Origin of the sequence: Sedimentimonas flavescens (assembly GCF_019264375.1) — a bacterium.
GTDB classification, from domain to species: Bacteria; Pseudomonadota; Alphaproteobacteria; order Rhodobacterales; family Rhodobacteraceae; genus Rhodobacter; species Rhodobacter flavescens.
Map to the genome: position 1 here is coordinate 1 of NZ_JAHVAI010000016.1, position 45,271 is coordinate 45,271.

The 45,271-nt window shown below is 62.9% G+C and carries 46 protein-coding genes and 1 tRNA gene; 29 read left to right on the plus strand and 18 right to left on the minus strand.

Going from position 1 to position 45,271, the window contains the following annotated elements; all coding sequences use genetic code 11:
- Window positions 1–801 precede the first annotated feature (801 nt).
- From KTQ37_RS14050 to KTQ37_RS14150, 21 genes are all read left to right on the plus strand, one after another.
- A complete protein-coding gene (locus tag KTQ37_RS14050; protein ID WP_236021232.1) occupies window positions 802–1,833 on the plus strand; it encodes a Gfo/Idh/MocA family protein in 1,032 nt (343 codons plus the stop codon).
- A complete protein-coding gene (locus KTQ37_RS14055) occupies window positions 1,830–3,401 on the plus strand; it encodes an acyl CoA:acetate/3-ketoacid CoA transferase (protein WP_218631154.1) in 1,572 nt (523 codons plus the stop codon). Before KTQ37_RS14050 ends, KTQ37_RS14055 begins: the two co-directional genes overlap by 4 nt.
- A 29-nt stretch (window positions 3,402–3,430) precedes the next feature.
- Entirely contained in the window at window positions 3,431–4,165 is a 735-nt protein-coding gene (locus tag KTQ37_RS14060; RefSeq protein WP_328799738.1) for an enoyl-CoA hydratase/isomerase family protein, read from the plus strand.
- A gap of 3 nt (window positions 4,166–4,168) precedes the next feature.
- Window positions 4,169–5,695, plus strand: a complete 1,527-nt coding sequence (locus tag KTQ37_RS14065; protein ID WP_218631156.1) for an aldehyde dehydrogenase family protein — start codon at window positions 4,169–4,171, stop codon at window positions 5,693–5,695.
- A gap of 89 nt (window positions 5,696–5,784) precedes the next feature.
- Window positions 5,785–7,002, plus strand: coding sequence for an ABC transporter substrate-binding protein (locus KTQ37_RS14070; RefSeq protein ID WP_236021233.1), 1,218 nt, complete (start codon window positions 5,785–5,787; stop codon window positions 7,000–7,002).
- Window positions 7,003–7,128: 126 nt separating this feature from the next.
- On the plus strand, window positions 7,129–8,025 hold the full coding sequence (locus tag KTQ37_RS14075; protein WP_218631157.1) for a carbohydrate ABC transporter permease: 897 nt from the start codon (window positions 7,129–7,131) through the stop codon (window positions 8,023–8,025).
- The gene (locus tag KTQ37_RS14080) at window positions 8,025–8,903 is read left to right on the plus strand and encodes a carbohydrate ABC transporter permease (protein WP_218631158.1); all 879 of its coding nucleotides are present in this window, start codon (window positions 8,025–8,027) and stop codon (window positions 8,901–8,903) included. Before KTQ37_RS14075 ends, KTQ37_RS14080 begins: the two co-directional genes overlap by 1 nt.
- A gap of 4 nt (window positions 8,904–8,907) precedes the next feature.
- Window positions 8,908–10,020, plus strand: coding sequence for an ABC transporter ATP-binding protein (locus KTQ37_RS14085; protein WP_218631159.1), 1,113 nt, complete (start codon window positions 8,908–8,910; stop codon window positions 10,018–10,020).
- The gene (locus tag KTQ37_RS14090; RefSeq protein ID WP_218631160.1) at window positions 10,017–11,507 is read left to right on the plus strand and encodes a GMC oxidoreductase; all 1,491 of its coding nucleotides are present in this window, start codon (window positions 10,017–10,019) and stop codon (window positions 11,505–11,507) included. The genes KTQ37_RS14085 and KTQ37_RS14090 overlap by 4 nt, the downstream gene beginning before the upstream one ends.
- A 45-nt stretch (window positions 11,508–11,552) precedes the next feature.
- Window positions 11,553–13,142, plus strand: a complete 1,590-nt coding sequence (locus KTQ37_RS14095) for a GMC family oxidoreductase (protein WP_218631161.1) — start codon at window positions 11,553–11,555, stop codon at window positions 13,140–13,142.
- A gap of 3 nt (window positions 13,143–13,145) precedes the next feature.
- Window positions 13,146–13,472 carry a Dabb family protein gene (locus KTQ37_RS14100; protein ID WP_218631162.1) on the plus strand — a complete coding sequence of 109 codons (327 nt, stop codon included), beginning with the start codon at window positions 13,146–13,148 and terminating at the stop codon, window positions 13,470–13,472.
- Window positions 13,473–13,541: 69 nt separating this feature from the next.
- Window positions 13,542–14,561: a LacI family DNA-binding transcriptional regulator gene (locus tag KTQ37_RS14105; RefSeq protein ID WP_218631196.1), complete on the plus strand. Its 1,020-nt coding sequence runs from the start codon at window positions 13,542–13,544 to the stop codon at window positions 14,559–14,561.
- 708 nt (window positions 14,562–15,269) lie between these two features.
- Entirely contained in the window at window positions 15,270–15,974 is a 705-nt protein-coding gene (locus tag KTQ37_RS16910) for an HYR domain-containing protein (RefSeq protein ID WP_328799739.1), read from the plus strand.
- Entirely contained in the window at window positions 15,971–16,531 is a 561-nt protein-coding gene (locus KTQ37_RS14115; RefSeq protein WP_218631164.1) for a hypothetical protein, read from the plus strand. The genes KTQ37_RS16910 and KTQ37_RS14115 overlap by 4 nt, the downstream gene beginning before the upstream one ends.
- Before the next feature lie 312 nt (window positions 16,532–16,843).
- On the plus strand, window positions 16,844–17,458 hold the full coding sequence (locus KTQ37_RS14120; RefSeq protein ID WP_218631165.1) for a ribonuclease D: 615 nt from the start codon (window positions 16,844–16,846) through the stop codon (window positions 17,456–17,458).
- A complete protein-coding gene (locus tag KTQ37_RS14125) occupies window positions 17,439–18,395 on the plus strand; it encodes a KpsF/GutQ family sugar-phosphate isomerase (RefSeq protein WP_218631166.1) in 957 nt (318 codons plus the stop codon). The genes KTQ37_RS14120 and KTQ37_RS14125 overlap by 20 nt, the downstream gene beginning before the upstream one ends.
- Window positions 18,395–18,994: a hypothetical protein gene (locus tag KTQ37_RS14130; protein WP_218631167.1), complete on the plus strand. Its 600-nt coding sequence runs from the start codon at window positions 18,395–18,397 to the stop codon at window positions 18,992–18,994. Before KTQ37_RS14125 ends, KTQ37_RS14130 begins: the two co-directional genes overlap by 1 nt.
- A gap of 7 nt (window positions 18,995–19,001) precedes the next feature.
- Entirely contained in the window at window positions 19,002–19,484 is a 483-nt protein-coding gene (lptA, locus tag KTQ37_RS14135) for a lipopolysaccharide transport periplasmic protein LptA (protein ID WP_218631168.1), read from the plus strand.
- Window positions 19,484–20,242 (plus strand): LPS export ABC transporter ATP-binding protein, encoded by a 759-nt coding sequence (gene lptB, locus KTQ37_RS14140; RefSeq protein WP_218631169.1) that lies wholly within the window; start codon window positions 19,484–19,486, stop codon window positions 20,240–20,242. The genes lptA and lptB overlap by 1 nt, the downstream gene beginning before the upstream one ends.
- A 217-nt stretch (window positions 20,243–20,459) precedes the next feature.
- Complete coding sequence (gene hpf, locus KTQ37_RS14145; RefSeq protein ID WP_218631170.1) at window positions 20,460–21,035, plus strand: ribosome hibernation-promoting factor, HPF/YfiA family; 576 nt, start codon at window positions 20,460–20,462, stop codon at window positions 21,033–21,035.
- Window positions 21,036–21,069: 34 nt separating this feature from the next.
- On the plus strand, window positions 21,070–21,534 hold the full coding sequence (locus KTQ37_RS14150; RefSeq protein ID WP_218631171.1) for a PTS sugar transporter subunit IIA: 465 nt from the start codon (window positions 21,070–21,072) through the stop codon (window positions 21,532–21,534).
- On the opposite strand, the gene KTQ37_RS14155 is transcribed toward KTQ37_RS14150, so the two are convergent.
- From KTQ37_RS14155 to cysQ, 9 genes are all read right to left on the minus strand, one after another.
- Window positions 21,535–22,902 (minus strand): nodulation protein NodH, encoded by a 1,368-nt coding sequence (locus KTQ37_RS14155; protein WP_218631172.1) that lies wholly within the window; start codon window positions 22,900–22,902, stop codon window positions 21,535–21,537. It lies immediately after the preceding gene.
- 3 nt (window positions 22,903–22,905) lie between these two features.
- On the minus strand, window positions 22,906–24,606 hold the full coding sequence (locus KTQ37_RS14160; protein WP_218631173.1) for a beta-1,6-N-acetylglucosaminyltransferase: 1,701 nt from the start codon (window positions 24,604–24,606) through the stop codon (window positions 22,906–22,908).
- A gap of 9 nt (window positions 24,607–24,615) precedes the next feature.
- The gene (locus KTQ37_RS14165; protein ID WP_218631174.1) at window positions 24,616–25,626 is read right to left on the minus strand and encodes a glycosyltransferase family 2 protein; all 1,011 of its coding nucleotides are present in this window, start codon (window positions 25,624–25,626) and stop codon (window positions 24,616–24,618) included.
- A gap of 42 nt (window positions 25,627–25,668) precedes the next feature.
- Window positions 25,669–26,904 carry a glycosyltransferase family 4 protein gene (locus tag KTQ37_RS14170; protein WP_218631175.1) on the minus strand — a complete coding sequence of 412 codons (1,236 nt, stop codon included), beginning with the start codon at window positions 26,902–26,904 and terminating at the stop codon, window positions 25,669–25,671.
- Window positions 26,894–27,880: a UDP-glucose 4-epimerase GalE gene (gene galE, locus KTQ37_RS14175; protein ID WP_218631176.1), complete on the minus strand. Its 987-nt coding sequence runs from the start codon at window positions 27,878–27,880 to the stop codon at window positions 26,894–26,896. Before galE ends, KTQ37_RS14170 begins: the two co-directional genes overlap by 11 nt.
- Window positions 27,881–27,883: 3 nt before the next feature.
- Window positions 27,884–28,777, minus strand: coding sequence for a UTP--glucose-1-phosphate uridylyltransferase GalU (gene galU / locus KTQ37_RS14180; RefSeq protein WP_218631177.1), 894 nt, complete (start codon window positions 28,775–28,777; stop codon window positions 27,884–27,886).
- A gap of 153 nt (window positions 28,778–28,930) precedes the next feature.
- Entirely contained in the window at window positions 28,931–30,151 is a 1,221-nt protein-coding gene (locus tag KTQ37_RS14185) for a glycosyltransferase family 2 protein (RefSeq protein WP_218631178.1), read from the minus strand.
- The gene (locus tag KTQ37_RS14190; RefSeq protein ID WP_218631179.1) at window positions 30,148–30,948 is read right to left on the minus strand and encodes a 3-deoxy-manno-octulosonate cytidylyltransferase; all 801 of its coding nucleotides are present in this window, start codon (window positions 30,946–30,948) and stop codon (window positions 30,148–30,150) included. The genes KTQ37_RS14185 and KTQ37_RS14190 overlap by 4 nt, the downstream gene beginning before the upstream one ends.
- A complete protein-coding gene (gene cysQ, locus KTQ37_RS14195) occupies window positions 30,948–31,745 on the minus strand; it encodes a 3'(2'),5'-bisphosphate nucleotidase CysQ (protein ID WP_218631180.1) in 798 nt (265 codons plus the stop codon). Before cysQ ends, KTQ37_RS14190 begins: the two co-directional genes overlap by 1 nt.
- A gap of 130 nt (window positions 31,746–31,875) precedes the next feature.
- Here cysQ and KTQ37_RS14200 point away from each other — a divergent pair, with 130 nt between their 5' ends.
- Window positions 31,876–32,703, plus strand: coding sequence for an ABC transporter permease (locus KTQ37_RS14200; RefSeq protein WP_218631181.1), 828 nt, complete (start codon window positions 31,876–31,878; stop codon window positions 32,701–32,703).
- Here KTQ37_RS14200 and KTQ37_RS14205 read toward each other — a convergent pair.
- Window positions 32,700–33,731, minus strand: a complete 1,032-nt coding sequence (locus KTQ37_RS14205) for a LacI family DNA-binding transcriptional regulator (protein WP_218631182.1) — start codon at window positions 33,729–33,731, stop codon at window positions 32,700–32,702. The two genes, KTQ37_RS14200 and KTQ37_RS14205, sit on opposite strands and share 4 nt — an antisense overlap.
- Before the next feature lie 255 nt (window positions 33,732–33,986).
- Between KTQ37_RS14205 and KTQ37_RS14210 the strand changes: the two genes are divergently transcribed.
- A tRNA-Arg gene (locus KTQ37_RS14210) sits at window positions 33,987–34,063 on the plus strand.
- A 60-nt stretch (window positions 34,064–34,123) separates the two neighbouring features.
- Window positions 34,124–34,567 carry a PaaI family thioesterase gene (locus KTQ37_RS14215; protein ID WP_236021235.1) on the plus strand — a complete coding sequence of 148 codons (444 nt, stop codon included), beginning with the start codon at window positions 34,124–34,126 and terminating at the stop codon, window positions 34,565–34,567.
- A gap of 63 nt (window positions 34,568–34,630) precedes the next feature.
- On the opposite strand, the gene KTQ37_RS14220 is transcribed toward KTQ37_RS14215, so the two are convergent.
- From KTQ37_RS14220 to KTQ37_RS14235, 4 genes are all read right to left on the minus strand, one after another.
- The gene (locus tag KTQ37_RS14220) at window positions 34,631–35,878 is read right to left on the minus strand and encodes a saccharopine dehydrogenase family protein (protein WP_218631183.1); all 1,248 of its coding nucleotides are present in this window, start codon (window positions 35,876–35,878) and stop codon (window positions 34,631–34,633) included.
- Window positions 35,879–35,949: 71 nt separating this feature from the next.
- Window positions 35,950–37,050: a carboxynorspermidine decarboxylase gene (nspC, locus tag KTQ37_RS14225; protein WP_218631184.1), complete on the minus strand. Its 1,101-nt coding sequence runs from the start codon at window positions 37,048–37,050 to the stop codon at window positions 35,950–35,952.
- 78 nt (window positions 37,051–37,128) lie between these two features.
- Entirely contained in the window at window positions 37,129–37,833 is a 705-nt protein-coding gene (locus tag KTQ37_RS14230) for a winged helix-turn-helix domain-containing protein (protein ID WP_218631185.1), read from the minus strand.
- On the minus strand, window positions 37,805–38,086 hold the full coding sequence (locus KTQ37_RS14235; protein ID WP_218631198.1) for a hypothetical protein: 282 nt from the start codon (window positions 38,084–38,086) through the stop codon (window positions 37,805–37,807). The genes KTQ37_RS14230 and KTQ37_RS14235 overlap by 29 nt, the downstream gene beginning before the upstream one ends.
- A 163-nt stretch (window positions 38,087–38,249) precedes the next feature.
- Here KTQ37_RS14235 and KTQ37_RS14240 point away from each other — a divergent pair, with 163 nt between their 5' ends.
- The 3 genes from KTQ37_RS14240 to KTQ37_RS14250 all read left to right on the plus strand — a co-directional run bounded on the left by KTQ37_RS14240 (window position 38,250) and on the right by KTQ37_RS14250 (window position 40,699).
- Entirely contained in the window at window positions 38,250–38,759 is a 510-nt protein-coding gene (locus KTQ37_RS14240) for a hypothetical protein (protein ID WP_218631186.1), read from the plus strand.
- 89 nt (window positions 38,760–38,848) lie between these two features.
- Complete coding sequence (locus KTQ37_RS14245) at window positions 38,849–39,484, plus strand: ribonuclease HII (protein ID WP_218631187.1); 636 nt, start codon at window positions 38,849–38,851, stop codon at window positions 39,482–39,484.
- Window positions 39,485–39,583: 99 nt separating this feature from the next.
- Window positions 39,584–40,699, plus strand: coding sequence for a site-specific DNA-methyltransferase (locus KTQ37_RS14250; protein WP_218631188.1), 1,116 nt, complete (start codon window positions 39,584–39,586; stop codon window positions 40,697–40,699).
- Window positions 40,700–40,806: 107 nt separating this feature from the next.
- Here the strand turns inward: KTQ37_RS14250 and KTQ37_RS14255 are convergent, their stop codons facing one another.
- From KTQ37_RS14255 to KTQ37_RS14270, 4 genes are read right to left on the minus strand one after another with little or no spacing between them, the layout of a single operon-like run.
- Complete coding sequence (locus KTQ37_RS14255; protein WP_218631189.1) at window positions 40,807–41,250, minus strand: MarR family winged helix-turn-helix transcriptional regulator; 444 nt, start codon at window positions 41,248–41,250, stop codon at window positions 40,807–40,809.
- The gene (locus KTQ37_RS14260) at window positions 41,247–42,077 is read right to left on the minus strand and encodes a carbon-nitrogen hydrolase family protein (RefSeq protein WP_218631190.1); all 831 of its coding nucleotides are present in this window, start codon (window positions 42,075–42,077) and stop codon (window positions 41,247–41,249) included. The genes KTQ37_RS14255 and KTQ37_RS14260 overlap by 4 nt, the downstream gene beginning before the upstream one ends.
- Window positions 42,077–42,334: a glutaredoxin 3 gene (gene grxC, locus KTQ37_RS14265; protein WP_218631191.1), complete on the minus strand. Its 258-nt coding sequence runs from the start codon at window positions 42,332–42,334 to the stop codon at window positions 42,077–42,079. Before grxC ends, KTQ37_RS14260 begins: the two co-directional genes overlap by 1 nt.
- A 36-nt stretch (window positions 42,335–42,370) precedes the next feature.
- The gene (locus KTQ37_RS14270) at window positions 42,371–43,072 is read right to left on the minus strand and encodes a ComF family protein (protein ID WP_218631199.1); all 702 of its coding nucleotides are present in this window, start codon (window positions 43,070–43,072) and stop codon (window positions 42,371–42,373) included.
- A gap of 70 nt (window positions 43,073–43,142) precedes the next feature.
- On the opposite strand from KTQ37_RS14270, the gene KTQ37_RS14275 reads away from it, so the two are divergent.
- Together KTQ37_RS14275 and hemH are read left to right on the plus strand one after the other, a co-directional pair.
- Window positions 43,143–43,979, plus strand: coding sequence for a methyltransferase domain-containing protein (locus tag KTQ37_RS14275; protein ID WP_218631192.1), 837 nt, complete (start codon window positions 43,143–43,145; stop codon window positions 43,977–43,979).
- A gap of 129 nt (window positions 43,980–44,108) precedes the next feature.
- Window positions 44,109–45,158 (plus strand): ferrochelatase, encoded by a 1,050-nt coding sequence (gene hemH, locus KTQ37_RS14280; RefSeq protein ID WP_218631193.1) that lies wholly within the window; start codon window positions 44,109–44,111, stop codon window positions 45,156–45,158.
- Window positions 45,159–45,271: the final 113 nt, after the last annotated feature.

Consider the following 45,271-nt stretch of genomic DNA (forward strand, 5'->3'; position numbering starts at 1 on the left):
TTGCTCCCGCGGCGCAACAGCGCCAAACTCAACCGCGGACTCCGGCGTCAGCTGGATGAATGTCGGGGGTCACAGCAAGATTACCGTTGCGCCGCCTGAGGGCACACCCGCGCGGTTTCCGCAGGGAACCATTCATGTGAGATCCGCGCCCCCTGCGCGTAGCAATCAACGTGACCCGTGACACGCTCAACAGTGTCGATGCGGACGGCGATGGGGTCTGGGGCGATATGCAGGCCCGGATCCCGTCAAATTACGAGCCGGGATCGGATCGGTAGCTGCGGCAGGTGGCCCGCGCATTGCAGCTTGCAGTTCAGAACGCCGAAAGCGAGGAGATCTCGCTGCGTTTGGCGCACAATGAGGTGCCTTTTGCGGTAGGTAGACCGCCTTTTCTACACTGGTGGCGAAGGCACCATAACGGACCTGAATAAACTACAGGCGTATTTCTTGCGCTCGCCCGCCCGTTCCAATGCGTACCTCATGTTCGAGAGCCACCTGGGTGGACAGATCTTCCACGGCAATAAAGTCAGCGGTCCCGAGCAGGTTTGCGAAGAAGGTGAGTTGGCTCGATAGCCACGCTGGCAAGATGGCGAGAACGCAGCCTGCGCGCCTTCGGATCACCTTCACCGCGTGAAGAACCTCCGACCCGCACTCTGATTGCGGCGATCGGAGAGCAGGATCTCAAGGGGCCTGAACCTTTACGAAAGTTCCGTCAATCCTCCACTGGCTGGAAGTCAGTCGTCTCTCATTCGCCCTTCCCTGTAGTTGCGCTATTGACAGCGCTTGGAACGTTCCACTATACGAATGGAACGTTCCAATGGAGGGCAGAACGTGAAGTGGGCATTGCTCGGCGCCAGCACGATTGCTGGCCAATACATGGTCTCAGCAATACGTGCCCAAACAGATGGCGCCGTGCGCTGGGTCGTGAGCGGCAAGGCCGAACGCGCCAGGGCCTTCGCGCAGGCGCACCGGATTGAGCTCTGGTCGACCTCCGTTGAAGAGGCGCTCGAGGATCAAGCCGTGCAGGCGGTCTACATCTCGACCACGAATGAAAAGCATTACCCGCTGGCGATGGCCGCGATTGGGGCAGGCAAGCACGTTCTTTGCGAGAAACCCCTCGCAATGGACGCCGCCGAGGCAGCCGAGATGGTTTCTGCGGCACGCAGCGCTGGCGTCACCTTGGCCGTGAACCATCACCTGCGCAGTGCGGGCAGTCACAAGGCCATTCGGGCGCTTATCACATCTGGTGCGCTCGGAAGGGTGTTGTCGCTTCGGCTGTTTCACGCCGTCCATCTTCCGGAGCATCTTCGTGGCTGGCGTCTGGATAATCCCTCGGCCGGCGGCGGCGTTATCATGGATCTCACCGTTCATAACGCGGATACCGTGCGCTTCCTTCTCCGGGAAGACCCGGCATCTGTGATTGCGGAAACGGCGACATCCGGCATGGGAGCGGGAGTCGAAGACTCCGCCATGTCGGTTTGGACGATGCCATCCGGCGCCATGGTCTTCAGCCATGAAAGCTTCACCCATCCGTTCACCGAGTCGGGCATCGAAGTTCACGGCACCCAAGCGTCGGTCTTTGCGCGCGGGGTGATGGCTCAGGAACCGCTCGGACGGATCGAGTTGGTGTCCAAACAGGGTCGGGGCGAGATCTCGTTCGATGCGGCCGAGATTTACGGGTCCGTCATTGAGGATTTTCAAAGCGCAGTTGCCCGCCGCGCGTCACCCGCCGCGACCGGAACAGACGGGGCGAAATCGCTGATGGTCGCCCGTGCGGTGCATGACGCCGCCCGGACAGGCGCGCGCCAAACAATCAATTATGGAGAGATCGAATGAGCAAGATCGTCAGCGCGGCGCAAGCGGCCGCTCGCATTGCCGATGGGGCCGTGGTGACGGTGTCTTCCTCGTCAGCGCTGGGTTGCCCCGACCTAGTCCTCAAAGCAATTGGCGCGCGCTTCGATGCCGAAGGCCATCCGCGGGAGCTGACCTCGATTCATCCTATCGCCGCGGGTGATATGTATGGCGTCAAAGGTGTCGACCATATCGCCAAGGATGGCTTGTTGTGCCGGATCCTCGGCGGGTCGTACCCATCTGGCCCGTCGTCCAAACCGATGCCGGAGATCTGGAAGATGATCGTCGAAAACCGGGTCGCCGCCTATAACGTCCCCTCGGGTATCCTCTTTGACATGGCGCGAGAAACGGCGGCAAATCGTCCCGGCGTGCTCACCAAAGTAGGTATTAACACTTTCGTGGACCCGATCCGCGAGGGCTGCGCGATGAATGACATGGGTGCAGCCGCTCCGATCGTGAGACGCGTTGAGTTCGACGGCGACACATGGCTGCATTTCCCCAATATCGTGCCCGATGTCGCGATCCTGCGCGCGACCACGGCGGACGAACACGGCAATCTCACCTATGAGCACGAAGGGGCCTATCTTGGCGGTCTTGAGCAGGCGATCTGTGTCCGGAACCATGGCGGCCTCGTGATCGCTCAGGTCAGCCGCGTGACCAAGCGCGGTTCCTTGCGGCCCCATGACGTGCGCGTTCCCGGTCACCTTGTCGATCTGGTCGTGATCGATCCGGACCAGAAACAGACATGCGAAACTCCTTACGATCCAGCAATCTCCGGCCAGATCATGCGGCCATGGGACAGCTTTTCACTGGCGGAGCGGGGCGTCGAAAAGATCATCGCGCGCCGCGCGGCGATGGAGCTTCGCCCCGGAATGACCGCCAACCTGGGTTTCGGTATCAGCGCAATGGTGCCGCGCATCTTGCTTGAGGAAGGCCATCCGGAAGCGGTTACCTGGGCGGTCGAACAGGGCGCGGTCGGGGGTATTCCGTTGACGGGTTTCGCATTCGGTTGCTCATCGAACGCTGACGCCTTCGTGCCCTCGCCGCAGCAGTTCATCTACTTCCAGGGCGGCGGTTTTGACGTGTCGTTCCTGTCCTTCCTCGAAGTGGATGTCGAGGGCAACGTGAACGTTTCCAAGCTCGGGAAGAAGCCCTACCTCACGGCGGGATGCGGCGGCTTTGTCGACATCACCTCGGGCGCAAAGAAGATCGTCTTTTCGGGCTGGTTCGAGGCGGGTGCCCGGATCGAACTGACCTCCGAGGGGATCAAGGTTGAAGCTCCGGGCAAGTTTGCCAAGATGGTCGAAGCAGTCGAGCACGTCACCTTTTCCGGACAACGCGCCCGCGAGCTGGGGCAAGAGGTTCTCTATGTCACGGAGAGATGTGTCATGCGCCTCGCCGAAACGGGCCTCGTAGCAACCGAGATCATGCCCGGCATCGATCCTGAGCGCGATATCGTGCAAGCTTCGGGGGGCCGCGTCTCAATCGCTCCGGATGCGATCACGCTGCCGATCTCGCTGCTGGCAGACGGGCCGATGGGGTGGGGCAAGTGAGCGCGGTCCATTTTCACCGCCACGGCAAAGTGGCCGAGTTGCGGCTTGATAACCCCGCCAAGATGAATGCTTTCACGGTCGAGATGCTGGTGCAACTTGCACAACATCTCGAAGCAATCGAGCGGGACGCATCCATCTTGGCGGTGCTTGTCACCGCCGAGGGTGAGAAAGTGTTCTGCACGGGGGCCGATATCAATGCTTGGGGGGATCTGTCCCCTGCCGCGTTTGCGCGCCACTGGGTGCGCGACGGCCATCGGATATTTGATCGACTGGCCCGCCTGTCCAAACCGACTATCGCGGTGCTTAACGGGCATGCCTTTGGCGGCGGTCTTGAACTCGCAGCGGCTTGCGACATTCGCGTCATGGCGCCCAAGGCAACCTTGGCTTTGCCCGAGGCAGGTGTCGGTATCGTTCCGGGCTGGTCGGGCACGCAACGCCTGATGCGTCTCCTGCCCGAACCGATGGTCAAGGAAATGGCTCTGTTCGGAAACCGGATCAAAGCGGATCGTGCATTGTGCTGCGGATTTGTTGCATCGGTGGACGATGATCCCCGAGCCGCCGCCGATGCCTTGCTCGAACGCGCGATCACCTTGTCGCCGCGTGCGGTCGAGATCTCCAAGTCCATGATCCACGCCGCTCAAGGCGAGGATCGGGGCGCGATGGTCGAAGCACTCGGCAGCGCCGCGATGGCGGCAACCTCGGATCGCGAAGAGGGCGTCACCGCCTTTCGCGAAAAACGTAAGCCAGATTTCTCAGGAAGATAACTCATGTCCGACCTAAACATCCTCTCGGAACAAACCGTCGACATGCCCGACGCGCCCTATCAGGCGCGGCATTTTATCGACGGAGAATTCGCGCAGAGCGCGGATGGGCAAAAATCGGACCGGGTTTCACCTTCGCATGGTGTGGTCGTGAGTCAGGCCGCGCTGGGGTCGAATGTCGAAACGGAAGCGGCGATCCGCTCTGCGCGCGCCGCGTTTGACGACGGTCGCTGGAGCCGCCTGCCCGCCAAGGATCGCGCAGCCATTCTGAACAGGATCGCTGACCTGATCGAGGCAAATGTCGAACGCCTCGCGGTGATCGAGACCCTTGAAAGCGGTAAACCCATCAGCCAGGCAAGGGGCGAGTGCGGCGGCGCGGCGGATCTTTGGCGATATGCGGCTTCGCTCGCGCGGACGGTGCATGGTGACAGCCACAATGCCCTTGGCGATGACATGATGGGCGTCGTGTTGAAAGAGCCGATCGGCGTTGTCTCGATCATCACGCCCTGGAACTTCCCGTTCTGGATCCTCAGTCAGAAGCTTCCGTTCGCTCTTGCTGCCGGGTGTACCTGCGTGGTGAAGCCCTCCGAAGTCACGCCCTCGACAACAGCGATGCTGGGAGAGTTCCTGCAAGAAGCCGGTCTGCCCGCGGGCGTCTGCAACATTGTTCTGGGCTATGGCAATCCCGTCGGGAGTTTGATGACCACGCATGAGGATGTGGATATGGTCACGTTCACGGGCTCGACCGCCGTCGGCAAGCTGATCACGAAGTCCGCGGGCGAAACCCTGAAGAAGGTCGCTCTGGAACTGGGCGGCAAGAACCCACAGGTGATCTTCCCCGATGCGGACCTTGAGCAGGCGGCGGATGCGGTCACTTTCGGGATCTATTTCAACGTTGGCCAATGCTGCAACTCGTCCAGCCGCGTGATCGTGCATGAGGATGTGGCAGATGCCTTCGTGGCGCGCGTCGTCGCGCTGTCGCGCAAGGTTGTTTTTGGCAACCCGATGAACTCCGACACGCAGGTGGGCGCGATCGTGACCACGGATCACCAGGCCAAGATTGATGGATACGTGCGCCAGGCCGTCGCGGCAGGAGCCGAGGTTTGTCTTGGCGGGCATATCATGTCGGTCCCCGGGCTTGGCACGCAGTTCTACGAACCCACGGTCGTGCGAGGCGTAACGCCCGATATGGCGATTGTGCGCGAAGAGGTTTTCGGGCCGGTTCTGACCGTCTTGACGTTCAAGACCCTCGACGAGGCGATCGCGCTGGCAAACGACTCGACCTACGGCCTCTCGGCAGGGGTCTGGAGCGAGAATATCCATACCTGTCTCGAGTTCTGCCGGCGCGTCCAGGCAGGGACGGTCTGGACCAATACCTGGATGGATGGGTTCCCCGAGCTGACATTCGGCGGAATGAAGCAATCCGGTCAGGGCCGCGAGATCGGTAAATACGGTTTTGAGGAATTCCTTGAGGTGAAGTCCCTCGTGATGCGCATTGGCCGCAAGCGGGCACCTTGGGTGAGAACGGCATAAGCCCGCGAACCGGGATGCCGAAGAAACCAACGCGACATCAGGAGGAGACATCAATGCGTGGTTATTTTGGAACGAAGACAGCTCTTGTCATGACTCTCATGGCGACGACCGGCATGGCACATGCCGAGGACGTCGAAGTGCTGCACTGGTGGACGTCCGGCGGCGAAGCCTCGGCTCTCAACGTGCTGAAAGACGGTCTCGCTGCCGATGGTATCGGTTGGATCGACATGCCAGTCGCCGGTGGGGGCGGTGAATCGGCCATGACGACGCTGCGCGCACGTGTGACCTCTGGTGACGCGCCGACGGCAGTTCAGATGCTGGGCTACGACATTCAGGACTGGGCTGAAGAAGGCAAGCTTGCCAACCTCGACGCGGTTGCCGCTGAAGAAGGCTGGGATGCCGTTGTCCCGGCCGCTCTTCAGGCGTTCTCGAAATACGACGGCCATTGGGTCGCAGCCCCCGTCAATGTCCACTCGACGAACTGGGTCTGGGCGAACAAGGCCGTCCTTGATGAGCTCGGCATCGCGCAGCCGGCAACCTGGGAGGAATTCGTCGCGGCGATGCAGGCGGTCAAAGACAGCGGCCGCATCGCATTGGCTCATGGCGGGCAGGCCTGGCAGGATGCAACGATGTTCGATGGCATCGTTCTGTCGGTCGGTGGCGTGGACTTCTACAAGAAGGCTTTCATCGAACTTGACTCGGAAGCGCTGGGTTCCGAGCAGACGGTCGAAGCCTTCAACCGGATGGCGACCCTCCGCAGCTTTGCGGACGACAACTTCTCTGGCCGCGACTGGAACCTGGCATCGGCGATGGTCATCAATGGCGATGCCGCTTTCCAGATCATGGGCGATTGGGCGAAGGGTGAATTCCTGAACGCAGGCAAGGTGCCCGGCACCGATTTCCTGTGCTTCCGTCTTCCGGGCACCCAGGGCGATGTGAGCTTCAACTCCGACCAGTTCGCCATGTTTGCGCAGACCGATACCGCCGCGCAGGCCGCGCAAGCCGAGATGGCGCGCGCGATCATGTCGCCGGGCTTCCAGTCGGCGTTCAACGTGGTCAAAGGCTCGGTTCCCGCGCGCACCGATGTCCCGAACGACGCGTTTGACGCCTGTGGAAAGCAAGGCATGGTGGAGCTTGCGGAAGCTTCGGCAAATGGGACGCTGGTTGGCTCCATCGCCCATGGCCATGCCAATCGCGCAGCGGTCAAGAATGCGATCTATGACGTCGTGACCGCCCATTTCAACGGCGAGTACGACGCCGCGACCGCCACCAAAGAACTGGTGAACGCGGTCGAAGCCGCTCAGTAATATGAGTTGCCTGCGAAGGCGGCCACCCGCCGCCTTCGCGATCATCGGAATGGTTCAGTGAGTGTTCGGGCCATTGCCGCGAGATAGCAATCAAGATGGCCGCAACCTCGCGGCGTAGGAGGAACCATGGCGCAACGTGCCCCGGAGGCGGATTTTCGCACTCGCCTGCAAGAATGGATTCCAAAGCTGGTCCTGTCGCCCTCGCTGGCCGCGATGTTGGTCTTTGTCTATGGTTTCATTGCCCTTACGATTTATCTCAGCGTTTCCGACTCCAAGATGCTGCCCAGCTACGACCTGGTCGGCTTTGAGAACTACGCAAAACTGTGGAACCTGTCTGCCTGGTGGACAGCGGTCGTCAACCTTCTCATCTTCTCTTCGCTCTACATCGGCATTTGCACGGCCATCGGCCTGACGCTTGCGATCTTGCTTGATCAGAAGATCCGCGGCGAAGGCATACTTCGTCCAATCTACCTCTATCCGATGGCGCTGAGCTTTATCGTGACCGGCACGGCGTGGAAGTGGATCATGGATCCCGGCATCGGAATCGAGAACACGATGCACCTTTGGGGTTGGGCGAGCTTCGAGTTCAACTGGATCAAGGACCGGGACATGGCGATCTACACCGTCGTTATCGCCGCGGTCTGGCAGACGTCCGGCTTTGTCATGGCGATGTTCCTTGCGGGCTTGCGCGGCATTGACAACGAGATCCTCAAAGCGGCCCAGATCGATGGCGCTTCGAACTGGAGCCTCTATCGCCGGATCGTCATCCCTCTGCTCCGTCCGGCCTTTCTCTCGGCCTTCGTCATTCTCGCCCACCTTGCGGTGAAGTCCTATGACCTGATCATCGCGCTCACCGGAGGCGGACCGGGGCGCGCGACAGAGCTGCCGGCGACTTTCATGTATTCCTACACGTTTACGCGCAACTCGATGGGAATTGGCGCCGCTTCGGCCGTGATCATGCTGATGACCATTGCCGCAATCATGACCCCGTATCTCTACGCTGAGCTGAAGGAGAAGAAGTGATGGCCGTAGCTGAACAAGATACCGCCGTCAGGACCGGAGGGATCACCCGCGCCTTCATCTACGGTATCCTGCTTCTCTTCATGTTCTTCTACCTGATGCCGTTGTTCGTCATGATCGCCAACTCGCTGAAGCCACTGGCCGAGATCACTGGCGGGAACATGATGGCCCTTCCGGATACATGGACCGCCGAACCCTGGAGGCAGGCATGGTCTTCGGCGCAGATCGGCGTGGAGCCGACAGGGTTGAAGCCCTACTTCATCAACTCGATCCTGATGGTGGTGCCATCGGTCGCGATCTCGACGGTTCTTGGCGCACTCAACGGCTACGTGCTGACAAAGTGGAGCTTTCGCGGCGACAAGATCATCTTCGGTCTGCTGCTGTTTTCGTGCTTCATCCCGTTTCAAATCGTGCTGATCCCGATGGCCACGGTGCTCGGGAAACTGGGTCTGGCGGGCTCCATTCCCGGCCTGATCCTGGTCCATGTCGTTTACGGCATCGGTTTCTCGACGCTCTACTACCGCAATTACTACGCCGCCTTTCCGACGGAACTGGTGCGGGCCGCCATGATTGACGGTGCGGGGTTCTTCCGGATTTTCTGGCGGATCATGCTTCCGGTTTCGGGCCCGATCACCGTGGTCTGCGTCATCTGGCAATTCACCAATATCTGGAACGACTTCCTGTTCGGTGCATCGTTTGGCGGGCAGACACAGCCGATGACCGTTGCGCTCAACAACCTCGTCCAGTCCTCGACGGGCGTCAAAGAATACAACGTTCACTTTGCAGGGGCGATCCTCGCCGCGCTGCCAACCCTCCTCGTCTATATCGTCGCAGGTCGCTACTTCGTGCGCGGTCTGATGGCAGGCTCTGTGAAAGGATAAAGCCATGGGATTTCTCGATATCCAGAACGTCACCAAGTCATATGGTTCTGTCGAGGTTCTTCATCGCGTGGACATCGAAGTACAGGAGGGCGAGTTCCTCGTGCTGGTCGGGCCGTCGGGTTGCGGAAAGTCCACCCTGCTCAACATGATCGCGGGATTGGAAAGCATTACCTCGGGCGACATTTCGATCAAGGGCCGGGTGGTCAATGGTGTGCATCCCTCAAAGCGCAACATTGCCATGGTGTTCCAAAGCTACGCGCTTTACCCGAACATGACCGTCGGGCAGAACATGACATTCGGGCTCGAAATGCATGGCACCCCGAAAGCGGAGCGCGACCGGGCCCTGAAAGATGTCGCAAAGCTCTTGCAGATCGAGAACTTGCTGGACAGGAAGCCGGGGCAATTGTCCGGCGGACAGCGGCAGCGCGTCGCCATGGGCCGCGCCCTCGTCCGTGATCCGGACGTCTTCCTGTTCGATGAACCCTTGTCCAACCTTGATGCCAAACTGCGCGTCGATATGCGGACAGAGATCAAGAAGCTGCACGAGAAGCTAAAGACGACGATCGTTTATGTGACGCATGACCAGATCGAGGCGATGACGCTCTCCACCCGGATTGCGGTCATGTATCAGGGCTATGTGCAGCAGTTGGGCACGCCGAAAGAAATCTACGACACCCCGGCCAATGTCTATGTGGCGACATTCATGGGCAGCCCTGCAATGAACGTGCTGCCGGCAAAAGTCGTCATGCATGAGGGGGTGCCCTATGCCCAGATCAAGGATGCGGGCGGTGTGGAGAAACTCCTGAAGTTCAGTCAGGCCAATATGTCTGACTGGTCTGGCAAGGAAATCCTGCTCGGCATACGCCCCGAGTCGATCACCGACCCGGACGGAGCGGATCGGAACTCCAACAATATCGTGCCGTTTCGCAACCGGATCGGCGTTACGGAGCCGGCGGGCGCAGATACGTTCGTCACCATGGAGCTTGGCGGCATCGACATTGTCGCGCGCATGCGCGCCGATGCGAATGTCGGCGCCGGGCAAGAGTTCGATTTCGCGATCAACATGGACAAGGCCGTCGCCTTCGATCCCAAGACCGAAGAACGCATCAAGCCATGAATGGCGCGGACGTAATCATCGTCGGGTCCGGAATGGGGGGCGCCACCATGGCGGCGTCTCTTGCCGGATCGGGGCGGCGCGTCCTGATCCTTGAGCGCGGGGACTATCTGCGCCCCTCCGCGCATGACCGCGATGACAGATCAATCTTTGTCGACGGCCATTACCGGCCCGACGAAGAGTGGCTGGACGGCGAGGGGCGGCCATTCAACCCGGGCAACTACTACTATGTCGGTGGAAACTCGAAGTTCTACGGCGCGGTTCTCATCCGCTATCGGCGCGAAGACTTTTCTCCGCGCAAGCATATGGGGGGCACAACGCCCGGATGGCCGATTTCCTATGACGATCTTGAGCCTTTCTATTGCCGTGCCGAGCACTTGTACTCTGTCCGCGGAAATCTTGGGGATGACCCGACAGAGCCGCCCCATTCGTCTCCCTATCCGTTCGGGCCGGTTCAGGATGAGCCCGCGATAGCGGATCTGCGTGCGCGGCTGACCGCTCTCGGGTTGCACCCGAGTCGACTCCCGCTTGGCGTGGATCTTGAGCAATGGCTTTCGCGCGCAAGAACGCCATGGGATGCATTCCCCGACACCAATGGCGGCAAGCTGGACGCGGAGACCGCAGGCCTGAAGGCTGCGTTGCAGCATGCCAACGTAACCTTGCGGACGCAGGCCCGCGTTCGCCGCCTGATCTCGGGGGAGGGCAACCGCATCGCCGGGGTTGAACTGACCTCCGGAGAGACCTTGTCGGCTCCGATCGTGGTTCTGGCGGCGGGTGCCGTGCAAACTGCGGCGCTGCTGCTGGCCTCGGCAAACGAAGCCAACCCCAATGGGCTTGCCAATCGCTCAGACCAGGTCGGCCGCAACTTCATGAACCACAATTGCTCGGCGATCCTGGCGCTGCACCCGTTTCGACGCAATGACTCGGTCTATCAAAAGACGCTGGCGCTGAATGACTTCTACCTGACGGGCGGGCCGAACGGTGAACCCTTGGGCAACGCGCAGATGCTTGGCAAGATTTCCGGCGCGATCCTTCAGGCGTCTTCGCCCTTGCCGCGATCCATCGCAAACTGGGTCGCGCGCCACTCGCTCGACATCTACGCGATGTCCGAAGATCTGCCGAACCCGGAAAGCCGCGTCACCCTGGAGCACGGGCGGATCAGACTGGATTGGAGACGATCCAACTGGGATGCCCACTTGGCACTGGTCTCTCGGCTCAAGAGCGTGCTGCGCAAGGCCGGCTACCCGATAGTTCTGTCCCGCCCGTTTGATCGCCGCACCCCCTCGCACCAGTGCGGCACGGCGCGCATGGGGTGCGACGGGGCCTCCAGCGTTGTGGATGCCAATTGCCGCAGCCACGACCATTCGAACCTTTACATCACCGATGCGTCGGTCCTGCCGACTTCGGCCGCGGTGAACCCCGCATTGACCATCGCGGCCCTGTCGATCCGGGCCGCGGAGCATATCGAACGAAACGCGAAGGCTGCTTAGACCGCACCTTGCGACAAGGTCGGCCGATTTGAGGAGGGCAACGAAATGTCCAGAGGTTACGATTTCATCATCATCGGCGGCGGTTCTGCCGGCTCGGTCCTTGCTGGTCGGTTGTCGGAGGACCCGTCGGCACAAGTCCTTTTGCTGGAAGCTGGCGGCAGCGATCGGCATCCGTTTTATCATCTGCCGGCCGGCTTCGCGAAGATGACGAAGGGCATCGGTTCGTGGGGCTGGGACACGGTTCCACAGAAACACATGCAAAACAAAGTCTTCCGATACACGCAGGCCAAGGTCATCGGCGGCGGATCGGCCATCAATGCGCAGATCTACACGCGCGGCAATGCGCAGGACTATGACGACTGGCGGCAGATGGGCTGCGATGGCTGGGGGTATGAGGACGTTCTGCCCTACTTCAAGAAGGCGGAAGACAACGAGACCTACGAGAACCGCTTCCACGGCAAGGGAGGACCTCTTGGCGTGAGTGAGCCACGCGCGCCCTTGCCGGTTTGCGAAGCCTATTTTGAGGCAGCGGCCGCGTTGGGTATTCCGCGAAACATGGATATCAACGGCGAAAAGCAGGACGGCGTCTGCTATTACCAGCTGACGCAGCGCAATGTCCGCCGTTCGTCAGCCTCCATGGCGTATGTGACCCCCAATCGGCACCGCAAGAACCTCACGGTCAGGTTGGGTGCGCAGGTCCGCCGTCTGATCGTCGAGAACGGACGTGCTACTGGCGTTGAGCTGATGGACGGTACCCGGCTCTCCGCAGGTTCAGAGGTTCTGCTTGCCTCGGGCGCGATCGGGTCGCCGCGCCTCTTGCAGTTGTCCGGCATCGGGCCCGCCGACCATCTGCAGGCACTGGGCATTCAGCCCGCATTCGACCAGCCACAAGTTGGAGAAAACCTCCAGGATCACCTGGACCTGTATTGCATCAGCGAACTGTCCGGACCCTACAGCTATGATCGCTACGCGAAGCCGCATTGGGCGGCGATCGCGGGCCTGCAGTACATCTTTGGCCGCAAGGGGCCGGTTGCCTCCTCGCTCTTTGAAACCGGCGGCTTCTGGTACGCTGATCCCGAGGCCCGCTCGCCCGACATTCAGTTCCACCTCGGGCTGGGCACGGGTATCGAGCACGGTGTCGCAGCGATGCCTCAAGGTGGCATCACGCTCAACTCGTGCTATCTGCGCCCTCGCTCGCGCGGGACGGTTCGTCTGCAGAGTGCAGATCCGGCGAAAGCGCCCTTGATCGACCCGAACTATCTTCAGGATCCACGGGATCGGGAGATGTCTATCCGCGGTCTGAAACTGACGCAGGAAATCTCGGCACAGCCAGCGCTATCCAAATACATTCTGGCGGAGCGTTTGCCGGGGCCGGATGTGAAGACCGACGAAGACTATTTCGACTTCATTTGCCAGCACTCCAAGACGTCGCACCATTGTGTCGGCACCTGCCGTATGGGTTCCGATGATGCGGCCGTCGTGGATACGTCACTCCGGTTCAACGGAATTGACGGCCTTCGGATCGTCGACAACTCGATCATGCCGACGGTGATTTCTTCAAACACAAACGCCGCAGCGATCATGATTGGTGAGAAGGCCGCCGATATGATCAAGGCAGAACACGGAATGGGCTGAGCCATGGTACGTCACATCGTTCTGATACGTTTCAAACCAGAGCTGAGCGAGGCGCGCATCGCCGAGCTGTTTGCGGAACTGCATGACATCGAGGGCAAGATCCCGGGCCTTCTGAGCGTGACCTCGGGCCGCAGCGAGAGCCCCGAGAAGATGGAGCGCGGCTACATGCACGGCTTCGTCGTGGATTTCGCGGATTGGGAGGCCCTTCAGGCTTACCAGGACAACGCCGATCATCAGGCGCTGGGCGCAAAGCTGGTAGAGGGTGCGGTGGGCGGCAAAGAGGGCATTCTGTGCTTTGATCTTCCTACAGTCGCGGCGCAGGCGCTTTGATAAGCATTCAAATGCCTTAAAGAGTGCTACAAGACCCAATCGAACCTCGAAGGCAGAGACAAGGTGACCATGAATCGTAGGCCGACAATCATTGATGTTGCCCGCAAAGCCGGCGTCTCCAAGTCGACCGTGAGCCTTGTCTTGCAAAACAGCCCGTCGGTCCGGGAGGACACACGCCAGGCGGTCCGGCAGGCGATGGCCGATATCGGTTATGTCTACAACCGCTCTGCCGCGAACATGCGCATGTCAAATGCCGGGCTTATCGGTTTGGTCATTAACGATCTGCGCAACCCGTTCTTCACCGAGTTTGCGACCTCGCTTCAGATGGCTCTGGCCGAGAAGGGCTATTCGACCGTCATCGCCAACGCGGACGAGAATGCAGACCTGCAAGAGCAGGTGGTCAGTTCGATGATCGAGCACGGCGTTTCGGCGTTGATCATCTGTCCGACATATGGGGACACGAAGGCAACGTTCGATGCGATCGCGCGCGCTGGCATACCGACCATGCAGATGCTGCGCCAGGTTGATGACAGGCTTGAGCTGTTCCCCTTCATTGCGCCGGACTACGTGTCAGGCAGCAGGGAGGCGACACGTCACCTGATCGAGATGAAGGCCCATCGGATAGCCTTCGTCGGCGGGCTTGAGGGCCGCGCGGTCACGGAAGAGCGCAAGGCGGGTTATCTCGAGGTGCTACGAGAGGCCGGGATGAAGCCGGTCGTCATGACGGGAAAATCAAGCCGTGAGTTCGGTCGAAACGCGGCGAAGAAGCTGACGGAGGAGCATCCCGACATCGATGCGGCGGTCTGCTTCAATGACCTCGTTGCTCTCGGAATGCTGTCGGGCTTCTACGAGATCGGGCGAAAGGTTGGCGAGGATTTCCTGATCGTCGGATTCGACGACATTCAGGATGTCGCGCAGACCTATCCGGCTTTGTCTTCAGTGCGTTGCGACATCGCTGCGATTGGGGCGCGGGCCGCGAATACCGTCGTGAACTGGCTCGAACATCAAGAAACCCCGCAGCCCGCGATGCGCACGCCGGTTTCACTATCCGTCCGACAATCCAGTCAAATGAAGAAGCGACGCACCTAGGGGCGGGCCCGGTTTCTTCTGCGCTAGAGAATGACAGTTGCGGCTTGATCAATGGCCTCGACAGGTCGTCGGGAGTATTTGGCGCGCGACGCAATCTGTGACGGCGATGCAACATGTGCGCGGGTAGGCCAGCGCCGGCCGGGAAGTTTTCCTCGAACCTCACGAACCTGTTGCCCTAGGTGAAAGCCTCATGGGAGCCAGGCATGATGAACAGGTGTTTTCGCTATCTGACGGCTGCCGCCCTTTCGCTTGGCGCGATGGTGCCAGGTTCTGCTTACGCGTTCGGGGGGGGCGGAATCGACGTGCGGGTGAAGCCGGTTGGAGTGTCGGCGACGAACTGTCCGTTCAACCCGTACAATGAACCCGCTGGCGTCATCGCAGGAAGTGCGGATCTGTTGTTCGCGGGTCTCTCTGATCCGCCATGGTACGTTACCGCGGGCGGAAGCAGCTGGGTAAACGGGCATCCTTACCACCAGCGGCCACCGCTCGATGACCGCGAGCGACCCTCAGGATGCATGCGGTTTCGTGCCTGGTTCGGTCGTGATCGTCTCGCAAAACGGGGCCGATGGCGCATCCTATGCAAACGATAGCTATATCGGCCTGACTTTCAGAGCACAGTCCGCCGGAGATCCGCAGACATATGAGTACGAAATCGCCATTTCGGGTGCGACGAATACGTCGATAGTCAACACGTGAACGGCCGTCGCGGTGCCAGACACCGAGGCCCCGGTTGTCACAGTGCCAGAGAATATCGTCGTTCCGACGGATCCGGGGGTGTCGACCGCAGTCGTAAGCTATGCTGCTCCGGGTGCGACCGACAATGTCGCTGTAACTTCGGGTCCCACCCTGACGGAAGGTCTTGCATCTGGCACCACCTTCCCGCTTGGCACGACGAACGTCACCTACGCGGCATCGGATGCGGCGGGCAACACAGGCAGCGCGAGTTTCACGGTAACGGTCGTTGATACCGAAGCGCCGATGATTACGCTGAGCACTCCGGCGGGCGAAACGCAGGGGCCCTTCATCGTGACGGCAACGTTCAACGAGGACGTCGTCGGGTTCGAGATTGACGATGTCGTCGTGGGTAACGGTGTCGCGTCTGGTTTTGTCGCGGACAGCGCGAGCGTTTACCGCTTCACGGTGACGCCGACCGCAGAGGGTATTGCGACGATTGATGTCGCCGCGGCCGCAGCACAGGATGCCGCGACGAATGACAGTCTGGCCGCCGATCAGCTCAGTGTAACCTATGACATCTCTGCCCCGACGGTCTCCCTGAGCGGTCCGACGGGTCCGGTGTCTGGGCCCTTTACAGTGACGGCAACACTCAACGAGGTGGTGACCGGTTTCGAACTGGGCGATATTGTGGTCGCAGGCGGCGTGGCTTCGGCGCGAGTGTGGGCGCCTGTGCGGTGACCGAACTGGCGACGAACATTTATCTCGGCGGGTATCTGTCGTTGGGGATGGGGCGGCATGATCTCGACATGGGCGATGGTATTCTCGACATCGTCGGTGATTACAGTTCCCGCAATCTTGAAACCGGGCTGACGCTTTCCGGAACGGTGGACGGCAGCGGCTATCAAGTGCGCCCCGCGCTCTCGGCCTCTTATGGCTATGTCGATCTCGGTGATATCGGCATGACGGGCACGGCCTATGGGGTGGTCGATGACACGCTGGTTCTCGATGCCGGGCATGTGCCGGTCGCGCGGATCAGCTTTGCACCCGAAGTGCTCTTTCCGCTGGATGGGCTGAGCGCGGATACTTCGCAATCCACCCTCGGCGTCGTGCCGCGCGTCAGCTGCGAGTGGATCGATGGGGGCGCGGGCGAGGACGACAGCGGTGGCGGGCTTGGATTCACCCTCCGGCATGTCGACCTGGCAAGTGGCGCGCGTTTCAACGTGGGGTACGACTATGAGAAAGTCGGCGCTCGGGAGACCTCGTCGGTGAGCATGAATCTCGAAATCCAGTTCTGATCAGGATCTCGGCACAGCTTGTATGAAGGCGCGATCCAAGCGGACCGCGCCTTCACCTTTTCAGGCGGATGCCTATTTCCCCGACAGGTCCAGCCTGATTTTTTCAGGTGTTCAGGCCGTTGCGCAGCCACGGCCAAAGGCGATGGGGCGGGGGCGTCATGGCGTCGAACGCGCGGCGGATGGCCCATAACTGACGAAATCGGCGTAAGCGCGCCGTTACGACGCAACTGCCGCAGCCGTGAGGCCGGGTTACGTTGGCAAAGCCCGCACAAAGGGATTATATCTGCGCCGACAAGAACAAGAGGATCCGGCGTGGCCATTTACCTGCATCAGAACGACCTGCCCGAGGGGCTGACCCTTGGGCCCGTGGTTGCCATTGACACCGAAACCATGGGGCTTGACCCGCGCCGCGACCGGTTGTGCCTTGTGCAGCTTTCCTCGGGCGATGGCGACGCGCATCTGGTGCAGATCGCCAAGGGCCAGACCGAGGCGCCGCGCCTCTGTGCGATGCTCGCCGATCCGGGGGTGGAGAAGCTGTTCCACTTCGCGCGATTCGACATTGCCGCGCTTTACAACGCCTTTGGCGTCATCACCGCACCGGTCTTCTGCACCAAGATCGCGTCCAAGATGGTGCGCACCTTCACCGATCGTCACGGGCTGAAATACCTGCTTCAGGAACTGGCGGGCGTGGATATTTCCAAGCAGCAGCAGACCTCGGACTGGGGCGCGGCGGAACTGACGCAGGCGCAGCTCGAATACGCGGCCTCGGACGTGCTCTACCTGCACCGCCTGCGCGAGGTGCTGATTGAGCGTCTGGCGCGCGAGGGCCGCACGGGGCTGGCGAAATCGTGCTTCGACTTCCTGCCCGCGCGCGCACAGCTTGACCTGATGGGGTGGGAGGAGCCCAATGACATCTTCCACCACTGATTACATCGCCACCGCCCGCCGCGTGATCGAGATCGAGGCCGAGGGGCTGGCGCAACTAGCCGAGGGCCTGAACGGCACCTTCGTTGCAGCGGTCGAGACGATCTTGAAGGCGCGCGGCCGCGTTATCGTGTCAGGCATGGGCAAATCGGGCCATGTCGGGCGCAAGATCGCGGCGACGCTGGCCTCGACCGGCACGCCCGCGCAATTCGTCCACCCGGCCGAGGCAAGCCACGGCGATCTGGGCATGGTCACGCCCGACGATGTGGCACTGGTCTTGTCGAACTCGGGCGAGACGCCTGAACTGGCCGACCTGATCGCCCATACCCGGCGCTTCCAGATCCCGTTGATCGGTGTGGCCAGCCGGCCCGACTCGACCCTTCTGCGTCAGGCCGATGTCGCGCTGGTGTTGCCGCGCGCGACCGAGGCCTGCGGCACCGGCAATGTGCCCACCACCTCGACCACCATGACGCTTGCACTGGGCGATGCGCTGGCCGTCGCGCTGATGGAGCATCGTGCGTTCACGCCCGAGCATTTCCGCACCTTCCATCCGGGCGGCAAGCTGGGAGCGAAGCTGTCCAAGGTCGCCGACCTCATGCATGAGGACATGCCGCTGGTCCCCGAGACCACACCCATGTCCGAGGCGCTTCTGGTCATCAGCCAGAAAGGCTTTGGCGTCGTCGGGGTCACCGACGCCCAGGGGCATCTGTCGGGCATCATCACCGACGGCGACCTGCGCCGTCACATGGAGGGCCTGCTTGGCCATACCGCCGTCGAGGTGATGACGCGCAACCCGCGCACCATCGCGCCCGGCGTGCTGGCCGAATCCGCCGTGGCCGTGATGAACGAGAAAAAGATCACCTGCCTCTTCGCGGTCGATCAGGGGCGCCCGGTCGGCATCCTGCATATCCACGACTGCCTGCGCGCCGGGGTGGTCTGATGCGCTATGACAACAGCCATTCGATGATCGTGGCATGGGTCAAGATTGCCCTGCCGCTGGCCGCGCTTGCGCTGTTGTCCACGCTGTTCATGTTCTCGGACAAGGTCGATCCGCAGCTTGCGCAGTTCTATGCCAAGGTCGATGTGGCCGAACTTGCGCGCGAACAACGCATGACCTCGCCGACCTATGCCGGCATGACTGAGGATGGCTCCGCCCTGACGGTGCGCGCCAGCGCCGCGCGGCCCGATCCGAATGGCGGCGCGGGGGCCTCGGCCGAGCGGCTGGTGGCCAAGATCGAAACGCGTGACGGCATGGTGACCGATCTGACGGCGGCCGCCGGGCTGCTCGATCCCGGCAACGAGGGGATCAGGCTGTCCGACGGGGTTACGGTGCAGACCTCGACGGGCTATCGCATGGCGACGCCCGTGGTGCAGATCGCCACCGACCGCTCGCGCCTCGAAGCGCCGCAGCCGGTGATGGCCGACGGCCCCTTCGGCACGATCAATGCCGATTCGATGTTGATGACGACCAATGCGGCAGGTTCGCAGGATCTGATTTTCAATGGGCATGTAAAGCTGATATATCAGCCGCAAGAGTGAGGTTTTCATGTTCTCCCGTTCGCGCATTCTTGCCCTGATTTTTCTGCTCGTACCGGTGGCCGTTTCGGCACAGGAGGTGGCCTTCGCCGGGCTGCGTGCCGATACTGCGGCCCCGGTCGAGGTGACGGCCGACAGCCTGTCGGTTAACCAGGCGGATGGCACGGCGGTGTTTTCGGGCAATGTCGTGATCGGCCAGGGCGAGATGCGCCTGCAGGCGGCAACGGTGCAGGTCGAATATGGCGCGGACAATTCCAAGATCGCGCGGCTTCACGCCTCGGGAGGGGTCACGCTGGCCTCGCCGACCGAGGCCGCCGAGGCCAGCGACGCGGTCTATGATGTGACCACCGGGCGGCTCGTGATGACGGGCGATGTACTGCTGACCCAGGGTGCGAGCGTCATGTCGGGGCAAAAGCTCGACGTCGATCTGAATACCGGCGTGGGCCGGATGGACGGGCGGGTTCGCACGATCCTGCAACCGGGGGGCAACTGATGGCCACCCCCGAACTCAGCCTGGCCGAGGGTGCAGGCGGCCTGCGCGTCACCAACCTGCGCAAGAGCTATCGCAAGCGGCTGGTGATCCGCGATGTCTCGCTGGAGTTGAACCGCGGCGAGGTCGTGGCGCTTCTGGGCCCGAACGGCTCGGGCAAGACCACCTGCTTTTACAATGTCGCCGGGCTGATCACCCCCGACTCCGGTCAGGTCTCCATAGACGGGCGCGATGTGACCACCCTGCCGATGTATCGCCGCGCCAAATTGGGCATCGGCTACCTGCCGCAAGAGGCCTCGATCTTCCGCGGCCTTTCGGTCGAGAAGAACATCATGGCGGTGCTGGAAATCGCCGAGCACGATCCGCACAAGCGACGGGAAAGACTGGAAGAATTGCTTGGCGAGTTCTCGATTGAGCATCTGCGCCACGCCTCGGCGCTGGCGCTGTCGGGGGGCGAGCGGCGGCGGGTGGAGATCGCGCGCTGTCTGGCTGCCGACCCCAAGTATCTGCTGCTCGACGAACCCTTCGCCGGGGTTGATCCGATCGCCGTGGGCGAGATCCGCGCGTTGGTGTCGCAGCTCAAGGAACGTGGGATCGGTGTGCTCATCACCGACCATAACGTGCGCGAAACGCTCGAGATCGTGGACCGCGCCTACATCCTGCACGATGGCAAGGTGCTGATGTCGGGCACCACCGAAGAGGTGGTCCACGATGAAAATGTGCGCCGCGTCTATCTGGGGCAAAACTTCCGCATCATCTGAGTGCTGCGGTGCAGCGAAGTTGACCCGTTGACACCCCTCGCGATCCGTTCCCAAATGAGACAAATGCGTGAACATGGCCCCATTGCCCGAGCACCCTTTTCGACCGATTCCGGTCCGTCTCGGCCATTGCCCTGCGCACAGCCATTCCCCAGATTTAACCGGCCCGCCTCCCCGACAATTCCGTCCGGGTTCGGGCCACTGACGTGAAGGAGAAGCCATGCGGTACCAGATCAGCGGCAAACAGCTTGACGTGGGCGAAGCGCTGCAAACCCATGTAAAGTCCGAACTGGGCGAAACGGTGGACAAGTATATGCAGCGCCCCACGGATGCGACCGTGGTGTTTTCGCGCGATGCGCATGAGTATATCTGTGAAGCGACGGTTCATCTGTCGACCGGCCTGACCGCCACGGCGACGGGCCATGCAACCGAGATCTATGCAGCCTTCGAATCTTGCCGTGAGAAGATGGACAAGCAGCTGCGCCGCCACAAGCGCCGGCTGAAGGATCATCACAAGGAACGTTCGCAGCCTGTTGAATTTGGCGCTGCCGGCCTGTATGTGCTCGCCGCGGATGAAGAAGAGTCGCACGAGGACGGCGGTGGCCTTGCTCCCGTGATCGTGGCCGAGATGGAGACCAAGGTCCCCACGCTCTCGGTCGGCGAGGCGGTGATGCAGATGGAACTGGCCAATGCCTCGATGCTGGTCTTCCGCAACGAGAAACATGGCGGGGTCAACGTCGTGCATCGCCGCGATGACGGCAATGTGGGCTGGATCGACCCGCGCAACAGCAAATGAGCGCCTGACGATGGCAGGCGCGGAAAAAGGACAGATGGATCTATCCTCGCTGCTCAAGCCGGGTGCCGTTAAGGCACTCGTCAACGTTACGAGCAAGAAGCGCCTGTTTCAGGACCTCTCGGAAATCGCGCATTCAGCCTACGGGCTGGATGCGGCTCAGGCGGTCGACGCCCTGCAGGAACGTGAAAGCCTTGGCCCGACGGGCGTGGGGCATGGCGTTGCCCTGCCGCATGCGCGTCTGCACGGCCTGAAATCGGTCGTGGGCGTGTTCCTGCGCCTCGAAAAACCGCTCGATTTCGATGCGGTGGACCGGCTGCCGGTCGATCTGGTCTTCGCGCTGTTCGCGCCCAAGGATTCGGGTGTCGATCATCTCAAGGCTCTGGCGCTCGTCTCGCGCACCATGCGCAATGGCGAGGTCTGCGCCAAGCTGCGCGCCAATACCGATCCGGCGGCGCTGCACGCCGTTCTGACGGCCGGGCCGGGTGCGCAAGCCGCCTGATCAGGCGCGCCAATCCCCAAAACCGAATTGCAGGAAGTCGCGCGGATAAGCCTCTCGCGCGGCTTTTTCCATTTCGGGCTGCCAGATATCGGCCAGCTTGACCGGCCCGCTATCCGGGTCGGGGGCGGTGAAGGCCGGTGTCTCCAACCCCGCGGCGCCCGCCAGATAGGCCAGATCCTCGGCCAGCCGATCTTCGCGCGCGAGCAAGTCGGGCGCACCGATCTGCGAGATCGACTGAACCATATTCGATTGGCTCGCCCAAAGCGGCTGCACCGGCAGCTTGGTCTGCCCGCCCAGATGCGGCTTGAGCCAGCGCAGCCATGCCAGAAACGCCGGGCCGTGATCGTCGAGTTTCATCTTATAGCTTTTCGTCAGAACCCGGCGCGTCTCTTCAAAACTCGGGGCCTCAAGCAGCGTGCAGAAGGCCTGATGAGCGCGCAAGAGCGGGTGGCGCAGCACGGTGAAGCTGCGATGGCCGGGGTGACGGCGCTTCCATTGGCGCAGGGTCTTCTGCGAGAAGCCATCCTCGACCTCGCCCAACTGCTCCAGCCACGCGCGGATCGCCGCGTCCGGCGCAGGGCGGATCGGCATGAACAACAGTCCGCCCCCGCGCAACGCCATGAAACCGGGCACATTCGGCCCCCGGCGCGGTTCAAAATTCGGCGTGCGCGCCAGGTTGAAATGATCGAGCCGCGAAAGCGCCGCCTCCATCGCCGCCGGGTTGGAAACCTTGTCTTCCAACGGTTCGGGATTCTGTGGCACAAGCTTGCTGGAAAGCGTGTCCAGACGCGCCTCGACTCCAAGCCATTGCGCCAGCCCGTTCAGCACGGACAGATCGGGCACATCCTCATAATCGAGATAGAAGGCCGTCTGCCCCGAGGTCTGAAGCGCGTGCAAGACACGCAACTGGAACTGCTGCAAGGTTTCCAGGTGGGCGGCATACTCAGCCGCGTCAAACTTGGCCAGCGCGGCGATGCGATGGCGCGCATCGGCAAGCCGCCACTGGCCGGTCGCCCGCGCGATCTTGAGGCTGATATAGCTTTCCAGCGGATTGCGGTTCAGAACGATCTTGGCGCAGCGCGGATCGTCCAGCATCGCGCCAAGCACGCGCGGATCGTGATCAGGGAAATAGCGGCAGCCGTTCAGACCGGGCTCGGCGCCGATCCTTTGCCACAGCACCAGCGGGTCGGCATCGCGCTCGGCCAGACTCATTCCCAGAAGCGTGTCGCGCTTGGGGTAGCCGATCAGCGCGGGGTTGAAGGCCTCGCCATGGCAGGTCACGCCCGCCAGCGCGTTCAGCGCGGCTTCGAGCAGGTTCGAGCCCGTCCGCATCGCCGCAAGGATGACGAAGCTGTCGAAGCGCGCCATCGGTTACTTCACCACGACATAGGGCCGTGGCCGCGCGGGCGCGTTGGGGCGCTGATCGGCTTCGGTCGGGAAATGGCCGGCCAGCCGCAACTGCATCCCCTGGTTCTTCAGCGCCTGAAGAAAGCCGCCAAAACCGGTCAGATCGACGATATGCGGCGCCTCGGATAGGCGCCGGGCGTTGCGCGGGGCGATCTCATCGACGATGGCCTGCAGGTTCTCCATCGGGTGTTCGAGGAATTCCGACATGCTCCAGACCCGGATACGGGCCTTGGCAAGCACGGACTTCAGGATCTCGACCTGATCGAATTCGATCTGTTGCAGGCGCGCGGCCTCGTTCCGGATCTCGGCGAAGGTCAGGTTTGAGCGGAACAGCGGCACCGCCCAGGCCCCCGTCACGACCGAGATCTGCGCGTTGGGGTCGGCGGCGGTGAAGGCGTTCAGGCTTTGCGTGTCGCGCGGGCCAAACATGAAACATTGCCGCTCGCCGCGCGAGTTCCAGATCAGGCTGGCGAGGAAGGACTGGGGGTCATAGTCGCGCAGGGTCGCGGAATCGGACAGGCAGCCGTTGAAAACCGTCTCTGACCCGGCGAATTCGGCCCGTTCGGGTCCGAACAGATGGCCATGCACCCGCGCGCCAACCTGCCGCGCCAGCCAGTCGTCGAAATCCTCGAACAGTTCGGTGAAGCCCTGAAAGATCGAGTAGGGCGCCGATGTCTTTCCATTCTCGCGGCCGCGCAGCGGATAGCGTGACTGCATGTAGAGCCCCGCACGCCCCTTGGTGCGCCGTTCCACCGCCTGCGCAAAGAGGCGATCGACCTTCGAGGGGTTCGGCTCGGCCTGGCTCGCGGCCATGCGGTTGGGGGCGAGGAAGGTCGTATAGAGCTGGTCGGCCTTGGGCCAGACCTTGCGCGCCACGAAGCAATCCGAGCGGCGCAGCAGCTCAAGGTGGTCATCGTAGAAGATATGCGGCTTGCCCTGAAAATCGAACTTCGACAGCGTCAGCGAGCGGCTTTCGAGCGCGCCCGAGTAGCGCCGCACGAGCGTCTGGAAATAGGCCTCGTCCGGGATCCAGACCTTCTTGAAATAACGCTCGTAGAGCTTGCGTTTGGGGTCTTGCAGGATCGCGCTCAGCGTGCGGCGGGTCAGGCACCACCACTGGCTGCCCAGATGCGGGTCCAGCCCCTCGGGGATGGTGCGCTTGAAGCCGAGGCGGCGTTGCAGCGCGACGTAGCGGTCAAAGGCCTTGCGCTGCGATTTCCACGAGAAGGGGAAGCGCAGGGTGAATCGCTCCATATCCACGCCGCCCATAGTCCAGCCGACATCGGTGGTGGTCACGCTTTCGATGAAGTCGGTGTTGGGCCGCGCGTCGAGATAGTCGATCAACTCCTGCACGGGGCGCAGCGGCAGGCAGGCGCCTGAGGCCAGATAGACATGCCGCACCTCGGGGTGTCGGGCCAGCATCTGCTCGGCCCCGGCCTGCGAGGCGGCCACCAGCGACCAGGTGCCCCAGTCGCACTTGAACCGCTTGCAGAACGAGACAGTATCGAGATCGGCGACGGCGGCTGTCAGTTTCCCGTAATCGGCATCGCTGACCCGGTGATCGACATGGATCACCACCGGCGTGCCATGCTCGGCCCAGTGCCGCGCGATCTGCGCGGTCCGGTGAAGCGCCGTATGGCACAGAATGATGAAGCCGACGGTCATGCCCATGTCCTAAGCCCAGTTCCCCTTCGACATCAGGCCAAGGATCTCAAGCTGTCGCCAGTTGATATATTTCTCGGACCATTTGCACCAGAGGTCCGGTTCTTTCGCCAGCGTTTCGGAATAGGCGCGATATTCGCGTGAGCCGCCGAAATGCTCGCCCCGCTCCATCTCCTCGGTGATCTTCTCGCTCAGCGGCGAGATGAACTTGGCATGCAGCAAGCAGCCCGAGACCTTCTCGCCGCCCCATTCGTCATAGACGGCGTTTAGCCCGCGCGGCAGCATCATGTGGGTCGAGGAGATGAAGGCAAAGCCGCGCTGCCAGCGCACCAGCGGCACCTTGTTGAGCGAGGGCGCCTCGGTCGGGCGGTCGGCAAAGAACATCCGTGCGCGCGGCCCGCCCTGGATCCAGAGGTTGTGATACTCGGGGTTCTTCGAGATCGTGTAATTGCCGCCGTCGAACCAGCAGGCCGTCTCGAACGGGTTATCGCCCGCGCGGTAGGGCACGGCGTCGATCGGGCCCTTGGGATACATGTCCAGCATCATCGCCGGGAAGGCGCGGATGTCATAGGTATCGAGCCAGTCGGTCAGCGCGTCGATGGGCCGCGTATCGCAGAAGGGATAGACGAAGAACTCGTCAGGATCGACCGTCAGCGTCCAGTGCCCCGTGCCGTATCTGCGCAAGAGCCAGTTGATCCAGTCGATCCCGTAGCGCGAGCTTTTGTAGCTGGCCTCGGTGCGCCAGAGCGACACATCGGGCTGGGCCAGCAGATACTCGGTCGAGCCATCGTCCGAGCCGTTATCCACCATCAGGAAATGCCGCACGCCGAGTTCGCGATAGTAGCGCAGGAAATAGGGCAGGCGGATCTTCTCGTTGCGCAGCGTGGTGAAGACCAGAACATCCGAGCTCACGATCGCGCCGGTCCGGTCGGCAAGGCAGTTCAGTTCATGGCGCTTGCGGAAGGCCCGGAACAGCAGACGCTTGCGTTTGTAACGCAGGCGCAGGGTCTCCCGTATGCTCATTCCGCCGCTCCGTCCACTTCAGGCGCTGTTCAGCGAAGCCTTTCACACCGCGCTTAACACGAGGTTGAAATGCGCCTCCCAGCTTGGCAGGGCCGGATGATCCTTGTCCGAGGATTCCGCCCGTTCCTGTCCGCGCCCGCCGCCTGTCAGTTCCAGTATCGTGTTAACCCAGTCATAGCTGTCGGTCGGGTCTGCGTAAATGACACTGTTGCCCAGGAATTCCCCGTAAACCGGCAAAGGTGCCGCGATCACACGAGTGCCAAGCGCCATCGCCTCAAGCGGAGGCAGGCCGAACCCTTCCGCGAAAGAGGGCATGAGCAGCGCATGCGCCCCTGCCAGCAATGCGGATACCGCCGCATCGTTCAGGTCGGACAGCTCATGCACAACCTTTCCCATATAGGGCGCGCTGTCGAGACGGTGGAAAACTGCCTCATTCTTCCAGCCGCGGTGGCCGATGATCAACAGGCGCGGGGCCGCCTCGGGGCCCATGCGGGCGATGATTTCTTCCCAGGCGTCAAGCAGCAAGGCGTGGTTCTTGCGCGGCTCGATCGTTCCGAGGGTCACGAAATAGTCCGGCATCAGATCCAGATCGGGCGGGATCGCATGTGCATCGGGGCGCGGCAGATCGACACCTAGGTGGGCAACGAGGCAGGGCGGGTGCTGCGCTCCGGCGTGGCGCCGGATGTCGGCCATGGTCGCGGCCGAGTTGCACAGGATCAGATCGGCATTGCGCAGGACCGCGTCGAAGGCGGCGCGGAACCGCTCGGGCTCGCCGATCCCCGCATAGTCGGGAAGATCGAGCGGGATCGTGTCATGCAGCATGACCGTGATCCGTAGCCCCGGCACCCGGCGCAGCCGCTGCAGGTTCTTTTGCTTGAGCGAGCTTTGCCCGACATTGATATAGCTGATCGGGCGCGGCAGGCGGCGTGAAAGCATCCAGGCCAGCCCGCCACCCGGCACCCGCGCCAGCGCGCGTGCCCGCAACCCGGCCTCAAGCCGCAGGCGCGGGCTGGTGCGGCCGCGCAGCCGGTTGATCAGGCCGGGTGAGGGCAGTGTCTCGGGCGCGCCCAGTGCGGCGAAAACATACTCGGCCTCCGAGCCGCGCAGCAGCAAGAACCCGTAGGCGGTGCGGCAAAGCAGGAAGAGCGGCACATCCTCATGCCGCAGCCGGTCGAGATAGGCAGCCTCAACCCGGTCGATCCCGGTCATCGGGCCACGCCCCACCCGCGACACGAGCCGCGTAATATCCAGAAGTCGGCAGGCGGGCCTATCGCTCATAGTGGCCGCTTTGATGCCAGCGCCAGGCATCGGCGATCATGGTGGACAGATCGGCGCGCCTTGGCGTCCAGCCCAGCTCGCGCATCGCCTTGGTCGAACCCGAGACCAGCACCGCCGCATCGCCGGGCCGCCGGTCGCCCTCGATGATCGGCACCTCGCGGTTCGTGACGGCGCGGGACTGCGCGATCACCTCGCGCACCGAAAAGCCCTGACCGGTGCCCAGACAGAACACTTCCGAGCCCTTCCCGGCCTCAAGCCATTGCAGCCCCAGCACATGCGCATCCACCAGATCGCAGACATGGACATAATCGCGGATGCAGGTGCCGTCGGGCGTGGGGTAATCCGAGCCGAAGACCGTCAGCGCCGGGCGCTTGCCGTCGATGGCGTCAAGCATCAGCGGGATCAGATGCGTCTCGGGCCGGTGGAACTCGCCCACCTCGCCCTCGGGGTCCGAACCCGCGACGTTGAAATAGCGGAAGATGACCGCGCGCAACCCGTGGCTTAGCCCGAAATCGCGCAGAATGTCCTCGATGGCGCGTTTTGAGCCGCCATAGGCGTTGATCGGGCGTTGCGGCGTGGTCTCGTCCAGCACGACACCGTCCTGATCGCCATAGGTCGCGCAGGTCGAGGAAAAGACGAAATCGAGGCAACCCGCCGCGCAGGCCGCCTCGATCAGATTGAGCGACGAAAGCACATTGGCGCGCCAGTATTTGCCGGGGTCCTGCATCGACTCGCCGACAAGGCTGAGGGCGGCGAAATGCATCACCGCCACCGGCCGCCATTTCGCGAAAACCGCATCAAGGCGCGCCCGGTCGGCCAGATCACCCTCTTCGAGCGGACCGAACTTCACCGCGTCGCGCCATCCGGTGACAAAGCTGTCGTAGGTGACGGGCACATAGCCTGCGGCCCGCAGGGCCTTGCAGGCGTGGGAGCCGATATAACCGCCCCCACCCGTCACCAGAACATGCTTGGCCATGGGTTACTCGGCGGCCGAACGCATCGCGATGAGGTCGGTCAGGTAGTCCGAGAATTCATCGCGCAGGTCCTCACGCGCGAGGCCGAAGGCCACCGTCGCCTGCAAGAAGCCCGCCTTCGAGCCGCAGTCGTAACGCTGGCCGCGGAAGCGGTAGCCATAGACCGGGTTGCCCTTGCTGATTTCCTCGGCAATGGCGTCGGTCAGCTGGATCTCGCCACCGGCGCCCTGCTTCTTGGCGTTGAGGTTGTTCATGATCTCGGGCGTCAGGATGTAGCGACCGATCACGGCGAGGTTCGAGGGCGCCACTTCCGGCTTGGGCTTTTCGACCATGCCCTTGGCCTTCACTACCGCGCCGTTCTCCTCGGCGATGTCGAGAACGCCGTAGGACGAGGTGCGCTCATGCGGGACCTCCATCGCGGCGACGATATTGCCGCCGGTTTCCTCATAGGCTTCCATCATCTGCTGCAGACAGGGCTTGTCGGCGGCAATGACGTCGTCGGTCAGGATCACCGCGAAAGGCTCGTCGCCAACGAGGCGGCGCGCGCACCACACGGCATGGCCCAGACCAAGCGCGCGGTTCTGGCGCACATAGGCGATGGCGCCCGAATCCATGTTGGTCGATTCAAGAATATCCAGCAGCTGTGTCTTGCCCGACTTGCGCAGCTGGTTTTCCAGCTCGGGCGCGTCGTCGAAGTAATCCTCAAGCGCCGACTTGCCACGCGAGGTGACGAAGATGAATTCGGTGATGCCAGCCGCGCGCGCTTCGTCGATGGCATACTGGATCAGCGGGCGATCGACGAGCGTCAGGATCTCTTTCGGGATCGACTTGGTGGCGGGAAGAAAGCGCGTTCCGAGACCTGCTACCGGAAAAATCGCTTTGGTAACCTTACGTTTCATTACTCACCCGATATTTGCAGGCGGCGCCATGCCGCCCTTGCGGTTGGCGCGATATTAGGCGTTTTCAGGTGCAGAAAACAAGAAGTGCCCCCTGCGGCCGAAACATGCCTCGCGGAAACTTGCTTGGAGTGAAAGATTTGCGCGAGCGGGGTGCTAGAGGCCCCGAAACGGGGCGATCTGCGCGATCTCGTGGCGCAGCCGCGCGGCGAAGCGCCACGGGGCGAAGGCGGGCTGGTCCCGATCCGATTTCCCCCACAGCCCGCCGCTTTGCTCCCAGTAGCCCTCGGGATGAAACCGGACCCTGTGGCGGCGGATCGACGGGGCGAAGAGAAAGAGCGAAACCACCGCGCCTTGGGCGACCGCACGCGCGGCCTCTGCGCGTTTGGCGCGGGCCTGCCAGATGCGGCCCGCGATGATGCGGCGGGGGCGCGGCCCTGCGGGAAACGGCAGGAAGGCGTCGGAGGCCGGGCCGATCCCGGGCAGCGGGTTGATCGGGCGGGCCTCGCCTGCGTCCAGCCCCTCGGTCAGGCTGAGGATCAGCGGCCCGAGAGCAGCGCGCGGCAGGCGCCCGTCAGCGACATAGTTCTCAAGCCGCATGCGTTGGGCCTCCAACAGGGCCTCGCGTGCTTTGCGGATTGCATCCGCCGGGGCGTGCTTGCGCCAGAAGACTGCCGAGGAGGCGCCAATTTCATGCAGGTCGGTCGGCGTCCGATCCGCCCTGCGCCGGGCCGAGGCAGCGAAACCGTGATGCACCTGCGCGCCCGGCACGATGGCGGTCAGCCCGCCACTCGTGGTCAAGCGCAGGTTCAGGTCGGTCTCATCAAGATAGAAGCGGAACGCCGGATCAAAGCCGCCAAGCGCGGCCACCGCATCACGGCGAAAGGCGCAATTGGTGCCCTCGGTGCGGATCGCGCCCTCGGGCGGGGGCGGCAGGAGCGTCGCTTGCCCCTCGGCCACGCTCAGCCCACGGCTGACGCCAAGCTGGTCGGTCTGCGAGGCTTTCCACTGATAGGAGATCCCGTTACGCCCGCGCACGAACCCGCCTGCGGCCACCACACGCGGATCTGCGAAAGGCGTGGTCAGACGGCAGAGCCAGGTCGGCTCGGGCACGGCGTCGTCGTCGATAAACGCAATCACAGGCGCCGCAGCCACGACGATCCCGGCATTGCGGGCGGCCGAGATATTGGCCTCGTCAAAGAGGATGCTCTTGACGGGTAGCGCCTCGGTTACGGCCAACCCTTCGGGGTCGGCAACCACGATCACTTCGAAATCCGGGTGGTCGAGTTGTGCAAGGCCGCGAAGGCACAGCGACAGATGTTCGGGCCGGTGGCGCGAGACGACGATAACGCTCGTGCGCACCGGCGCCGGGCTCATTCGAGGCCCATGCCCGCCATCATCGCCTCGATCCGGGCGACGTCAGAGGGGTTGTTCAATTCCCAGAACTCGCGTCCGCGGGCCTCGACCTCGGTGCATAGCACCGCGCGGCCGTTTTCGAGGAAACGCAACTGCTCCAGCCCTTCGAGCGTTTCCAGCGGGCCGATGGGCCAGTCGGGGTAGGCGAGCAGCGTCTCGGGGCGGTAAGCATAGACGCCGACATGGTGGAAAACCGGCGTCGGCGCGTCCGGGGCATAGCTTTCCGAGGTGTAGGGGATGACCTCTTTCGAGAAGTAGATCCCGCGATTGCCCGCGCCGAAGACGGCGGTGGTGCCGCCGACTCGGCCGTGATGGCGGTCTTCGCGCAGGCTGGCCAGCATCGCGCCCTCGCACCGCAGCACGGGGGTGGCCAGTTCGGCCCAGGGGTTCGCCTCAAGGCCCGCGATCAGATCTTCGATGAACCAGGCGGGCGTCAGCGGCGCATCGCCTTGCAGGTTCACCACGATGTCATAGCCGCCACCCAGGTTGCTGTACGCCTCCGCGCAGCGCTCGGTCCCGTTGCGGCACTCGGTCGAGGTCATCACGACCTCGGCGCCGTGGCGCTCGGCCTCGGCCTTGATGCGCTCGTCATCAGTGGCGACGACGACGCGATCGACGCCCTTCACGGCCATCGCGGCCTCCCAGCTGCGCTGGATCAGGGTCTTGGACACGCCGCTTGCCCCGGTCAGCGCCACAAGGGGCTTGGCCGGATAGCGGGTCGAGGCATAGCGGGCGGGGATGACGATCAGAACGGACATTATTTCACCAGAAGCACGCCCGGGGCATAGGCGATGAAGAAGGGGTTCTCGAAACCGGGCTTGCCATAGGTAAAGGGCGTGTGGTCGTCAAATCGCACCATCTCGCCGCCCGCGCCGCGCAGAACTGCATCGCCCGCCGCCGTGTCCCATTCCATCGTGCGGCCAAGGCGCGGGTAAAGATCTGCCTCACCCGTAGCCACCAGACAGAATTTCAGCGACGATCCTGCCGAGGTCATGTCTTTCACGCCATATTGCGCAATGTAATCGTCAGTCGCCTGATCGCGGTGCGATTTTGATGCGACCACCATCAACCCGCGATTGTCGGGCATCGAGACGGTGATCGGCGTCTGCGCTCCGGGGGTTTCCTTGTCGAACTCGGGCCCGACCTCTTCGACCGAGCGCCCGTCGGCCAGCGTGTAAAACAGCCGCCCCTTGGCGGGCGCATAGACCACGCCGCGCACCGGCACGCCTTCGAGCACATAGGCGATGTTGACGGTGAAATCGCCGCGGCGCTGGACGAATTCCTTGGTGCCGTCGAGCGGATCGACGATCAGGAAGGTGCTGACCTGCTGGCCGTGGCTTGCGGCCTGTTCCTCGGTCACTTGCGCCACCTGCGGGAAAGCCTCGGCCAGACCCTCCGAGATCAGCGCATCGGCGGCCTCGTCGGCCTCGGTCACGGGCGAGGCGTCGGACTTCGACTTCACCTCGAACTCGGGCGAGTTGTAGATTTCCATGATCTTGTCGCCGGCTTCCAACGCCAGGCGGCGCATCACGCTGACGAGTCGTTCATAATCCATCTTGCACTCCATTCCAGATCGCCCGAGGCCCGATTGCTACAGGGCGACACCCACCTTATGATGCGCCATCAACGGAACGGCAAGTTTTCCCGGCCATGATCGGGGCACGGCAAGGCCAGGATCGCAGGGAATGTTCACGGCAAAGCGCAGCAATTCAACGCTCGGCTCGACCTTCAGCCTGCTGGAGCTGGTGTTTCACCTGACCGCGCGACGCATTCGCGGATCGAGCGGGAATGCCATCGTCGGGCTTCTGTCGAACATGGTTCAGGCCGTGGTGATGCTCGCGGTCATGTATGTCTTCATGAACATCGTTGGCCTGCGACGAACTGTCGTGCGCGGCGACTACGTTCTTTATCTCTACAGCGGCATCTTCCTGTTCATGACCTATAACAAGACGATGGCGGCGGTTTCGGGCTCTGGCGGGCCGACATCCTCGATGATGAAACACGCCCCGATGACCACCGCAGCGGCCATCCTGTCTTCCGCACTTGCGGTTCTCTACAATCAGGTGCTGACGCTGGTGGTGGTGCTCTACCTCTACCACGCCATCGTCACTCCGATCGAGATCGACAATTGGCAGGGTGCCTTCGGGATGCTGTTGCTGGCGTGGTTTGTGGGGATGACGGTCGGGCTTGTTTTCCTGGCGGTTACACCTTGGGCGCCGGGTCTGATCGGAATCGTGCGCCTTGTGTATATGCGGGCGAACTTCATCGCCTCGGGCAAGATGTTTCTGGCCAACTCCCTGCCCCCGAAGATGCTGGCCCTGTTCAGCTGGAACCCGCTGTTCCACCTAATCGACCAGTCCCGCGGCTTCACCTTCATCAACTACAACCCGCATTTCACCGACTGGCACTATGCGCTCTACGTCGGGCTGGCGCTGTTGATGCTGGGCCTGCTGGGCGAGTTCTACACCCGCCAGCATGCCTCGGTCAGTTGGGGTAAGGGCGGCGTTCTTTAAGCGCGGCGGATCGTGTCGCCATATTGGATGACCGGCTCCAGCTCGACCACCTCGCCGCCGATCAGCCCTTGATGCGGACGCCCGGCGATGATCTGCGCGGCGGTGCGGCCGATCTCGCGACGGCAGGCGTCCATCGTGGCCAGACGCACCGGAAGACCGTCGAGCAGATCGACCCCATTGAAGCCCGCCAGCCCCAGTTTGCCCGGCACGTCATAGCCGTTCTCAAGGCACCACAGCAGGCCGCCCGCGCCGATCATGTCGTTCGAGTAATAGAGGAAGTCGATGTCCGGGGTGCGCTTCAGCATCGCCTCGGTCATCTCGCGACCTTTCAGCAGCGCCGACCCGCCCGAATAGAACTCGGTATCGGCGAGCGTGACACCCGCCTTCGCCAGCCCCTCCTCGAAACCTTCAAGGCGTTTACGCGCACGGTGGTCCTCGGGCATCTTGGTGCCAAGGAAACCGATGCGCCGGTAACCTGCCGCCAGGATCGCCTCGGCCATGTGCAGGCCCGCGCGGCGATGCGAGATACCGACGACCGAATCGACGCCGCGCCCGTCCACATCCATGATCTCGACAACCGGCGCGCCGGCGTTCTCAAGCATGGCCCGTGCGGCGGGGGTATGTTCGATCCCCGCGATGATCAGCCCGGAAGGCCGCCACGAGAGCATCTCGTAAAGCACGCTCTCTTCTTTCTCGGGGGAGTAGTTCGTGACGCCGAAGACCGGTTGCAGCCCGGTATCCTCCAGCTCCTGGGAAATGCCTGAAAGCACCTCGGGGAACACCAGATTCGAGAGCGAAGGCACGATCACCCCCACAAGATTGACCCGCTGCGAGGCCAGCGCCCCGGCGATCTTGTTGGGCACATAGCCAAGCTCCTTGGCGGCCTCGAGCACCTTCTCGCGCGTCGAGTCGGACACATCTCCTCGGTTTCGCAGAACCCTGCTCACCGTCATTTCCGAGACGCCGGAAGCCTCAGAGACATCGCGCAGAGTCAGCGGGCGGCGGGGTTCGACAGGAGGTCTGGACACGCAATTGGCCTTTCGTTGGGGATGTACCTTGTTAGCGCCAAATATTTCTCTTGCGCAAGCGTCTCGCGCTGGATATGTTAGCGATAACGGCAGAGGGCTAGAATCCGAACAATCCGAAGCCGGCTATACCAGCAAGCGTGTAGACTCCGATCGCTGAGCTGGGTTGAAAAGGGGGAGCGGTGGGCCAATACGCTCCCCCTTTTTGCATCTTCGCTCCCTTGCACGAGAACCGATTGCCCGCGATAAGGGGGCGATGGCCCCGTGGCTCAACTGGATAGAGCAGCCCCCTCCTAAGGGGCAGGTTACAGGTTCAAATCCTGTCGGGGTCACCATCTTTTCCTCCCTCCGCCGCGATGATTGACAGCGCGGGGCAGCCGCCCTTAGCGTTCGGCATGACCGATCGCCTCGATCCCCAGATCATGGACGCCGTCCGCGCAAGCTTCGCGCGTCAGAACGCCATGGGCTTGATCCGCGCCGAGCTGCTGGTGATCGCGCCGGGGCGCACCGAGATCCACTTGCCGCATTGGCAAGGGGTCGAACAGCAGCATGGCTTCGTGCATGGTGGTGTCGTTGGCATGATCGCCGATTCGGCGGCGGGCTATGCCGCGATGACAACCGTGCCGCAGGGGGCTTCGGTCCTGACGGTGGAATACAAGATCAACCTTGTGGCGCCGGCGGTCGGATCGAAGCTGATTGCGCGCGGCACCGTGCTGCGGCCCGGCCGCACGCTGATCCTGACCAAGGCCGAGGTCTTCGGCATCGACGAGGGGCGCGAAAAACTTTGCGCCGTGATGCAGCAGACCATAATGGTCATGTACGGCAAAGACGAAAAGTAGATCCCGGCCCCGGCAAATCAAAAGGCCCGCCGAAGCGGGCCTTTGGTCTGTGTCGGCGCAGGATCAGGCGTTCCAGGCCTTGTCCTTGCCGCCAAGGCCGCCTTCCAGAACGCGGGTCGGCAGGCCGATGCGGTCGAGGATGGTGAAGAAGGGCTTGGGGTCCAGCTCTTCGACGTTCTTCATGGTCTTGGCGTCCCACTCGCCGGTTGCAACCAGCATCGCGGCGGCCACCGGGGGCACGCCCGCAGTGTAGGAAATCCCCTGCGAGCCGACCTCGAGATAGGCTTCCTTGTGATCGGCGACGTTATAGACGAAGACCTCGACGTCCTTGCCGTCCTTGGTGCCTTTCACCAGATCGCCGATGCAGGTCTTGCCGGTGTAATCGGGCGCGAGGCTTGCCGGGTCGGGCAGCACGGCCTTGACCACCTTGAGCGGCACGACCTCCTGGCCCTCGGCGGTCTTGACGGGCTGCTCGGACAGCAGGCCGAGGTTCTTCAGCACGGTGAAGACGTTGATGTAATGCTCGCCAAAGCCCATCCAGAAGCGCACATCGGCGTTGGGGTAGTTGGCAGCCAGCGAATGCACCTCATCGTGGCCCGACTGATAGGCGCGGCAGGTGCCCACGACCGGCAGATCCCAGTCACGGCCCGATGCGAACATCGAGGTTTCCTTCCACTGCTGGTCTTCCCAGTAATAGACCGTGCCGGTGAACTCGCGGAAGTTGATCTCGGGGTCGAAGTTGGTGGCGAAATACTTGCCGTGCGAACCCGCGTTGATGTCGACGATGTCGATGGACTTCACCTCGTCCATGTATTCGTCGATGGCAAAGCGCGCGAAGGCGTTCACGACGCCCGGGTCAAAGCCCGCGCCGAGGATGGCGGTCACGCCCTTTTGGGCGCAGAGGTCGCGCTTTTTCCATTCGTAATTGCCATACCACGGCGGGGCCTCGCAGATCTTGGCGGGGTCTTCGTGGATGGCGGTGTCGATATAGGCCGCGCCCGTCTCGATGCAGGCGTCAAGCACGGTCATGTTCACGAAGGCCGAGCCCACGTTTATCACGATTTCCGCGCCGGTCTTGCGGATCAGTGCGGCCACGGCGGCCGTGTCCATCGCGTCAACCGCATGTGCCTCGAACGTGCCCGGCACTTTCATCGCGTTCTTCGCATGAACGCTTGCGATGACCGCATCGCATTTCGCCTTCGTGCGCGAGGCGATGTGCAGGGCGCCCAGAACGTCATTGTTCTGCGCGCATTTATGGGCGACGACTTGCGCCACGCCACCGGCACCGATGATGAGCACGTTACGTTTCACTTCGGCTGTCTCCTTAAGTCTGACAGGACAGGGGAAGGGGGCTTTTCAGGCCCGTGAATGAGGCCGGGGCCTCAGGACAATGAGGAAGCGTAATCCTCGTAGGTGAATTCGCGGATCAACTCGACGGTGCCGTTGCCATCCGCGCGGCGGATCGCAATCGCGGGCATGTTGACGCCGTTGAACCAGTTCTTCTTGACCATGGTATAGCCGGCCGCGTCCTGAACCGAAATCCGGTCGCCGACCTGCAAGGGCGCGGCAAAGCGCGCCTCGCCGAAGATATCGCCCGCAAGGCAGGTCTTGCCCGCCACCTGATAGGGGTAGTCGCCCTCTTGCGGCAGCTTCGCGGTTTCGCGGTAGATCAGCAGATCAAGCATATGCGCCTCGATCGAGCTATCGACGATGGCCACCTTCTTACCGTTGTCGACGATGTCGAGAACGCTGACCTCAAGCGTGGTCGATTGCGTGATCGAGGCCTCGCCGGGCTCCAGATAAACCTGCACGCCGAGCCGCTCCGAGAACGCACGCAGCCGCGCGGCGAGTTTCTCCAGCGGGTAGCCCTCGCCGGTGAAATGGATGCCGCCACCCAGGCTGACCCATTTCAGCTTCTTCAGGAAATCGCCGAACTCGGACTCAATCCGGGTCAGCTGCTGGTCGAACAGGTCGAAATCGCGGTTCTCGCAGTTGTAATGGATCATCACGCCCGAGATGCGCGGCAGCGCGGCCTCAAGGCGCGCGATGTCCCATTCGCCAAGCCGCGAGAAGGGGCGTGCCGGGTCGGCAAGATCGAAGCCCGAGGTCGAGAAGCGCGGATTGAGGCGCAGGCCGATCTCGATATGGCTGGCCTTGTCGGCGAAACGATCCAGCTGCGAGAGCGAGTTGAAGATGATCTTGTCGGCGTAGGAAATCGCCTCGTCGATTTCGGCATCGGACCAGGCGACGGAATAGGCATGGGTCTCGCCGCCGAACTTCTCGCGCCCCAGACGCAGCTCGAACAGCGAGGACGAGGTCGTGCCGTCCATATGCGGCTTCATCGCCTCAAACGCGCCCCAGGTCGCGAAGCATTTCAGTGCCAGAAGCGCCTTGGCGCCCGACAGCTCGCGCAGCCGCGCGATCTTGTGCATGTTTTCGAGAAGGCGGGCTTCGTCGATCAGGTAGTAGGGCGTCGGAATCATGAACTCCCCCCGGGGCGGCAAAGTGAAGCCGCGATATAGGGCCCCGGCCCCCCCTCTGCAAGGAAAATAGGGGGCGCGTCAGTCCACGCGGATTGCCTCTTTGGCTACGGTGAGAGTGTAACCCTTGCGTGAAATGTTGCGCACCAGAAGCTCGGCCACGAGCTGATTTCCAAGCGCATCGCGCAGCCGCTTGATGCGGGTGGCACCGGCGGCCTCGTCGCAATCGGCCTCGGGGCGGCCCGAGATTACAGCCTCGATCTGCGCGCCGGTCAGGATGTCGTCATCCATCCGCGCCTCTGCCAGAACGGCCAGCGTCTCGATCGCGGCGGGCGTGAGGGTAAAGGCCATGTCGTTGAGCATCACCGCATTCTCGCCGCGCAGGATGCGCAGGCGCTGCACCTCGATCCCGGCGCGCTGGATCTCGGACATGCGGCGATTGAGGCTGACGAAAATGACCAGCAGAACCAGTGCGGCAATCATCAGCGCGGTCGCGAAGACCAGCAGAATGAAGATGATCACGCGGTAGGACGAGAGCACCTCGGCGAAGGCGGTGCCCGACTGGGCCAGAACCTCAAGCAGCTTGATCTCGCCAGGCGAGGTCAGCGCGTCGTTCTCGACAAAGATCCGCTCGACCCGTGTGTTGAAGGCATTGGCATCGGGCAGCGACAGGAACAAAAGCGCCGCCGCGACCGCCAGAATCATGGCGATCGCCGCGATCCCCCAGATCACCGCGCGGTTGCCTGTGCGCAGGCCCTCAGTAACGGAGGAAATATTGTCCGGCACTGGCCTTCCTCTGCTCCAACCCCTCCGGGCCGAAAATGGAGAGAATGTTCAGCAGCGTCCATCCCCCACGTTCGAGGCGTTTGGACAATGCGCGCGCTGCCGCCTGCTTCGAGCAGGCATTGTCGGGCAGTTCCGCGACGCCGTAATGCAGCCGCAAGGGATTGTCCTGCTTGGCCTTGTAATCGGCATAGCAGGCGGCCTGCGCGGGGGCGGCAGCGACCAACAGGGCAAGGGCAAGAAGGGTGTGTTTCATCATGCGCTCAGGCTGCGATGGGCGGCGGCGCTATGCAATAGCCAAGCGGGTTATTGCCGGTGTTATCGGATAGCAGGGGGCTGTTATTGCGTGTCGAACGGCGCTGGCGCAATGGTCGGCCATCCCTAATCGCGGGGCAACCCGCCTAGACGAGGACCTGACCATGATCCGCTTCTCCTTCAAGGCCATCACCGCCGCCACCGCCGCTGCTGCCTTTGCGCTGACCGCCGTTGCCCCCACGCCCGCCGCCGCCCTTGACGACAAGGAGGCGCTTGGCCTGATCCTTGGTCTCGGTGCCGCAGCCATCATCATGGACAACATGAAAGACAACGCGCGCCCTTCGACCAAGAGCAACACCCAGAACTGGTATCCCTATGCCGAGCGCGTGGATGACCCCTGGGATGCGCGCCGCGGCTACGACTACCGTTATCAGGATCGCAACCGTCAGCGCGTGCGCCTTGATGTGCCCTCGCGCTGCATGATCACCGTCGAGCGTCGCGGCCAGCGTAGCCAGATGGTCGAGGGACGCTGCCTCGAAAAGATCGCGCGGAAAGAGCATGTCCGCCTGCCGAAATCCTGTGCCTTCGACATTCGTGGCGATCGCGGTTTCCGCGAAGAGGTCTATGGCACGAACTGCCTTGAGGATCGCGGCTTCCGCATCAGCCGCCGCTAACCGCGACATGAGGCACGAGCAGGACGCGGGGGCCACTGGCCCTCGCGTTTTTCGTTGCGCGGGGCCGGCGGAGCGGGCAGGACTCACGCATGGCACAGGCACCCGATTACAGTTTCGAGTTGGCCGCGCAGGCGCGCGGTCTGATCCGCATCGCCGGCGTCGATGAGGTAGGGCGGGGCCCGCTTTGCGGCCCGGTCACGGCGGCGGCAGTGGTGCTGGATCCGGCGCGCATCCCGCAGGGTCTGAACGATTCCAAGAAGCTCAGCGCCCGGCGCCGCGCCGAACTGGTGGCCGAGATCACCGCCAGCGCCGACTGGTGCGTGGCCCATGCGAGCGTTGAGGAGATCGACAGCCTCAACATCCTGCAAGCCTCGCATCTGGCGATGTGCCGCGCCATCGCCGGGCTGCAAGGCGCGCCCGACCATGTGCTTGTCGATGGCAACCGCATCCCGCGCGATCTGTCGCTATCGGCCGAGGCGCTGGTGAAAGGTGACGCAAGGTCAGTCTCGATTGCGGCGGCGTCGATCCTGGCGAAAGAGGCGCGCGACGCGCTGATGGTGGATTTGGCGCAACAATACCCCGGCTACGGCTGGGAGAAGAACGCAGGCTACCCCACCAAGGACCATCTGCAGGCCCTTCTAGATCTTGGGGTTACCCCCGTTCATAGACGTTCGTTCAAACCCGTCCACAACATCTTGTGCCAAGCAAAATCTGTAAGTGCTTGATTCAAAAAAGAATTTGACGCTGATTCGTCTTTGAATCATCTTTGGAGCCACAGATCGACACAAGTCGACACCCCGAGCAGTACGGGAAATGAGGCACAGATGACGAAAACGAAAGCTCCTGTGGAGGCCGCGCGGCTTCCGCTTAACCAGATCATTGCGGGCGACTGCATCGAGGTCATGAACAGCTTGCCCGAGGCAAGCGTCGATCTGATCTTTGCCGATCCGCCCTATAATCTACAGCTGCGCGGCGATCTGCACCGGCCCGACAATTCCAAGGTCGATGCGGTCGATGACCACTGGGATCAGTTCTCCTCCTTCGCCAGCTACGACCGTTTTACCCGCGACTGGCTGGCCGCGGCGCGGCGCATCCTCAAGCCCAATGGCGCGATCTGGGTGATCGGCTCCTATCACAACGTCTTCCGCCTCGGCGCCGAGTTGCAAAACCAGGGCTACTGGATCCTCAATGATGTCGTGTGGCGCAAGTCGAACCCGATGCCGAATTTCCGCGGCAAGCGCCTGACCAACGCGCATGAGACGCTGATCTGGGCCTCGAAATCGGAAGCGGCGAAATACACCTTCAATTACGAGGCGCTGAAGGCGCTTAACGAAGGCGTGCAGATGCGCTCGGACTGGGTGCTGCCGATCTGCACTGGCAACGAGCGTCTGAAAGACGACCAGGGCGACAAGGCGCATCCGACGCAAAAGCCCGAAAGCCTGCTGCATCGCGTGATCCTGGGCACCACGAACCCGGGCGACGTGATCCTTGACCCGTTCTTCGGCACCGGCACGACCGGCGCCGTTGCCAAGATGCTCGGCCGCGAATTCATCGGCATTGAGCGCGAGGCTTCCTACCGTGCGGTGGCGCAGAAGCGCATCGACCGCGTGCGGAAATTCGACAAGGAAGCCCTCGAAATCACCGGCTCGAAGCGCGCAGAACCGCGCGTTCCCTTCGGCCAGCTCGTGGAGCGCGGCATGCTGCGCCCGGGCGAAGAGCTTTTCTCCATCGGCAATCGCTACAAGGCGAAGGTTCGCGCCGATGGCACGCTCGTCGGAAATGACGTGAAGGGCTCTATCCACCAGGTCGGCGCGCATCTCGAAGGTGCGCCGTCGTGCAACGGCTGGACCTACTGGCACTTCAAGCGCGATGGCAAGATGGTGCCCATCGACCTGCTGCGCCAGCAGATCCGTGCGGAAATGGACGGCCGCCCGAACTGATCGGGCGCCCGCTTTCCCCTGACATTTTAGGTTACCGCCAGTGCCCGTGGTCCGCCCGCGGTCACAGCCTTGCCCCGCCGTTCGCTCGGCGGGGCCTTTTCATGGGCTTAGGGATCCAGTTCCAGCTGCTTGCGCAATTCGCGCAGCACCGGCAGGGCGGCGCGCACCCGCTCGGTTCCGATCGAGCGCACGACATCCGCGATCACCGGCATGAAGGCCGCCAGCGCCGCATCGCGCGCCTGCCGCCCGGCGGGCGAGATCGAGACGAACTTGCGCCGCGCATCGTCCCAATCGGGGCGGATATGGATGTGGCCGGCCCATTCGAGCTTGGAAAGCGTGTTGGTCATCGCCCCGCGCGTGACATGGAACGTCGCCGCCAGTTGGGCGGGGGTGCGCTCTTCGCCGATATGGGCAAGATGGTTCAGCACCGAGAAATGCGAGATCTCCATCCCCTTGGGCAGCGCACGGCTGACCACGTTGCGGGCCAGCTGGTCCACGGTGAAGACCTCTGCGAAGAGGGTTGCGGCGAGGGGATCGGTTGTATCGTTCATGGTCCCTCGAAGTCCCGGTCATGCGCTAACGAGGGCACCCTTACCCTTGCTTGCGCAACGCGCGCAAGGTCGATCTCGACCAGGGTGACGCCGGGTTCTGTGCCGCCATCGGCCAGAACCTCACCCCAAGGCGCAACGGCAAGGCTGTGGCCCCAGGTCCGGCGCGGGCGACCGCCATGGGCCGCGTGGGTGCCGCATTGCGCGGGTGCGAGCATGAAACAGGTATTCTCGATCGCGCGCGCGCGGATCAGGCTTTCCCAATGCGCAGCGCCCGTTGTGTCGTTGAAAGCCGCGGGCAGCGTCAGGATCTGCGCGCCGCCCTGCGCCAGCTTGCGGAACAGATGCGGGAAACGCAGATCGTAGCAGATCGCCATGCCAAGGGGTGTTCCGGCAACCTCGGTCAGCACGGCGCGGGTTCCGGGGCGGTAGGCCTCGGATTCGCGATACCGCTCGGTTTCCGAGACATCCACGTCGAACATGTGGATCTTGTCGTAGCGCGCGACGATCTGGCCCTGCGGCCCGATCAGGAGGGAGCGGTTGGCAAACCGCCCGTCGGCGTCATGGGTCTTGAGCCCGAGCGAGCCGATCAAGAGCCAGATGCCTAGCGCCTCGGCCTCGGCCCGCAGGGCGGCAAGCGTCAGGTCGTCCTCTTCAAGGCGCAGCACGGCGTTTTGATGGGCGCGGTTCGACGACAGCAGGTTGGTGCACTCCGGCGTCAGAACGAAATCTGCGCCCGCGCCCGCCGCCTCGCGGATGAAGCCGAGGGTGACCGGCAGGTTCGCTGCCGGATCGTCGGTCACCGAGAGTTGGACGAGCGCCGCTTTCATCAGGCCGCCAGCATCGGGTCAAGCTTGCCCGCCGCATCGAGCGCATGGAGATCGTCGCAGCCGCCGACGTGTTGGCCGCCGATGAAGATCTGCGGAACCGAGCGGCGACCGTTCGCGCGTTCGGTCATCGCGATGCGCAGTGCCGGGTCGGTGCCGACGTCGGTTTCCTCGAAGGGGATACCCTTGCGGGTCAGCAGCGCCTTGGCGGCGATGCAATAGGGGCAGGTGCGGGTGGTGTAAATCTCAACGCGTTTCATGGGTTCCCTCGGATCTGGGGCGAAGACTATAGGGATTTAGGGATGCTTCGCAACGCGCGCCAGTGCCGCAACACACACCTTATGTGCGCCTGCGGCATAGGCCGCCTCGGTCGCGGCGCTCAGCGTGGCGCCCGACGTCATCACATCATCCACGATCAGTAGCGCCTTGCCGTGCAATGCCTGCCTGTGTCGCGGGCGGATGGCGATGGCGCCCGAGAGGTTCTCGAACCGCTCCTCGCGGCTGCGACCCTCCTGGCTGGGGGTGGCGCGGCTGCGCAGGAAAAGATCGGGCAGGCAGGTCAGCCCCGTGCGCCGCGCCAGCGCCTGCGCAAGCAGGGCGGACTGGTTGAAACGGCGTTTTATCAAGCGTTTGCGGTGCAGCGGGATGGGCGCGATCAGCATTCCGTCTTCGATGACGTCTTGGCAGGCGCGCGCCAGCCAGACCGCCATCGGCCGCACCAGATCCTGCCGGTCGCCATGTTTGAGGCCCAGCACCATGCGCCGCGCCGCGCCGGAATAGAGCATCGCCGAGCGCCCCTGTTGCCATGGCCGCGGGTGGCGCAGGCAGTAATCGCACAGGACCGCTGCCGGGTCGTCGCCCGGAAGCGGCGCGCCGCAGTGATCGCAACACAATCCGGTGATGAAGGGCGTCTCGGCCCAGCAGGCGCCGCACAGGCCGAAGTCGCTGGCCACCGCCTCGCCGCAGGCGATGCAGCGCGGGGGAAAGACCGTGTGCATCAGGCCGCGCCCCAAGCTGCCGATCCCGGCTAGAATCCCGTCACGAAGCGCACTAATCTCTCGCCCCATCATGAGCACCCCGCCCAAACTCACCGACCGAGCCGCGCTGTTGCGCAACCGTGACCGCGCCAAGCGGCAGGGACCCGAGCTGTTCCTGCACGAAGATGCCGCGATCGAGCTTGAGGAGAGGCTCAACGAGGTTAACAGAACCTTTACGCAGCCCGCCATCGTGACGAATTTTCCCGATCCGTGGCTTGCCGTCCTGCCCGGCGCCAAGGTCGTGGCCGATGACGAGATGCTGGATCTGGAGCCGGGCGGTCATGATCTGGTGGTGCATGCGATGTGCCTGCATTGGGCCAACGACCCGGTCGGGCAGATCGTGCAGGCGGCGCGCGCGCTGCGCCCCGACGGGCTCTTCATCGCCGTGGCGTTCGGCGGCCAAACCCTGCACGAGCTGCGCGCCGTGCTGGCGGAGGCCGAGGCGTCGGTCAGCGGTGGCCTCAGCCCGCGCGTACTGCCAATGGGCGAGATCCGCGATCTGGGCGCCTTGCTGCAACGCTCGGGTCTGGCCCTGCCGGTGGCCGACAGCGTGCAGCGCAAGGTTAGCTACGCCGACCCGCTGCGGCTGCTGCATGATCTGCGCGCCATGGGCGAGGGCAATGCGCTTGACGCCCGGCTGCGCCGCTTCACCCCGCGCGGTGTAATCGTCGAGGCGCTGCGCCGCTATGCCGAGAGTTTTACCGAGCCCGAGGGTCGGGTGCATGCCACCTTCGACATGGTCTGGCTGACCGGCTGGAAGCCGCATGAAAGCCAGCAAAAGCCGCTGCGCCCCGGTTCGGCCATTCAGCGGTTGGCCGATGCGCTGAACACCCGCGAGCTGCCAGCCGGCGAGAAACCCCCGAAATAGACCCTGTTCCGGCGCAAAAGGCCCGCTCAGGTTGTTCGCGCTGAGTGCTTCGTGAAAGGTCGCATTGACCCGCGCTCAAAAGGCTTTAAGTCGGGAGAGGTTCCGAGAAGAGAGAGACAGGACAGGAAGATGAGCACCAATCCGCGCCTTGCCCATGCCCCCGCCGACCACCCGCCGGTGCCCGATGCGAAGATCGGTCTGCTGGTGGCCAACCTCGGCACGCCGGATGCAACGGACTACTGGTCGATGCGGCGCTATCTGAACGAGTTCCTCTCGGACAAGCGGGTCATCGACTATCCGGCGTGGAAGTGGCAACCGCTGTTGCAGCTGATCATCCTGTCGAAGCGGCCTTTTACCTCGGGCGCGAATTACAAGCTGATCTGGAATAAAGAGGCCGACGAAAGCCCTCTGATGACAATCACCAAGCAGCAGGTGGCCAAGCTGCGCGAGGCTGTCGCCGTGCGCTATGGCGCCGAGGTGGTGGTGGATTACTGCATGCGCTACGGCAACCCCTCGACCCACGACGTTGTGGATCGGATGGTGAAGCAGGGCTGCGAGAAGATCCTGTTCCTACCGCTTTACCCGCAATATGCGGGCGCGACCTCGGCCACGGCGAACGATCAGTTCTTCCGCGCGCTGATGACGCAAAAGCGCCAGCCCGCGGCCCGCGTCGCGCCCGAGTATTTCGACCGCCCGAGCTATATCGAGGCGCTGGCGGCTTCGGTCGAGCGGGTCTATACGACGTTGCCCGCCCGCCCCGATGTGCTTGTGGCCTCGTATCACGGGATGCCCAAGCGTTACCTGATGGAAGGCGACCCCTACCATTGCCAGTGCCAGAAGACCTCGCGCCTGTTGATGGAACGGCTCGGCTGGCAGAAGGGCGATATCGACACGACCTTCCAGTCGGTCTTCGGCTCCGAGGAATGGCTCAAGCCTTACACAGTCGAGCATGTGGCGGAACTCGCCAAGGCTGGCAAAAAGAATATCGCGGTGATCTCGCCCGCATTCAGTGCCGATTGCATCGAGACGCTCGAGGAGATCAACGGCGAGATCCGCGAGGCCTTCGAGCACGCGGGTGGCGAGACCTTTACCTATATCCCCTGTCTTAACGACGACGATCTGCACATCACGGCGCTGATGGAAGTGGTTGAGGAGAACCTGGCGGGGTGGATTGCCTGAGGGGTTTGCGGGGGGGGGGGGGGCCCCCCCCCCCCCGCCGCACCATCCCACCGAAGGTGACGATTTCGCATTGCGCCCCGTCGCACATGGGCTTTGCCCCGCGCTCGCTTCGG

Excerpts from the sequence above, each read along its gene's own strand:
- KTQ37_RS14050 (WP_236021232.1), top strand. The coding sequence starts at position 802 with ATGGAACGTTCCAATGGAGGGCAGAACGTGAAGTGGGCATTGCTCGGC.
- KTQ37_RS14055 (WP_218631154.1), top strand. The coding sequence starts at position 1,830 with ATGAGCAAGATCGTCAGCGCGGCGCAAGCGGCCGCTCGCATTGCCGAT.
- KTQ37_RS14065 (WP_218631156.1), top strand. The coding sequence starts at position 4,169 with ATGTCCGACCTAAACATCCTCTCGGAACAAACCGTCGACATGCCCGAC.
- KTQ37_RS14070 (WP_236021233.1), top strand. The coding sequence starts at position 5,785 with ATGACTCTCATGGCGACGACCGGCATGGCACATGCCGAGGACGTCGAA.
- KTQ37_RS14075 (WP_218631157.1), top strand. The coding sequence starts at position 7,129 with ATGGCGCAACGTGCCCCGGAGGCGGATTTTCGCACTCGCCTGCAAGAA.
- KTQ37_RS14080 (WP_218631158.1), top strand. The coding sequence starts at position 8,025 with ATGGCCGTAGCTGAACAAGATACCGCCGTCAGGACCGGAGGGATCACC.
- KTQ37_RS14085 (WP_218631159.1), top strand. The coding sequence starts at position 8,908 with ATGGGATTTCTCGATATCCAGAACGTCACCAAGTCATATGGTTCTGTC.
- KTQ37_RS14090 (WP_218631160.1), top strand. The coding sequence starts at position 10,017 with ATGAATGGCGCGGACGTAATCATCGTCGGGTCCGGAATGGGGGGCGCC.
- KTQ37_RS14095 (WP_218631161.1), top strand. The coding sequence starts at position 11,553 with ATGTCCAGAGGTTACGATTTCATCATCATCGGCGGCGGTTCTGCCGGC.
- KTQ37_RS14100 (WP_218631162.1), top strand. The coding sequence starts at position 13,146 with ATGGTACGTCACATCGTTCTGATACGTTTCAAACCAGAGCTGAGCGAG.
- KTQ37_RS14105 (WP_218631196.1), top strand. The coding sequence starts at position 13,542 with ATGAATCGTAGGCCGACAATCATTGATGTTGCCCGCAAAGCCGGCGTC.
- KTQ37_RS14125 (WP_218631166.1), top strand. The coding sequence starts at position 17,439 with ATGACATCTTCCACCACTGATTACATCGCCACCGCCCGCCGCGTGATC.
- KTQ37_RS14130 (WP_218631167.1), top strand. The coding sequence starts at position 18,395 with ATGCGCTATGACAACAGCCATTCGATGATCGTGGCATGGGTCAAGATT.
- lptA (WP_218631168.1), top strand. The coding sequence starts at position 19,002 with ATGTTCTCCCGTTCGCGCATTCTTGCCCTGATTTTTCTGCTCGTACCG.
- lptB (WP_218631169.1), top strand. The coding sequence starts at position 19,484 with ATGGCCACCCCCGAACTCAGCCTGGCCGAGGGTGCAGGCGGCCTGCGC.
- hpf (WP_218631170.1), top strand. The coding sequence starts at position 20,460 with ATGCGGTACCAGATCAGCGGCAAACAGCTTGACGTGGGCGAAGCGCTG.
- KTQ37_RS14150 (WP_218631171.1), top strand. The coding sequence starts at position 21,070 with ATGGATCTATCCTCGCTGCTCAAGCCGGGTGCCGTTAAGGCACTCGTC.
- KTQ37_RS14155 (WP_218631172.1), bottom strand. The coding sequence starts at position 22,902 with ATGGCGCGCTTCGACAGCTTCGTCATCCTTGCGGCGATGCGGACGGGC.
- KTQ37_RS14160 (WP_218631173.1), bottom strand. The coding sequence starts at position 24,606 with ATGACCGTCGGCTTCATCATTCTGTGCCATACGGCGCTTCACCGGACC.
- KTQ37_RS14165 (WP_218631174.1), bottom strand. The coding sequence starts at position 25,626 with ATGAGCATACGGGAGACCCTGCGCCTGCGTTACAAACGCAAGCGTCTG.
- KTQ37_RS14170 (WP_218631175.1), bottom strand. The coding sequence starts at position 26,904 with ATGAGCGATAGGCCCGCCTGCCGACTTCTGGATATTACGCGGCTCGTG.
- galE (WP_218631176.1), bottom strand. The coding sequence starts at position 27,880 with ATGGCCAAGCATGTTCTGGTGACGGGTGGGGGCGGTTATATCGGCTCC.
- galU (WP_218631177.1), bottom strand. The coding sequence starts at position 28,777 with ATGAAACGTAAGGTTACCAAAGCGATTTTTCCGGTAGCAGGTCTCGGA.
- KTQ37_RS14185 (WP_218631178.1), bottom strand. The coding sequence starts at position 30,151 with ATGAGCCCGGCGCCGGTGCGCACGAGCGTTATCGTCGTCTCGCGCCAC.
- KTQ37_RS14190 (WP_218631179.1), bottom strand. The coding sequence starts at position 30,948 with ATGTCCGTTCTGATCGTCATCCCCGCCCGCTATGCCTCGACCCGCTAT.
- cysQ (WP_218631180.1), bottom strand. The coding sequence starts at position 31,745 with ATGGATTATGAACGACTCGTCAGCGTGATGCGCCGCCTGGCGTTGGAA.
- KTQ37_RS14200 (WP_218631181.1), top strand. The coding sequence starts at position 31,876 with ATGTTCACGGCAAAGCGCAGCAATTCAACGCTCGGCTCGACCTTCAGC.
- KTQ37_RS14215 (WP_236021235.1), top strand. The coding sequence starts at position 34,124 with ATGACCGATCGCCTCGATCCCCAGATCATGGACGCCGTCCGCGCAAGC.
- nspC (WP_218631184.1), bottom strand. The coding sequence starts at position 37,050 with ATGATTCCGACGCCCTACTACCTGATCGACGAAGCCCGCCTTCTCGAA.
- KTQ37_RS14235 (WP_218631198.1), bottom strand. The coding sequence starts at position 38,086 with ATGAAACACACCCTTCTTGCCCTTGCCCTGTTGGTCGCTGCCGCCCCC.
- KTQ37_RS14240 (WP_218631186.1), top strand. The coding sequence starts at position 38,250 with ATGATCCGCTTCTCCTTCAAGGCCATCACCGCCGCCACCGCCGCTGCT.
- KTQ37_RS14245 (WP_218631187.1), top strand. The coding sequence starts at position 38,849 with ATGGCACAGGCACCCGATTACAGTTTCGAGTTGGCCGCGCAGGCGCGC.
- KTQ37_RS14250 (WP_218631188.1), top strand. The coding sequence starts at position 39,584 with ATGACGAAAACGAAAGCTCCTGTGGAGGCCGCGCGGCTTCCGCTTAAC.
- KTQ37_RS14255 (WP_218631189.1), bottom strand. The coding sequence starts at position 41,250 with ATGAACGATACAACCGATCCCCTCGCCGCAACCCTCTTCGCAGAGGTC.
- KTQ37_RS14260 (WP_218631190.1), bottom strand. The coding sequence starts at position 42,077 with ATGAAAGCGGCGCTCGTCCAACTCTCGGTGACCGACGATCCGGCAGCG.
- grxC (WP_218631191.1), bottom strand. The coding sequence starts at position 42,334 with ATGAAACGCGTTGAGATTTACACCACCCGCACCTGCCCCTATTGCATC.
- KTQ37_RS14270 (WP_218631199.1), bottom strand. The coding sequence starts at position 43,072 with ATGCACACGGTCTTTCCCCCGCGCTGCATCGCCTGCGGCGAGGCGGTG.
- KTQ37_RS14275 (WP_218631192.1), top strand. The coding sequence starts at position 43,143 with ATGAGCACCCCGCCCAAACTCACCGACCGAGCCGCGCTGTTGCGCAAC.
- hemH (WP_218631193.1), top strand. The coding sequence starts at position 44,109 with ATGAGCACCAATCCGCGCCTTGCCCATGCCCCCGCCGACCACCCGCCG.